This is a genomic window from Pseudomonas sp. B26(2017), assembly GCF_002113045.1.
GTDB lineage: Bacteria > Pseudomonadota > Gammaproteobacteria > Pseudomonadales > Pseudomonadaceae > Aquipseudomonas.
In genome coordinates this window covers 173,015-227,785 of sequence record NZ_NEJJ01000004.1, presented here as the reverse complement: position 1 = coordinate 227,785, position 54,771 = coordinate 173,015, and the positions used below count along the sequence as shown (strand labels likewise).

The 54,771-nt window shown below is 60.4% G+C and carries 61 protein-coding genes and 2 tRNA genes (1 of these 63 running past the window's edge); 17 read left to right on the top strand and 46 right to left on the bottom strand.

The window, feature by feature from the left end:
* Window positions 1-86: 86 nt before the first annotated feature.
* Together CAF79_RS08200 and CAF79_RS08195 are read left to right on the top strand one after the other, a co-directional pair.
* A complete protein-coding gene (locus CAF79_RS08200; protein ID WP_085697401.1) occupies window positions 87-1,802 on the top strand; it encodes a proline--tRNA ligase in 1,716 nt (571 codons plus the stop codon).
* 17 nt (window positions 1,803-1,819) lie between these two features.
* Window positions 1,820-2,773, top strand: a complete 954-nt coding sequence (locus tag CAF79_RS08195; RefSeq protein ID WP_085697400.1) for a hypothetical protein — start codon at window positions 1,820-1,822, stop codon at window positions 2,771-2,773.
* Window positions 2,774-2,821: 48 nt separating this feature from the next.
* On the opposite strand, the gene dinB is transcribed toward CAF79_RS08195, so the two are convergent.
* Complete coding sequence (gene dinB, locus CAF79_RS08190) at window positions 2,822-3,883, bottom strand: DNA polymerase IV (protein ID WP_085683305.1); 1,062 nt, start codon at window positions 3,881-3,883, stop codon at window positions 2,822-2,824.
* 280 nt (window positions 3,884-4,163) lie between these two features.
* Here dinB and CAF79_RS08185 point away from each other — a divergent pair.
* The 5 genes from CAF79_RS08185 to CAF79_RS08165 all read left to right on the top strand — a co-directional run bounded on the left by CAF79_RS08185 (window position 4,164) and on the right by CAF79_RS08165 (window position 9,624).
* Window positions 4,164-4,240: transfer RNA gene (locus tag CAF79_RS08185), tRNA-Met, on the top strand.
* Between the two features lie 205 nt (window positions 4,241-4,445).
* Window positions 4,446-4,522, top strand: a tRNA-Met gene (locus CAF79_RS08180).
* Window positions 4,523-4,802: 280 nt separating this feature from the next.
* The gene (gene mprF / locus CAF79_RS08175) at window positions 4,803-7,442 is read left to right on the top strand and encodes a bifunctional lysylphosphatidylglycerol flippase/synthetase MprF (protein WP_085697399.1); all 2,640 of its coding nucleotides are present in this window, start codon (window positions 4,803-4,805) and stop codon (window positions 7,440-7,442) included.
* Entirely contained in the window at window positions 7,442-8,737 is a 1,296-nt protein-coding gene (locus CAF79_RS08170; protein ID WP_085697398.1) for a virulence factor family protein, read from the top strand. The genes mprF and CAF79_RS08170 overlap by 1 nt, the downstream gene beginning before the upstream one ends.
* 560 nt (window positions 8,738-9,297) lie before the next feature.
* Window positions 9,298-9,624: a DUF3077 domain-containing protein gene (locus tag CAF79_RS08165; protein ID WP_085697397.1), complete on the top strand. Its 327-nt coding sequence runs from the start codon at window positions 9,298-9,300 to the stop codon at window positions 9,622-9,624.
* 54 nt (window positions 9,625-9,678) lie between these two features.
* Here CAF79_RS08165 and CAF79_RS08160 read toward each other — a convergent pair whose 3' ends face one another.
* The 3 genes from CAF79_RS08160 to CAF79_RS08150 all read right to left on the bottom strand — a co-directional run bounded on the left by CAF79_RS08160 (window position 9,679) and on the right by CAF79_RS08150 (window position 12,282).
* Complete coding sequence (locus CAF79_RS08160; protein WP_007954964.1) at window positions 9,679-9,966, bottom strand: type II toxin-antitoxin system RelE/ParE family toxin; 288 nt, start codon at window positions 9,964-9,966, stop codon at window positions 9,679-9,681.
* An 11-nt stretch (window positions 9,967-9,977) separates the two neighbouring features.
* Window positions 9,978-10,268, bottom strand: a complete 291-nt coding sequence (locus CAF79_RS08155; RefSeq protein WP_085697396.1) for a Phd-YefM — start codon at window positions 10,266-10,268, stop codon at window positions 9,978-9,980.
* A gap of 172 nt (window positions 10,269-10,440) precedes the next feature.
* On the bottom strand, window positions 10,441-12,282 hold the full coding sequence (locus CAF79_RS08150) for a potassium transporter Kup (protein WP_371917916.1): 1,842 nt from the start codon (window positions 12,280-12,282) through the stop codon (window positions 10,441-10,443).
* A gap of 350 nt (window positions 12,283-12,632) precedes the next feature.
* On the opposite strand from CAF79_RS08150, the gene rimO reads away from it, so the two are divergent.
* The 6 genes from rimO (at window position 12,633) to tsaA (ending at window position 17,652) form a co-directional block, all read left to right on the top strand.
* The gene (rimO, locus tag CAF79_RS08140) at window positions 12,633-13,970 is read left to right on the top strand and encodes a 30S ribosomal protein S12 methylthiotransferase RimO (protein WP_085697394.1); all 1,338 of its coding nucleotides are present in this window, start codon (window positions 12,633-12,635) and stop codon (window positions 13,968-13,970) included.
* Window positions 13,971-14,081: 111 nt separating this feature from the next.
* Window positions 14,082-14,555 (top strand): GNAT family N-acetyltransferase, encoded by a 474-nt coding sequence (locus CAF79_RS08135; protein WP_085697393.1) that lies wholly within the window; start codon window positions 14,082-14,084, stop codon window positions 14,553-14,555.
* 83 nt (window positions 14,556-14,638) lie between these two features.
* Entirely contained in the window at window positions 14,639-15,349 is a 711-nt protein-coding gene (locus CAF79_RS08130; protein ID WP_085697392.1) for an rRNA pseudouridine synthase, read from the top strand.
* Between the two features lie 73 nt (window positions 15,350-15,422).
* The gene (locus CAF79_RS08125) at window positions 15,423-15,890 is read left to right on the top strand and encodes a DUF1456 family protein (protein ID WP_085697391.1); all 468 of its coding nucleotides are present in this window, start codon (window positions 15,423-15,425) and stop codon (window positions 15,888-15,890) included.
* A 135-nt stretch (window positions 15,891-16,025) separates the two neighbouring features.
* Window positions 16,026-16,796 carry an SDR family oxidoreductase gene (locus tag CAF79_RS08120; protein WP_085697390.1) on the top strand — a complete coding sequence of 257 codons (771 nt, stop codon included), beginning with the start codon at window positions 16,026-16,028 and terminating at the stop codon, window positions 16,794-16,796.
* A gap of 157 nt (window positions 16,797-16,953) precedes the next feature.
* Window positions 16,954-17,652, top strand: a complete 699-nt coding sequence (tsaA, locus tag CAF79_RS08115; RefSeq protein ID WP_170929708.1) for a tRNA (N6-threonylcarbamoyladenosine(37)-N6)-methyltransferase TrmO — start codon at window positions 16,954-16,956, stop codon at window positions 17,650-17,652.
* Window positions 17,653-17,762: 110 nt separating this feature from the next.
* On the opposite strand, the gene fpr is transcribed toward tsaA, so the two are convergent.
* On the bottom strand, window positions 17,763-18,542 hold the full coding sequence (gene fpr, locus CAF79_RS08110) for a ferredoxin-NADP reductase (protein WP_007908723.1): 780 nt from the start codon (window positions 18,540-18,542) through the stop codon (window positions 17,763-17,765).
* 144 nt (window positions 18,543-18,686) lie between these two features.
* Here fpr and CAF79_RS08105 point away from each other — a divergent pair, with 144 nt between their 5' ends.
* Entirely contained in the window at window positions 18,687-19,613 is a 927-nt protein-coding gene (locus CAF79_RS08105; protein ID WP_085697388.1) for a LysR family transcriptional regulator, read from the top strand.
* Here CAF79_RS08105 and CAF79_RS08100 read toward each other — a convergent pair.
* Both CAF79_RS08100 and erdR read right to left on the bottom strand, forming a co-directional pair.
* Entirely contained in the window at window positions 19,610-19,972 is a 363-nt protein-coding gene (locus CAF79_RS08100) for a diacylglycerol kinase (protein ID WP_003222276.1), read from the bottom strand. The two genes, CAF79_RS08105 and CAF79_RS08100, sit on opposite strands and share 4 nt — an antisense overlap.
* A gap of 75 nt (window positions 19,973-20,047) precedes the next feature.
* Entirely contained in the window at window positions 20,048-20,698 is a 651-nt protein-coding gene (gene erdR, locus CAF79_RS08095; RefSeq protein WP_085647827.1) for a response regulator transcription factor ErdR, read from the bottom strand.
* Here erdR and CAF79_RS29110 point away from each other — a divergent pair.
* Window positions 20,691-20,864, top strand: a complete 174-nt coding sequence (locus CAF79_RS29110) for a hypothetical protein (RefSeq protein WP_170929707.1) — start codon at window positions 20,691-20,693, stop codon at window positions 20,862-20,864. The two genes, erdR and CAF79_RS29110, sit on opposite strands and share 8 nt — an antisense overlap.
* A gap of 58 nt (window positions 20,865-20,922) precedes the next feature.
* On the opposite strand, the gene CAF79_RS08090 is transcribed toward CAF79_RS29110, so the two are convergent.
* On the bottom strand, window positions 20,923-21,666 hold the full coding sequence (locus CAF79_RS08090) for a tRNA-uridine aminocarboxypropyltransferase (RefSeq protein WP_085697387.1): 744 nt from the start codon (window positions 21,664-21,666) through the stop codon (window positions 20,923-20,925).
* A gap of 189 nt (window positions 21,667-21,855) precedes the next feature.
* Between CAF79_RS08090 and CAF79_RS08085 the strand changes: the two genes are divergently transcribed.
* Window positions 21,856-22,281, top strand: a complete 426-nt coding sequence (locus tag CAF79_RS08085) for a PA3611 family quorum-sensing-regulated virulence factor (RefSeq protein WP_085697386.1) — start codon at window positions 21,856-21,858, stop codon at window positions 22,279-22,281.
* Here the strand turns inward: CAF79_RS08085 and CAF79_RS08080 are convergent, their stop codons facing one another.
* A complete protein-coding gene (locus CAF79_RS08080) occupies window positions 22,282-22,476 on the bottom strand; it encodes a hypothetical protein (RefSeq protein ID WP_085697385.1) in 195 nt (64 codons plus the stop codon).
* A gap of 353 nt (window positions 22,477-22,829) precedes the next feature.
* On the opposite strand from CAF79_RS08080, the gene CAF79_RS08075 reads away from it, so the two are divergent.
* A complete protein-coding gene (locus CAF79_RS08075) occupies window positions 22,830-23,948 on the top strand; it encodes a TIGR00730 family Rossman fold protein (protein ID WP_085697384.1) in 1,119 nt (372 codons plus the stop codon).
* Between the two features lie 60 nt (window positions 23,949-24,008).
* Here the strand turns inward: CAF79_RS08075 and recX are convergent, their stop codons facing one another.
* From recX to CAF79_RS07890, 37 genes are all read right to left on the bottom strand, one after another.
* Complete coding sequence (recX, locus tag CAF79_RS08070; RefSeq protein ID WP_085697383.1) at window positions 24,009-24,479, bottom strand: recombination regulator RecX; 471 nt, start codon at window positions 24,477-24,479, stop codon at window positions 24,009-24,011.
* An 8-nt stretch (window positions 24,480-24,487) separates the two neighbouring features.
* Window positions 24,488-25,546, bottom strand: a complete 1,059-nt coding sequence (gene recA, locus CAF79_RS08065) for a recombinase RecA (RefSeq protein ID WP_085683314.1) — start codon at window positions 25,544-25,546, stop codon at window positions 24,488-24,490.
* 83 nt (window positions 25,547-25,629) lie between these two features.
* Entirely contained in the window at window positions 25,630-26,130 is a 501-nt protein-coding gene (locus CAF79_RS08060; protein WP_085697382.1) for a CinA family protein, read from the bottom strand.
* Between the two features lie 68 nt (window positions 26,131-26,198).
* Window positions 26,199-26,729, bottom strand: a complete 531-nt coding sequence (locus CAF79_RS08055; RefSeq protein ID WP_085697381.1) for a lysis system i-spanin subunit Rz — start codon at window positions 26,727-26,729, stop codon at window positions 26,199-26,201.
* The gene (locus CAF79_RS08050) at window positions 26,711-27,274 is read right to left on the bottom strand and encodes a glycoside hydrolase family 19 protein (RefSeq protein ID WP_085697380.1); all 564 of its coding nucleotides are present in this window, start codon (window positions 27,272-27,274) and stop codon (window positions 26,711-26,713) included. The genes CAF79_RS08055 and CAF79_RS08050 overlap by 19 nt, the downstream gene beginning before the upstream one ends.
* 56 nt (window positions 27,275-27,330) lie before the next feature.
* Complete coding sequence (locus CAF79_RS08045; RefSeq protein WP_011332738.1) at window positions 27,331-27,573, bottom strand: hypothetical protein; 243 nt, start codon at window positions 27,571-27,573, stop codon at window positions 27,331-27,333.
* A 10-nt stretch (window positions 27,574-27,583) separates the two neighbouring features.
* Window positions 27,584-28,786 (bottom strand): carbohydrate binding domain-containing protein, encoded by a 1,203-nt coding sequence (locus CAF79_RS08040; protein WP_085697379.1) that lies wholly within the window; start codon window positions 28,784-28,786, stop codon window positions 27,584-27,586.
* Between the two features lie 29 nt (window positions 28,787-28,815).
* On the bottom strand, window positions 28,816-29,247 hold the full coding sequence (locus tag CAF79_RS08035) for a phage tail assembly chaperone (RefSeq protein ID WP_085697378.1): 432 nt from the start codon (window positions 29,245-29,247) through the stop codon (window positions 28,816-28,818).
* A 2-nt stretch (window positions 29,248-29,249) separates the two neighbouring features.
* The gene (locus CAF79_RS08030) at window positions 29,250-29,990 is read right to left on the bottom strand and encodes a hypothetical protein (protein WP_085697377.1); all 741 of its coding nucleotides are present in this window, start codon (window positions 29,988-29,990) and stop codon (window positions 29,250-29,252) included.
* 41 nt (window positions 29,991-30,031) lie between these two features.
* Window positions 30,032-30,499: a phage tail assembly chaperone gene (locus CAF79_RS08025; protein WP_085697376.1), complete on the bottom strand. Its 468-nt coding sequence runs from the start codon at window positions 30,497-30,499 to the stop codon at window positions 30,032-30,034.
* A complete protein-coding gene (locus CAF79_RS08020; RefSeq protein WP_085697375.1) occupies window positions 30,499-31,422 on the bottom strand; it encodes a hypothetical protein in 924 nt (307 codons plus the stop codon). The genes CAF79_RS08025 and CAF79_RS08020 overlap by 1 nt, the downstream gene beginning before the upstream one ends.
* A 22-nt stretch (window positions 31,423-31,444) precedes the next feature.
* Entirely contained in the window at window positions 31,445-32,011 is a 567-nt protein-coding gene (locus CAF79_RS08015) for a tail fiber assembly protein (RefSeq protein ID WP_085697374.1), read from the bottom strand.
* A gap of 7 nt (window positions 32,012-32,018) precedes the next feature.
* The gene (locus CAF79_RS08010; protein WP_085697373.1) at window positions 32,019-33,098 is read right to left on the bottom strand and encodes a phage tail protein; all 1,080 of its coding nucleotides are present in this window, start codon (window positions 33,096-33,098) and stop codon (window positions 32,019-32,021) included.
* Between the two features lie 129 nt (window positions 33,099-33,227).
* A complete protein-coding gene (locus tag CAF79_RS08005) occupies window positions 33,228-33,743 on the bottom strand; it encodes a phage tail protein (protein WP_085697372.1) in 516 nt (171 codons plus the stop codon).
* On the bottom strand, window positions 33,740-34,897 hold the full coding sequence (locus tag CAF79_RS08000; protein WP_085697371.1) for a phage tail protein: 1,158 nt from the start codon (window positions 34,895-34,897) through the stop codon (window positions 33,740-33,742). The genes CAF79_RS08005 and CAF79_RS08000 overlap by 4 nt, the downstream gene beginning before the upstream one ends.
* Before the next feature lie 11 nt (window positions 34,898-34,908).
* The gene (locus CAF79_RS07995; protein WP_085697370.1) at window positions 34,909-35,508 is read right to left on the bottom strand and encodes a YmfQ family protein; all 600 of its coding nucleotides are present in this window, start codon (window positions 35,506-35,508) and stop codon (window positions 34,909-34,911) included.
* A complete protein-coding gene (locus tag CAF79_RS07990) occupies window positions 35,496-36,539 on the bottom strand; it encodes a baseplate J/gp47 family protein (protein WP_085697369.1) in 1,044 nt (347 codons plus the stop codon). Before CAF79_RS07990 ends, CAF79_RS07995 begins: the two co-directional genes overlap by 13 nt.
* Window positions 36,529-36,927 carry a phage GP46 family protein gene (locus CAF79_RS07985; RefSeq protein ID WP_007954906.1) on the bottom strand — a complete coding sequence of 133 codons (399 nt, stop codon included), beginning with the start codon at window positions 36,925-36,927 and terminating at the stop codon, window positions 36,529-36,531. The genes CAF79_RS07990 and CAF79_RS07985 overlap by 11 nt, the downstream gene beginning before the upstream one ends.
* Window positions 36,927-37,436, bottom strand: a complete 510-nt coding sequence (locus CAF79_RS07980; RefSeq protein ID WP_085697368.1) for a phage baseplate assembly protein V — start codon at window positions 37,434-37,436, stop codon at window positions 36,927-36,929. Before CAF79_RS07980 ends, CAF79_RS07985 begins: the two co-directional genes overlap by 1 nt.
* A 179-nt stretch (window positions 37,437-37,615) precedes the next feature.
* Window positions 37,616-38,659: a phage baseplate assembly protein gene (locus tag CAF79_RS07975; RefSeq protein WP_085697367.1), complete on the bottom strand. Its 1,044-nt coding sequence runs from the start codon at window positions 38,657-38,659 to the stop codon at window positions 37,616-37,618.
* 3 nt (window positions 38,660-38,662) lie between these two features.
* Window positions 38,663-39,898: a DNA circularization protein gene (locus CAF79_RS07970; protein ID WP_085697366.1), complete on the bottom strand. Its 1,236-nt coding sequence runs from the start codon at window positions 39,896-39,898 to the stop codon at window positions 38,663-38,665.
* Complete coding sequence (locus tag CAF79_RS07965; RefSeq protein ID WP_139832567.1) at window positions 39,885-41,780, bottom strand: phage tail protein; 1,896 nt, start codon at window positions 41,778-41,780, stop codon at window positions 39,885-39,887. Before CAF79_RS07965 ends, CAF79_RS07970 begins: the two co-directional genes overlap by 14 nt.
* 130 nt (window positions 41,781-41,910) lie before the next feature.
* The gene (locus CAF79_RS07960; RefSeq protein ID WP_003222226.1) at window positions 41,911-42,207 is read right to left on the bottom strand and encodes a phage tail assembly protein; all 297 of its coding nucleotides are present in this window, start codon (window positions 42,205-42,207) and stop codon (window positions 41,911-41,913) included.
* A complete protein-coding gene (locus CAF79_RS07955; protein WP_085697365.1) occupies window positions 42,204-42,551 on the bottom strand; it encodes a phage tail tube protein in 348 nt (115 codons plus the stop codon). Before CAF79_RS07955 ends, CAF79_RS07960 begins: the two co-directional genes overlap by 4 nt.
* 67 nt (window positions 42,552-42,618) lie before the next feature.
* Complete coding sequence (locus CAF79_RS07950) at window positions 42,619-44,115, bottom strand: phage tail sheath subtilisin-like domain-containing protein (protein ID WP_085697364.1); 1,497 nt, start codon at window positions 44,113-44,115, stop codon at window positions 42,619-42,621.
* Entirely contained in the window at window positions 44,115-44,294 is a 180-nt protein-coding gene (locus tag CAF79_RS07945; protein ID WP_007954893.1) for a DUF2635 domain-containing protein, read from the bottom strand. Before CAF79_RS07945 ends, CAF79_RS07950 begins: the two co-directional genes overlap by 1 nt.
* The gene (locus CAF79_RS07940; protein ID WP_085697363.1) at window positions 44,291-44,875 is read right to left on the bottom strand and encodes a hypothetical protein; all 585 of its coding nucleotides are present in this window, start codon (window positions 44,873-44,875) and stop codon (window positions 44,291-44,293) included. The genes CAF79_RS07945 and CAF79_RS07940 overlap by 4 nt, the downstream gene beginning before the upstream one ends.
* A gap of 45 nt (window positions 44,876-44,920) precedes the next feature.
* Window positions 44,921-45,937 carry a phage tail protein gene (locus CAF79_RS07935; protein ID WP_085697362.1) on the bottom strand — a complete coding sequence of 339 codons (1,017 nt, stop codon included), beginning with the start codon at window positions 45,935-45,937 and terminating at the stop codon, window positions 44,921-44,923.
* A 9-nt stretch (window positions 45,938-45,946) separates the two neighbouring features.
* Window positions 45,947-46,159, bottom strand: coding sequence for a tail protein X (locus tag CAF79_RS07930; protein WP_085697361.1), 213 nt, complete (start codon window positions 46,157-46,159; stop codon window positions 45,947-45,949).
* Window positions 46,152-46,535, bottom strand: a complete 384-nt coding sequence (locus CAF79_RS07925) for a phage tail protein (protein ID WP_085697360.1) — start codon at window positions 46,533-46,535, stop codon at window positions 46,152-46,154. The genes CAF79_RS07930 and CAF79_RS07925 overlap by 8 nt, the downstream gene beginning before the upstream one ends.
* Window positions 46,532-48,808 carry a phage tail tape measure protein gene (locus CAF79_RS07920; protein WP_085697359.1) on the bottom strand — a complete coding sequence of 759 codons (2,277 nt, stop codon included), beginning with the start codon at window positions 48,806-48,808 and terminating at the stop codon, window positions 46,532-46,534. The genes CAF79_RS07925 and CAF79_RS07920 overlap by 4 nt, the downstream gene beginning before the upstream one ends.
* Window positions 48,809-48,936: 128 nt before the next feature.
* A complete protein-coding gene (locus CAF79_RS07915) occupies window positions 48,937-49,518 on the bottom strand; it encodes a phage tail assembly protein (RefSeq protein WP_085697358.1) in 582 nt (193 codons plus the stop codon).
* A 99-nt stretch (window positions 49,519-49,617) separates the two neighbouring features.
* On the bottom strand, window positions 49,618-50,124 hold the full coding sequence (locus tag CAF79_RS07910) for a phage major tail tube protein (RefSeq protein WP_085697357.1): 507 nt from the start codon (window positions 50,122-50,124) through the stop codon (window positions 49,618-49,620).
* A complete protein-coding gene (locus CAF79_RS07905; protein WP_085697356.1) occupies window positions 50,124-51,290 on the bottom strand; it encodes a phage tail protein in 1,167 nt (388 codons plus the stop codon). The genes CAF79_RS07910 and CAF79_RS07905 overlap by 1 nt, the downstream gene beginning before the upstream one ends.
* 2 nt (window positions 51,291-51,292) lie before the next feature.
* Window positions 51,293-51,478, bottom strand: a complete 186-nt coding sequence (locus tag CAF79_RS07900; RefSeq protein WP_085612311.1) for a hypothetical protein — start codon at window positions 51,476-51,478, stop codon at window positions 51,293-51,295.
* Between the two features lie 100 nt (window positions 51,479-51,578).
* Window positions 51,579-52,115 carry a DUF4376 domain-containing protein gene (locus tag CAF79_RS07895; RefSeq protein ID WP_085697355.1) on the bottom strand — a complete coding sequence of 179 codons (537 nt, stop codon included), beginning with the start codon at window positions 52,113-52,115 and terminating at the stop codon, window positions 51,579-51,581.
* Window positions 52,115-54,771, bottom strand: partial view of a phage tail protein gene (locus tag CAF79_RS07890; RefSeq protein ID WP_256579247.1) — the 3' portion only. The gene runs 88 nt beyond the window's last position; 2,657 of the gene's 2,745 nt are visible here — the last part of the coding sequence; the start codon falls outside the window, past its right edge — the gene reads right to left on this strand; its stop codon occupies window positions 52,115-52,117. Before CAF79_RS07890 ends, CAF79_RS07895 begins: the two co-directional genes overlap by 1 nt.

The following is a 54,771-nucleotide window of genomic DNA, read 5'->3' as shown; positions in this document are numbered from 1 at the left end:
GCCGGGGTTGCACTTCTGTACGTCGGCGGATCTCGCCGTTACACTGCTCCGTCATTTCCAGTCATAGCAACCGACAACGGCCAACCATGCGCACCAGTCAATTTTTGCTCGCCACACAGAAAGAAACGCCTTCCGACGCGGTCGTGATCAGCCATCAGCTGATGCTGCGCGCCGGCATGATCCGCAAACTCGCCTCGGGCCTGTACACTTGGCTGCCGATGGGCTTGCGAGTGATGCGTAAGGTGGAAGCCATCGTTCGCGAAGAAATGAACGCCGCCGGCTCTCTGGAAGTGTTGATGCCGAGCACCCAACCGGCCGAGCTGTGGCAGGAATCGGGGCGCTGGGAAGAATACGGCCCTGAGCTGCTGCGCATCAAAGACCGCCACGGTCGTGATTTCTGCGCGGGCCCGACCCACGAAGAAGTGATCACCGATCTGATGCGCAACGAGTTGAGCAGCTACAAACAGCTGCCGATCAACCTGTACCAGATCCAGACCAAATTCCGTGACGAAATCCGTCCACGCTTCGGCCTGATGCGCGGTCGCGAATTCATTATGAAAGACTCGTACTCCTTCCATGCGGATCAGGCGTCGCTGCAGGTCACCTATGACCGCATGCACGAAGCGTACTGCAACATCTTCACCCGTCTGGGCCTGAAGTTCCGTCCGGTGGAAGCCGACAACGGTTCGATCGGCGGTGCCGGTTCCCACGAGTTCCACGTGCTGGCCGAGTCCGGCGAAGACGATATCGTTTTCAGCAACGGTTCCGACTACGCCGCGAACATCGAGAAAGCGGAAGCCGTACCGCGTGAAACCTCGCGTGCCGCGCCAAGCGAAGAGCTGCGCCTGGTCGACACGCCAGACACCAAGACCATCGCGGCCCTGGTGGAAAAATTCGGTCTGCCGATCGAAAAGACCATCAAGACCCTGATCGTGCACGCCGAAGAAGAAGGCAAGCTGATCGCGCTGATCATCCGTGGCGACCACGAGCTGAACGAAATCAAGGCTGCCAACCAGCCAGGTGTTGCCAGCCCGCTGGTCATGGCTTCCGATGCCGAACTGCGTGACGCCATTGGCGCCGGCGCCGGCTCCCTCGGCCCGCTGAACCTGCCGCTGCCGATCATCATCGACCGCTCGGTCGAGCTGATGAGCGACTTCGGCATCGGTGCGAACATCGACGACAAGCACTACTTCGGCGTGAACTGGGAGCGTGATCTGCCGGTTCCGACCGTGGCCGACCTGCGTAACGTCGTGGCCGGCGACCCGAGCCCGGACGGCAAGGGCACCCTGGAAATCAAGCGCGGCATCGAAGTCGGGCACATCTTCCAGCTGGGCAACAAGTACAGCAAGGCGATGAAGTGCGAAGTACTGGGCGAGAACGGCAAGCCGGTGACCCTGGAAATGGGTTGCTACGGCATCGGCGTTTCCCGCGTGGTGGCCGCCGCCATCGAGCAGAACAACGACGAGAACGGCATCATCTGGAGCGACGCCCTGGCACCGTTCCAGATCGCCCTGGTACCACTGCGCTATGAAACCGAGCTGGTGCGCGAAGCCACCGACAAGCTGTACGCGGAACTGACCGCGGCTGGCTTCGAAGTGTTGCTGGACGACCGCGACAAGAAAACCAGCCCGGGCATCAAGTTCGCGGACATGGAGCTGATCGGCATTCCGCACCGGATCGTGGTCAGCGATCGCGGCCTTGCCGAAGGCAACCTGGAATACAAGAGCCGTACCGAAGGCCAGGCGCAAGCGCTGCCGGTTGCCGACGTGCTGTCCTTCCTTCAGGCCCGTATCCGCCGCTGAAACCAGATAGAGACGTCATGTTCAAGCGAAACACCTTAGGCCTCGGTGGTGCCGCCCTGTGCGGCACCCTGCTGGTCAGCGGCTGTGCCAATCACATGTCGCAACGCAGCGAGCACGAGGAACGTGTCGAGCGCAAACTGCTCGATCACAGCCTGCAGATCGATGTCGGCGAGCCCAAGGTGCTTGAGCTGCCGCAACGGCGCGTGAAGATCAACGAACAGAAGACCTTTGAGGTCACCGAGTTCGAAGTCACGCGCCATTACGACCGTTACACGCCTTACCAGCCATGGCGGGAGATCTACGAGATTCCGCTGGGCGCGGTGGCGGTGGTCGGCGGCATCGGTGCGAACGTGGTCAACGTGTTTGCCCTTGGCAATCTGCCCGACAGCGTGACACGTGACTGGCTCAGCTACGGTTTCGCCGGGCTCAACCCGTTCATGAACGTGCAATCCAATGGTCGCGCGCAACAGAACCTGGCCGGTATCGACGAAGTCCAGCGCGACAAGCGCACGGAATATTCGAGCTTGCCGTGGAGCGAGCGCCCGGTTCAGATCAAGGCCGGCAAGCAGACCTTCGACATGACCACCGATCGCCACGGCGTGCTGCGTCTGAACCTGCTGGACAGCCCGTTCGCCGAAAACGACCTCAATCATGTAGGCAAACTGCAGATCATTGTCGAAGACAGCAAGGACGACGTGCACTCCGATTCGTCTTTGGCGATCAGCACTCACCTGCGCGGCAAGTTGCTGGAGGCTCACGCACTGATCTACGACGATCTGGAAGACGACGAAGTGAGCCAGTGGGTGCACCGGGTCAAGCGTCTGTCGGAACTGGGTCTGGAAGAAGAAGCCAGTGAGCTGGAGCAAAGTCTGATCGAACTGACCCGCAACGATCCCGAGTTGCAGACCGAGTTCCTCAAATCCCTGACCCGGGATGCGGGGCGCCTGGTGGCGGATCCGGGGCCGAACTGAAGACCCTGAAAAAATGCCCGAACCTAAGTCGGGCATTTTTTTGTCCGCTTATCGCTCGAACAACTCCATTTGTTCGAACCCGCCGCGCAAATCCTCCAGCCGCACGCCCACTCCTAATAGCCGTACCGGTTTGCCACCGCGGTTGAACGCCTGCGTCAGCATCAATTGGTAACTGCCCAGATCCCGCCCTGCCCCGGCCTGCTCCAGCGTGGTCTGGGTGAAATCGTGAAACTTCACTTTGACGAATGGCTTGCCGGGTCGGTAACTGCTGTCGATTCGCGCCATGCGGGTTTTCAGGGTTTCCAGCAATTCCGGAAGCTTGTCGAGGCAACTGCGCAGATCCGGCAGATCGACGTCGTAGGTATTTTCGACGCTGATCGACTGACGGCGGCTGTCGTTGTGCACCAACCGCTCATCGATCCCACGGGCCAGACTCCACAAGCGCTCGCCGAAACTGCCGAATTCCCGCACCAGCGCCAGCTTGTCCCACTCGCGCAACTGCAGACAGTCACTGATACCAAGCCTGCTCAACTTGTCGGCCGTGACCTTGCCCACCCCGTGCAACTTGCTTACCGGCAGGCCACTGACGAAGTCTTCGACCTGGTCCGGGGTAATCACGAACAAGCCGTTGGGCTTTCTCCAGTCGCTGGCGATCTTGGCCAGAAACTTGTTCGGCGCCACGCCGGCGGAGACCGTGATGTGCAGTTGATTGGAAACCCGGCGACGAATGTCCTGGGCGATGCGCGTGGCGCTGCCGCCGAAATGCGCGCTGTCCGAGACGTCGAGATAGGCCTCGTCCAGCGAAAGCGGCTCGATCAGGTCGGTGTAATCGCTGAAGATCGTATGAATTTCCTTCGACGCCTCGCGATAGGCATCCATTCGCGGCTTGACGATGGTCAGGTCCGGGCACAGTTTCAAGGCATGCCCGGACGACATAGCCGAACGAACGCCGTAAGCCCGCGCCTCATAGTTGCAGGTGGCGATCACCCCGCGCCTGTCCGCCGAACCACCGACCGCCAACGGCTTGCCGGCGAGGCTCGGGTCATCCCGCATCTCGATGGCGGCGTAGAAACAGTCACAGTCGACGTGGATGATTTTTCGCTGAGTCATGACAGAAAAGGAAACATGGCAAGCCGGACCGGCAGTATCTCACTGACACCTGTATATAGCACCAGTGGTACGAATGTTCTTTTCAGTTTGTAGGAAAAGGACTTTGAATTTATTTACTCAATCGAAAACCAATCCCCAATAGAGCTGAAACCCTTGCCCTGTCTGCCCTGCGCTCAATGAAAAGACCGTCCGTCAGCGCTAACCGATTGAAGCTCAACAGGTTTTATCCGAATTGAAGGTTGACACCACGGCATTCCTCTGTAGAATGCCGCCACACAGACGCGGGATGGAGCAGTCTGGTAGCTCGTCGGGCTCATAACCCGAAGGTCGTCGGTTCAAATCCGGCTCCCGCAACCAAACATCAGAAAAGGCCAATCGAAAGATTGGCCTTTTTTGTGCGCTTCGGTTTTTTCGGATCCAGTCGAACATTCCGGAAATCGTTCCGATTCCGAAACTTAGCGCTTCCCCTGCGACCGTTTGCCGCGATTGCACACTTATTTGACCCTTCACGGGATTATCGGTTGACACCCCGCCGTTCGCCTGTAGAATGCCGCCACACAGACGCGGGATGGAGCAGTCTGGTAGCTCGTCGGGCTCATAACCCGAAGGTCGTCGGTTCAAATCCGGCTCCCGCAACCAAACATCAAAAAAGGCTACTCGAAAGAGTGGCCTTTTTTGTATCTGTGGAAAAAGTCCTTTCGCAACAATGATCTGTCACTGTGCAGTGAACCGTTCAGGATCTTCAGTCCCGCCAGGTTGCGACTATGCTTGAAGTCGCAGGCAAGGCGTCTGCAATCCAGGAGCTGCCCTCGCCGATACCCGGTGAGAGGCGTAGTATTTTGTGATTATTTTTTTCTACAGGGATTGGTAACTTGGCTGGATACCTCCATCCTGTCGCGCACAATCCAAGAGGTGATTGATGCGCGCCAACTCGTCTGATTCACAAGACACCGTCACAGCGAACCCACCGATCAAACCTGAGCGTCTGCGCCTGCTGGATCGGATCAGCAAATACCGGCAACCGATCGGTCTGGCGGTCACTTTGCTGCTGTTCGCCATCGCGCTGATTGCCTGTCGCCATCTGCTCAGCGAACTCGATCTCGACGCACTGCACGACTCGATTCTCGAGGTGCCGAAACCGGCCCTTCTCGGCGCCCTCGGTGCGACAGTCATCGGCTTCATCATTCTGCTCGGCTACGAATGGTCGGCCAGTCGATATGCGCGCGTGACGCTGACACCGAAAACCCTGGCTCTGGGCGGCTTCACCGCGTTCGCCATCGGCAATGCCATCGGCCTGTCGATGCTGTCCGGTGGCTCGGTGCGTTACCGTCTATATGCACGGCATGGCCTGGGCGCTTCCGAAGTCGCGCACATGACCCTGTTCGCCAGCCTGTCGCTGGGCTGCGCCCTGCCGCCACTGGCCGCCCTAGCGACCCTGAGCAACCTGCCGGCCGCCTCACAGGCACTGGGACTGTCCGAGACCTTGTTGGGTACGATTGCCGGCGTGGTGTTGCTGCTCGGTGCGATTCTGGCCATCGGCATCTATCGCCGTCGCCTGCAGGAGCAACCTTATCCGGACAACCTGCTGGTCCGGGCCGGTCGTCGCACCCTGCGTCTGCCGGGTCGTCGCCTGACGTTCCTGCAACTGGTCATTACCGCCCTCGACGTCGCCGCCGCTGCAACCGTGCTTTATCTGCTGCTGCCGCAAGCGCCGCCCTTCGGTGCATTCCTGTTGGTCTATCTGCTGGCACTGGCGGCCGGTGTACTCAGCCACGTTCCGGGTGGTGTGGGTGTTTTTGAAGCGATTCTGCTCGCTGCGTTCGCCGACAAACTCGGCGCCGCGCCGCTGGCTGCCGCCCTGCTGCTGTATCGCCTGATCTATGTAGTGCTGCCGTTGCTGGTGGCCTGCGTGCTGTTGCTGCTCAACGAAGGCCAGCGCCTGTTTCAGTCGCAGACCATGCGTGCAGCGTCCGGTCTGGCGGCACCGATCCTCGCGGTGCTGGTGTTCCTGTCCGGCGTGGTGCTGCTGTTTTCCGGCGCGACGCCAGAGATCGACACTCGTCTGGAGCACATCGGTTTTCTGATTCCTCACCGTCTGGTCGACGCCTCGCACTTTGGCGCCAGCCTGATCGGCGTGCTGTGCCTGATGCTCGCTCAAGGCCTGCGTCGCCGGTTGTCGGCGGCATGGATGCTGACCACCATTCTGTTGCTGGTGGGCGCCCTGCTCTCGCTGCTCAAGGGTTTCGACTGGGAAGAGGCAACCCTGATGACCCTCACCGCCGCGCTGCTGGGGGTGTTCCGTCGTTCGTTCTATCGCCCGAGCCGTCTGACCGAATTGCCGTTCTCGCCGCTGTATCTGGTGGCCAGCCTGTGCGTACTCGGTGCTTCGACCTGGCTTTTGCTGTTCGCTTATCAGGACGTTCCGTACAGCCATCAACTGTGGTGGCAGTTCACCCTCGACGCCGACGCCCCGCGCGGTCTGCGCTCGCTGCTCGGTGCCGCCGTGTTGTTGCTGGTGATCGCCCTGACCTGGCTGCTGCGCACCGCTCGCCCGGTGATCCACTTGCCGACACCCGATGAGCTGGAACGCGCCTCGAAAATCCTGATGGCCTCTTCGCAACCGGACGGCGGCCTGGCCCTGACCGGCGACAAGGCGCTGCTGTTTCACCCCAATGATGAAGCTTTCCTGATGTATGCCCGTCGCGGCCGCAGTCTGGTGGCCCTGTACGACCCGATCGGCCCCGGCCAGCAACGGGCCGAGATGATCTGGCAGTTCCGCGACCTGTGCGACATCCATCACGCCCGCCCGGTGTTCTATCAGGTGCGCGCCGAGAACCTGCCGTACTACATGGACATCGGCCTGACCGCGATCAAGCTGGGCGAAGAAGCCCGGGTCGATCTGCATCGCTTTGACCTGGAAGCCAAGGGCAAGGAGATGAAGGACCTGCGCTACACCTGGAATCGTGGCACCCGCGATGGTCTGTCGCTGGAAATCCATGAGCCGGGCCATGCACCGATGGATGAGCTCAAGGTGATTTCCGATGCCTGGCTCACCGGCAAGAACGTGCGCGAGAAAGGCTTCTCCCTCGGCCGTTTCAGCGACGATTACCTGAGGCATTTCCGCATCGCGGTGATTCGCTTCGAAGGCCGCCCGGTGGCGTTCGCCAACCTGCTCGAGACCTACAGCCATGATCTGGCCAGTCTCGACCTGATGCGCGCGCACCCGGACGCCCCCAAGCTGACCATGGAATTCATGATGGTCGGTCTGATTCAACACTATAAGAGTCACGGATACGCGCGCTTCAGCCTGGGCATGGTGCCGCTGTCGGGGTTGCAACCCCGGCGCGGGGCACCGCTGACCCAGCGTCTGGGCTCGATGGTTTTCCGCCGTGGTGAGCAGCTGTACAACTTCCAAGGCTTGCGCCGCTTCAAAGACAAGTTCCAGCCTGACTGGGAACCCCGTTATATGGCCGTGCCCGCCGGACTCGATCCGCTGGTGGCGCTGGCCGACACTGCTGCCCTGATCGCGGGCGGCTTGACTGGATTGGTGAAACGCTGATGATTCAACGCTCCCTGAAGTACATCCTGGTCGCACTGCTGGTGCTGGCCGCGATTGCCGGTGGCGGTTTCTGGTACCTCAAACGCCCGGCACCGGAACCGACCCTCGAACAGCTCACCCCGGCCGATGGCGCCGCCATGACCCGGGTCATCCCCGGCACCAAGCCCAAGGCTCAGGTGCTGGTGGCGGTCAACGACGACCAGAAACTCAGCGACAAGCAACTAAGCACCCTGAGCCGCAGCGCCTCGGCGCAGATCGTTCAGGTGATTCTGCCCAAGGACTGCCTGCTGCAGAGCCGCGCCCTGCAAGCCGGCCTGCGCGAACTGAACGGCCCGGCGACGCTGGTCAGCGGCATCGGCCCCGGCGCCGTGCTGGCGTGGCGCTGGTTGTCCGAACAGAAAGACGACAAGGCCCAGGCCGTCTCCGTCGACCTGGCTCTGGAAAAACCCGGCTGCACCCATCTGCTGCCAAAATCCTCCGCCCACGGTCACTGGCTGGTGGCGTGGAACGACAACCCGGACGACACCAGCGCCGGTTTCGTGCGCGATCAACCGAACGCCGAAACCAGCATCAGCGACTACGACATCAACCTGCCGCAAGTGCTGAACAACGAACTGCGCAAGATCCTCGTCGGCGGCGACAAGGCCAACGGCGGCCTGCAGATCCCGGTGGTGGAAGTCCCGGCCGGCCAGGCCAAGGACACCGTGACCCTGTTCCTGTCCGGCGACGGCGGCTGGCGTGATCTGGACCGCGACGTGGCCGGTGAAATGGCCAAGATCGGCTACCCGGTCGTCGGCATCGACACCCTGCGCTATTACTGGCAGCACAAGAGCCCGGAACAGAGCGCGCTGGACCTGACCGAACTGATGCAGCACTACCGCCAGAAATGGGGCACCAAACGCTTCATCCTGACCGGTTACTCGTTCGGGGCCGACGTCCTGCCGGCCATCTACAACCGCCTGCCGGAAACCGAGCAGCAACGCGTCGACGCAATCATCCTGCTGGCCTTCGCCCGCACCGGCAGCTTCGAAATCGAAGTCGAAGGCTGGCTCGGCAACGCCGGCAAAGAAGCCGCCACCGGCCCGGAAATGGCCAAGCTGCCACCGGCCAAGGTCGTGTGCATCTACGGTGAAGAAGAAACCGACGAAAGCGGTTGCACCGACAAGACCGCAGTGGGCGAAGCGGTGAAGCTGCCTGGCGGCCACCACTTCGACGAGAACTACCCGGCGCTGGCCAAGCGTCTGGTGGACTTGATCGAGAAGCGCCAGAACACGGCGCAGGTGGCGGAAGAGTGATCTGAAGCGCCCCCCAAAAAAGCCCCCGCAACTTCGCAGTTGCGGGGGCTTTTTCACTCAATGCTTGACTCTTCATGAAATTGAAAACGCCAGGCGTCCACATTCCATAAAACGTGGACACCTGCTTCATTGGCCTTTTCGAGTCGTCAACTCCACATTCATCTGCCGCATCAAAGACGCGCAAAACCTCCATCAACATTGAATTTCGTTTACGTCTGGTGTCGCAATATCAGATGACGTCCGCATACCTTGTAGGCAAACTCCTAATCTCCTGCTTGAGCACTTTGCCGCCCTATTGCGCTGTTTTCCGACGGGATACTCTCCAGAGGTCGCTGACCCTTTCAGCGATCGGGTGTGGTAACCCGGATAAACCAGCGCAACAGCACCCTCATCACAATCACAGACACTTTCAAGCCTGTGATTTCGAGTTATGGCAGCTGTGCGTGGGACGCCTTCGGGCGTGCCGGTTTCCTTGGTTCCCGGTTTACCACCCTGCGTACAGCTGCCTCCCTTTCGTGTGGTAACGGAAGTCGCAGCTCCTCGAACCAAGGAGTAACACCATGACCGAAACGAAATCGCCGTCCCCCGCAGATCTCACAACAATCGGCTTCACCTCTTTCCTCTACAGCTCGGATCAGGCGTTACTCAACGTTCGCTCCGGCGTCCCGATCGTCGAAGCACTGTCCCAGGCTTCAGACCTATTGTTCCTCGCCAAATCCTTCGCCGAGGATGCCGCCTACGACAAGGAGAGCGACCGTCACGCCTGGGCCGCGCACTACCTGACGATAATCGGCAAAGCCTTGGTCGACGACGTGATGAAGGCCCTGATGCCGCGACCCGCGAGAACGAAAACCGAGTCTGAAGCAGAGTTGCCCAAAAGCATGTAACGGCATAAAAACGAAAAAGCCCCGCCAGCCAAAAGGCTGACGGTGGCCTTTTGTTCAGAGGCGCCTTTCAGCAGCGCCATACACCTCTTCGTCACGTCGAGCCCCCACCGCAACGATCAACACCTGGATGGCCCGGCCATCAACTCTATAAACGATTCGCGTGTCGCCCGTTCGAATTCGTCTGCACCCCGCAAGACTGGCTCTCAGAGGCTTGCCACTTTTATCCGGCTCGCCGTGGATGATCCGTTCTTCGATCACATCCAGTATCCGGTTGGCAGCTGCTGATCCCAATTGATCAAGATCCCCTTGGACTTCCGGATGATAAATCACTCCCCAAACCATCCAGCGCTCCCTTAATCCTTCCGGGCGTACCTTGCCCGCATATCCTCATGGCTGACAGCCTTGGTCTGATCAAAATTGCTCAGACGTTCGCGGGCTGCCGCTTCAATGCGAAGGTCCTCAAGTTCATCCAGCATTTCCTGATAGGCCTGCACGTTGATGATGACCGCTGCCGGTTGATTGTCCTTGAAGATGACCAGACGCTCAGTGGCACGACTGGAAATCTCCTTGAGCTTCGCGCTGAAGCTCCTGACCATGGCAGTCACGGAAATTGCTTGGTCAGCACGCTCTAATAATGCCGTCATAATCACCTCTCACTCACATGCTGATGCGTACGTTAATGCACAAAGTATTGTGCTGAATTAAACATAGTGCAACTTGCTGTTTCCACTATCCGACCAAGCACTCCAACCGGACACGCACAAAAAAGCCCCCGACAGCCACAAGGCTGACGGGGGCTTTCAGTTCAGACGGAGCCTACATCTCCACCTGCGTCCCCAATTCAATCACCCGGTTCAGCGGCAGATTGAAGAACCGCAGGTTCCCGTTGGCGTTCTTCAACATGAACGCAAACAGCGCTTCACGCCAACGGGCCATGCCTTCGAGTTTCGAGGCGATGACCGTTTCGCGGCTGAGGAAGTAGGTGGTGCGCATCGGGCTGAAGTCCAGGTCGTCCAGATGACACAGCTTCAGCGCCTGCGGCACGTCCGGCTCGTCAGTGAAGCCGAAGTGCAGGATCACCCGGAAGAAGCCTTCGCCATGGGCCTCGACTTCGAAGCGTCGGGATGGTGGTACGCGCGGAATGTCTTCGTAGACCACGGTCAGCAGCACCACTTGTTCATGCAACACCTGGTTGTGCAGCAGGTTGTGCAACAGCGCATGCGGCACCGCGTCGGAACGGGCGGTGAGGAACACGGCTGTGCCCTGAACGCGGTGCGGCGGCTGCACGCGGATGCTGCTGATGAAGATCGGCAGCGGCAGCGCGCCTTCGTCCAGGCGCTCGACCAGCAACTGCTTGCCGCGCTTCCAGGTGGTCATGAGGATGAACAAGGCGATACCGGCGACCACCGAGAACGCACCGCCCTGGACGATCTTCGGCACGTTGGCGGCGAAGTACAGACCGTCCACCAGCAGGAAGCCGATCAGCACCGGCACGGCCAGCACCGGCGGCCATTTCCACAACAGCAACATGACCGCCGACACCAGAATCGTAGTCATCAGCATGGTGCCGGTTACCGCAACACCATAGGCCGAGGCCAGTGCGCCGGAGGATTCGAAGCCCAGCACCAACAGGACAACGCCGACCATCAGCGCCCAGTTCACTGCGCCAATATAAATCTGGCCCTGCTCGTCGCTGGACGTGTGCTGGATGTACATACGCGGAATGTAACCAAGCTGAATCGCCTGACGGGTCAGGGAGAACGCGCCGGAAATCACCGCCTGGGACGCAATGACGGTGGCCAGGGTCGACAGACCGACCAGCGGAATCAGCGCCCAGCCCGGGGCCAGCAGGTAGAACGGGTTGCGCGCCGCTTCCGGGTTGTCCAGCAGCAAGGCGCCCTGTCCGAAGTAGTTAAGCACCAGCGCCGGCAGCACCAGCAGGAACCAAGCCCGGGCGATCGGCTTGCGACCGAAGTGGCCCATATCGGCGTACAGCGCTTCGGCACCGGTCAGCGCCAGCACCACGGCGCCGAGAATCGCCACGCCCATGCCGGTATGCACCATGAAAAAGCGCACGGCCCAGATCGGGTTCAGGGCCTTCAGCACTTCCGGGGAATGGCTGATGCCGTACACGCCCAGAGCGCCGAGAACGAGGAACCAGGTGACCATGATCGGCCCGAAAAGAATGCCGATCCGTGCTGTGCCATGGCTCTGGATCAGAAACAGCCCGACCAGCACCACCAATGACAACGGCACGACCCAATGGTCGATCCCCTCAAATGCCAGGCCCAGACCCTCGATGGCCGACAGCACAGAGATCGCCGGGGTGATCATGCTGTCGCCATAGAACAGCGCTGCGCCGATCAAGCCGCAGACCACCAGCAGCGAACGCAATTTTCTGCGCTCCCCCGCTGCCCGCCGTGCCAGTGCGGTGAGCGCCATGATGCCGCCCTCGCCCTGGTTGTCGGCACGCAGCACGAACATCATGTATTTGATCGACACGACCCAGATCAGCGACCAGAAGATCAACGACAGAATGCCCAGCACTCCGTCGTGGTTCACCGGTACGCCGTAACCGCCGGAAAACACTTCTTTGAGGGTGTACAACGGGCTCGTGCCGATGTCGCCGTAAACTACCCCGACTGCCGCGACCAGCATACTCAGCGGCTTGGTGGCCGAACCTTCGGCGCCTGCCGCATGACTACTTGCCTGACCCATCCAACACTCCTACTTCTCAGAACCGGCTTCTTGAATGAAGCACTATGCTTTGTGGTGCAGCATGCGCTGTTTTACCTGCTGTTACAGACGTTTTGTTGACTGTAAAAAATTGGTAAAGCTCAACGGCGCGAAGCATAGCGCAGCACTCGTCGTATTTCCCTGCATAAAGCTGGTCAAGTGCGTTGCTCATCGCTAGAATTGCGCACTTTTTGATCAGAGGCGCACTTCAAGCGCCCGTCCGTCGGCTTCCGCCATCAGGCAAGCGACGTCACAAAACACCGAGGTTAGACATGTCCACCACTCCTGCGCCGGCCAATCCAAAGGTTGGCTTCGTTTCTCTGGGTTGCCCGAAAGCACTGGTCGACTCCGAGCGCATCCTGACCCAGCTGCGCATGGAAGGCTATGACGTGGTGTCCACCTATCAGGACGCCGACGTGGTCGTGGTCAACACCTGCGGCTTCATCGACTCGGCCAAGGCCGAATCGCTGGAAGTCATCGGTGAAGCGATCAAGGAAAACGGCAAGGTCATCGTGACCGGCTGCATGGGCGTGGAAGAAGGCAACATCCGTGACGTGCACCCGAGCGTGCTGGCCGTCACCGGTCCGCAGCAGTACGAGCAAGTGGTCAACGCGGTGCACGAAGTCGTGCCGCCGAAGCAGGATCACAACCCGCTGATCGACCTGGTGCCGCCGCAAGGCATCAAGCTGACCCCGCGTCACTACGCGTACCTGAAGATTTCCGAAGGCTGCAACCACAGCTGCAGCTTCTGCATCATCCCGTCGATGCGCGGCAAACTGGTCAGCCGTCCGGTCGGCGACGTGCTCGACGAAGCCCAGCGCCTGGTGAAATCCGGCGTGAAGGAACTGCTGGTGATTTCCCAGGACACCAGCGCCTACGGCGTTGACGTCAAATACCGCACCGGTTTCTGGAACGGCGCGCCGGTGAAAACCCGCATGACCGAACTGTGCGAAGCGCTGAGCACCCTCGGCGTCTGGGTCCGTCTGCACTACGTTTACCCGTACCCGCACGTCGACGAGCTGATCCCACTGATGGCCGCCGGCAAGATCCTGCCGTACCTGGACATCCCGTTCCAGCACGCCAGCCCGAAAGTCCTGAAGGCGATGAAACGCCCGGCGTTCGAAGACAAGACCCTGGCGCGGATCAAGAACTGGCGCGAGATCTGCCCGGACCTGATCATCCGTTCGACCTTCATCGTCGGCTTCCCCGGTGAAACCGAAGAGGACTTCCAGTACCTGCTGGACTGGCTGACCGAAGCCCAACTCGACCGCGTCGGCTGCTTCCAGTACTCGCCGGTCGAAGGCGCACCGGCCAATGACCTGAACCTGGATATCGTTCCGGACGACGTCAAGCAGGATCGTTGGGAGCGCTTCATGGCACACCAGCAGGAAATCAGCTCGGCCCGTCTGCAAATGCGCATCGGCCGCGAGATTGAAGTGCTGGTGGACGAAGTCGACGAGCAAGGCGCAGTCGGCCGCTGCTTCTTCGATGCCCCGGAAATCGACGGCAACGTGTTCATCGACAATGGCAGCAACCTCAAGCCGGGCGACAAGGTCTGGTGCAAGGTGACCGACGCCGACGAGTACGACCTCTGGGCCGAACAGATCTAAGCGCGAAAAATACAGAAAGCCCCGCTCTCTTTTACGAGATGCGGGGCTTTTTTACGGCTATCGTTTGGGGTGGGAAGGACTCCCTCATCCATGACAAAGAGGCTATCGGGCATGCGTCACCACTCGGTCATCCACACGCCGAAACTCAGCGATTATCAGGAACTGACCCGGGTCTGGGAGGCCTCGGTGCGCGCGACTCATGATTTCCTGCCGGAATCCTACATCGAGCTGCTGAAGAATCTGGTGCTGACCCGCTACCTCGACGCAGTGATGCTGATCTGCACCCGCGACAGCCACCAGCGCATCACCGGATTTGCCGGGGTCGCCGCGGGCAAGATCGAAATGCTGTTCATCGACCCGGCGCATCGCGGCCAGGGCCTTGGCAAGAAACTGCTGAAGTACGCCATGGAGCACCTGAATGCTGACGAACTGGACGTCAACGAACAGAACCCGCAGGCCCTGGGGTTTTATTTCAAGCAAGGGTTCAAGGTGATCGGCCGCTCGGAAGTCGATGGCATGGGCCAGCCCTATCCGCTGTTGCATATGCGTCTGAAACAACCGGAGCAGCGCGCGGTACGCGGCTAAAAGCCACACGGCGCAAATGCAATCGGGCTTAACCGGCCCCAGGCAGGTACAATGCCCACCCCTTTTTTGTTACGGCCCCTGTCATGACTGACCCGATTCGCCTCTCCAAACGCCTCATCGAACTGGTCGGTTGTTCCCGCCGCGAGGCCGAGCTGTTCATCGAGGGCGGCTGGGTCACCGTGGACGGCGAAATCATCGACGAGCCGCAATTCAAGGTCGGCGACCAGAAAGTCGAGCTCGACAAGGACGCCAAGGCCACCGCGCCGGAGCCGGTGACCATTCTGCTCAACGTGCCGGCCGGCATGGATGTCGACACCGCCATGCAGTCGCTGAATGCCGACACCCTCAGCGAAGAGCACCGCTACGGCAAGCGTCCGCTGCGCGGGCATTTCCTGCGCCTGACCGCCAGCGCTGACCTGCAACCCAAGGCCAGCGGCCTGCTGGTGTTCACCCAGGACTGGAAGGTGCTGCGCAAGCTCACCGCCGACGCGGCCAAAATCGAGCAGGAATACGTGGTCGAAGTCGAAGGCGACATGGTTGCCCACGGCCTCAATCGCCTGCAGCACGGCCTCACCCACAAGGGCAAGGAGCTGCCGCCGGTCAAGGCCAGCTGGCAGAACGAAAACCGCCTGCGCTTCGCCATGAAGAACCCGCAGCCGGGGATCATCGCCCAGCTCTGCGAAGCGGTTGGCCTGAAGGTGATGGGCATCCGCCGCATCCGCATCGGCGGCGTGTCCATCGGCAAGGTGCCGGTCGGCCAATGGCGCTACCTGTCCGGCAAAGAGAAATTCTAAGGCTCGCAAGCCACCCTATATTTCCGGCACCGCGCCCGCGCGATGCCCACAGCGAACAAACAGGATTGCACACATGGTTCACAATGACGTTCTGCGCAGCGTGCGCTACATGCTCGACATCAGCGACAAGAAAGTGGTCGAGATCATCAAACTCGGCGGCCTGGACGTCACGCTTGCCGATGTCGTGACCTACCTCGACAAGAAAGAAGAAGACGAAGAAGGCTTCGTGCGCTGCCCGGACGAAGTCATCGCGCACTTCCTCGACGGTCTGGTGATTTTCAAGCGCGGCAAGGACGAGAGCCGTCCGCCGCTGCCGATCGAAGTGCCGGTGACCAACAACATCATCCTGAAAAAGCTGCGCGTGGCCTTCGAACTGAAAGAAGACGACATGCACGCGATCCTCAAGTCGGCCGATTTTCCGGTGTCCAAGCCTGAGCTGAGCGCGCTGTTCCGCAAGGTCGGCCACACCAACTACCGCCCGTGCGGCGATCAGTTGCTGCGCAATTTCCTCAAGGGCCTGACCCTGCGCGTTCGCGGCTGATTTTTTTGCAAAAAACAAAACGGCGACTTCGGTCGCCGTTTTCATGCATGCCCCTCCATTCCTTCCAAAAATAGTGGCTCCGCTTTTCGCGGCCGGCGACTAGGGTGTACTGAACCCTAGCCCTCAGGATTCGCCATGCACCCGTATTTCTCCCTGCAAGGCCGCACCGCCCTGGTGACCGGCGGCACCCGTGGTATCGGCAAAATGATCGCCAAGGCCTTTGTCGAAGCCGGCGCCCGCGTGTACGTCTGCTCCCGTGACGCTGAAGCCTGTCATCAAACCGCTGAAGAACTCAGTGCCGTGGGCACTTGCCTGGGCGTGGCGGCGAATCTGGCGACGGAAGAAGGCGTTAAAGAACTGGCCGCGCGACTGGGCGAGCAGATCACTCATCTGGACATTCTGGTGAACAACGCCGGCACCACCTGGGGCGCTCCGCTGGAGAGCTACCCGGTCAAGGGCTGGGAAAAGGTCATGCAACTCAACGTGACCTCGGTGTTCAGTTGCATCCAGCAATTTCTGCCGTTGCTGCGCAAATCCGGCTCGGCGGCCAATCCGGCGCGGATCATCAACATCGGTTCGGTGGCGGGGATCTCGTCTTTCGGTGAACAGGCCTACGCCTATGGGCCGAGCAAGGCTGCTCTGCATCAACTGTCGCGAATTCTCGCCCGGGAACTGGTGAGCCAGCACATCAACGTCAACGTCATCGCGCCGGGGCGTTTCCCGAGCAAGATGACCCAGCATATCGGCAACGATCAGCAGGCACTGGCCGAAGACACCGCGCTGATCCCGATGAAACGCTGGGGCCGTGAAGAGGAAATGGCGGCGTTGGCGATCAGCCTGGCGAGTACTGCCGGGGCGTATATGACCGGGAATATCATTCCGCTGGATGGCGGATTCAGTCTTTAGGTCGGCGATCCGGCCTTCGCGAGCAAGCTCGCTCCCACACTTGGAATGCGTTTACCTGTGGGAGCGAGCTTGCTCGCGAAGAGGCCAGGTCTGACACCACCAGACTTGAAGCCTGCCGGGTTATCATGCCCGCCCTGCTCCGCTTCGAATGCAAACCATGACTTACAGCGTCTCCCCCATCGGCTTTGTCCGCTCCTGCTTCAAGGAGAAGTTTGCCATCCCGCGCCAGCCGCAACTGGCCCCCGCCGCCCGTGGCGTGCTGGAACTGGTGGCACCGTTCGATCAGGGCGACGCAGTACAGGGACTGGAGCAGGTCAGTCATGTCTGGCTGCTGTTCCTGTTCCATCAGGCACTGGAAGAAAAGCCGCGCCTCAAAGTCCGCCCTCCGCGCCTGGGTGGCAACAAGTCCATGGGCGTGTTCGCCACTCGCGCCACGCATCGGCCGAACGGCATCGGCCAGTCAGTGGTGAAGCTGGACAAAGTCGAGGCCAATCGCCTGTTCATCTCCGGTATCGACCTTCTGGATGGCACGCCGATTCTCGACATCAAACCCTACGTGCCCTACGCCGACATTATTGCTGACGCGTCCAACAGCATCGCCAGCGCTGCGCCGCAGTTGATTGACGTGCAGTGGACGGACTCGGCGCTGAAACAGGCGCACACACACGCTCAACGCCTCGATGAACCTTTAGTGGCGCTGATCGAGCAATGCCTGGCCCAGGACCCGCGTCCGGCGTATCAGGCGCCCGCGCCCGAACGCGAATACGGCGCGCAGTTCTGGGATCTGGATGTGCGCTGGCATTACCCCACGCCGGAGCAGATTCGCGTCCTGGAAGTGATTCCCGCCGCTGACTGAACCCCGAAAACGAAAAAGCCCGCGCTGCCTTCTCAGGCAACGCGGGCTGATCGTTCCCACGCTCTGCGTGGGAATGCATCCAGTGACGCTCTGCGTCACCTATAAACAGCTTACTTCTCGACGAATGCACGCTCGATCAGGTAATCACCCGGCTCACGCATACGCGCCGAAATCTTCAGGCCGAAGCTGTCGAGCACTTCGCTGGTCTCGTCAAGCATGCTCGGGCTGCCGCAGATCATCGCGCGGTCGTCCTGCGGGTTGATCGGAGGCAGGCCGATGTCGCTGAACAGCTTGCCGCTGCGCATCAGGTCGGTCAGGCGACCCTGATTCTCGAACGGTTCGCGGGTGACGGTCGGGTAGTAGATCAGCTTGTCACGCAGCGCTTCGCCGAAGAACTCGTTCTGCGGCAGGTGCTCGGTGATGAACTCGCGGTAGGCGACTTCGTTGACGTAACGGACGCCGTGAACCAGGATCACTTTCTCGAAGCGCTCGTAGGTTTCCGGGTCCTGGATCACGCTCATGAACGGCGCCAGACCGGTGCCGGTGCTCAGCAGGTACAGGTGCTTGCCCGGGTTCAGGTCGTCCAGCACCAGGGTGCCGGTCGGTTTCTTCGAGATGATGATCTCGTCGCCTTCCTTCAGGTGCTGCAGCTGGGAGGTCAGCGGACCGTCCTGCACCTTGATGCTGAAGAACTCGAGATGCTCTTCCCAGTTCGGGCTGGCGATCGAGTAAGCGCGCATAAGCGGGCGGCCGTTTGGCTGTTGCAGGCCGATCATCACGAACTGACCGTTCTCGAAGCGCAGGCCCGGATCGCGGGTGCACTTGAAGCTGAACAGAGTGTCGTTCCAGTGATGAACACTGAGGACACGCTCGTGGTTCATGTTGCTCATGTACGTGGGACTCCTGGAGATTGATCTGCGCCTGCCCGGCTCGCGTTGAAGGATGCCGACGGTGCGCAATTGCATCGCATTCTAATAGCGCCGACAATATCTGTTAACTGGATTATTAAGATAAGGGTTATCGGTTATATCGATATGCGATTTACTCTTCGTCAACTGCAAGTCTTTGTTGCTGTCGCCCAACAGGAAAGCGTGTCCCGTGCTGCGGGTCTGCTCAACCTGTCGCAATCGGCCGCCAGCACTTCCATCACCGAACTGGAGCGCCAGTCCAGCTGCCAGCTGTTCGACCGCGCCGGCAAACGTCTGAGCCTCAACGCCCTCGGCAAACAGTTGCTGCCGCAAGCCGTGGCCCTGCTCGATCAGGCCAAGGAAATCGAAGACCTGCTCAACGGCAAATCCGGTTTCGGCTCACTGTCGGTGGGCGCGACCCTGACCATCGGCAATTACCTGGCGACGCTGCTGATCGGCGGCTTCATGCAGCGCCATCCCGAAAGTCAGGTGAAGCTGCATGTGCAGAACACTGCCAATATCGTGCAACAAGTGGCTCATTACGAAATTGATCTGGGTCTAATCGAAGGCGATTGCAGCCATCCGGACATCGAAGTACAGAGCTGGGTCGAGGATGAACTCGTGGTGTTCTGCGCCCCGCAGCATCCACTGGCCAAACGCGGCAGCGCGACCATGGAAGCGTTAACGCACGAAGCGTGGATTTTGCGGGAACAGGGTTCGGGGACGCGCCTGACGTTCGATCAGGCGATGCGCCATCACCGCAGCGCGCTGAACATCCGGCTGGAGCTGGAACACACCGAAGCGATCAAGCGCGCGGTGGAATCAGGTCTGGGGATTGGCTGCATCTCGCGCCTGGCGCTGCGTGATGCCTTCCGTCGCGGCAGCCTGGTGCCGGTGGAGACGCCGGATCTGGATCTGGCGCGGCAGTTCTATTTCATCTGGCACAAACAGAAGTACCAGACCTCCGCCATGCGCGAATTCCTCGACCTGTGCCGCGCCTTCACCGCCGGGGTCCAGCGCAGCGACGAGATCGTTCTGCCGAGCATCGCCTAAAGCAGAATCACCGCCCACACCAGGGCAATCATGCTCAGCGCCACGAATTGCGCGGCACTGCCCATGTCCTTGGCGTTCTTGGACAGCGGGTGCAACTCAAGCGAGATGCGGTCAATGGCCGCCTCCACTGCCGAATTCAACAGCTCGACGATCAGCGCCAGCAGGCACACAGCGATCAGCAACGCCTGCTCGACCCGGCTGACATTGAGGAAAAACGTCAGCGGAATCAGCACCACGTTGAGCAGCACCAGTTGGCGGAAAGCAGCTTCGCCAGTGAAGGCGGCGCGCAAGCCGTCCAGCGAGTAACCGGAAGCGTTGAGGATGCGTTTCAGGCCCGTCTGGCCCTTGAAAGGTGACATAAAGTAGATAACCGACCGAAAGAAAGTGGGGAAGCTAGATCAACGAAAGTCAAAAAAGCGTGAAGACGCCAGCACTTACTGGCTCGGAATTGACTCAAGTTGCTGCAGCAGTAAAGCTGCCTGGGTCCGGGTTCGCACGTTCAACTTGCGAAAGATCGCCGTGACGTGGGCCTTGATGGTCGCTTCGGACACGCTCAGCTCGTAAGCGATCTGCTTGTTCAGCAACCCTTCGCAGACCATGGTCAACACCCGGAACTGCTGCGGTGTCAGGCTCGCGAGGCCATCACTGGCAGCCTTGGCTTCATCCGAAACACTGACCGCTTCAAACGCCTGAGGCGGCCAGAACACATCGCCGTCCAGCACCTTGCGCACCGCTTCCTGAATCACGCTCAGGTCGCTGGACTTGGGAATGAAACCACTGGCGCCGAATTCCCGGGACTTGACCATCACCGAGGCTTCTTCCTGGGCCGAAACCATCACCACCGGAATCTGCGGGTATTGACCGCGCAGCATCACCAGCCCGGAAAACCCGAAAGCGCCCGGCATGTTCAGGTCCAGCAGCACCAGATCCCAGTCAGCCTTTTCGGTCAGGCGGGCTTCCAGCTCGGCGATGCTCGCCACTTCCACCATGCGTACGTCCGGGCCAAGGCCCATCGTTACCGCTTGATGCAGTGCGCTACGAAAAAGAGGGTGATCATCGGCAATCAGGATGTCGTATGTGGCCATTTTTCAAATGATCCTGTTTTTGATGGCGGGCCCGCGCATTCGGGCCTTGCCAAAGCAAATCCAGACACCGCCCGGCAGCGGCATCCACAGGGGCACGTTCAACGCCAATCACGAACAAAAACGGCGTTTCAAACCTTGGCCGCACCCCAATCGGCGCCAAGCATGACCAGCGAAGCCGGGGTGGTCAAGCCGCACGGCCACTGCTTTAGCAGTATGGGCCAGGATCAGGCCGGTACGGGGGGCGCGTTTCGGATATAGGGCTGCAATTCGGCGTGGGCCGGCGTCGACACATTGACCTCCAGTTGCTGCTTGGCCCCCAGGTAATGCTGGCTGAACACATCGAAATAGGCGTCCAGCGCCGACGCGGCGTCCGAATCGCCGGCCAGTTCCAGGCACAGCGCCGCCACTTCGGCGGTGCACAGGTGTTCACTGCGGGTCGAGCGGCGCAGGCGATAACGCGACAGCTTGTCGGGTAACAGGCTCAGAATCGGCAAGCGGTCGAAATACGGGCTCTTGCGGAAAATCTTCCGGGCTTCGGTCCAGGTCGCGTCCAGCAAGATGAACAGCGGACGCTTGCTGCTATCGAGATCCACGGTGTTGGTCACCCGCGAGGGATCGACGTACTCACCGGGGAACACCAGATACGGCTGCCATTGCGGGTCGCTCAGCAGCGCCAGCAGTTGCTCGTCAGGTTCGGTCCGGGACCAGATGAAGGCATGGTTGTCGCGCACGATGTCGGCGATCAGCCAACCGGTGTTGCTGGGTTTGAACACTTCCTTGCCTGTCATGATCAGGCAAACGCCCGAGCGCGTATCGACGGTCGGCCGCCAGGCGCACAGGCAATGGCTGATGATCACCCGACAATCGCGGCAACGCGGGGAGCGAAAGCCACGGGCCTGAATCGGCTTGATACCTTCATCCTCGCGCTGGTCGCGCAGGCGGGCCACGGCGTTGGGGGCATGATTCATTGCAGGCGGCACCGGCAGACAGGAAAACTCGACACAAACGACACTCGGCAGGGCAATAAAGCGCGGCAGTTTACCAGAGCGGCAGGCACAAGCCTGTACCCTCCCGACCGGCTCCCCTATAATTCGCCGCCACTGAACGCACAGTCACGTGGCTGGTCGAACCACCAGTCACTGAACCAGGAGAGTTTCATGCTGCGCCTTATCGTTCCCACCGCTGCCATTCTGCTGGCTTCGTCCTTCAGCGCTCAGGCGGCATCCCTGAGTGAGCAGAATCTGAACCGAGAGCTGCGCAATGTCGCCGCACAAAGCAGCGTCGGCACGCCACGGGCGATCAACGAAGACATTCTTGATCAGGGCTACACCGTCGAAGGCACTACGCTGATCAACCACCTGAGCGTGCAAAAGAGCCACGCCGACAAAATGCGCGCCGATCCCAAAGCCGTGTATTTCCAGTTGGGCGCCTCGGTTTGCAACAATCCGTCGTACCGTAAGCTGATGGCCAAGGGCGCGATCATGCGTTACGACTTCACCGAAGTGAAAAGCAACAAGGCGATCGGCTCCGCCAGCTACCAGGAATCGGATTGCCCGAAAGCGGCTCCAGCGAAGAAGAAGTAATCATCGCGACGTGGCGCGCCGCTGTTCATCCTCGGCGCGCAGTTCGGCCAGCAAGGCCTGCAAGTAACGCGAGCGGCGATCCCCTCCCGCCAGCCGTCGGCAGCACTCCTCCTCGAGACTCACTTGGTTGGTCTCGGCCGATGCTTTCAACAACCGATACAGCTGCGTATCGATCTCCAGAATGACTCTGGTCATGTGTCCTGCCTCCTTGCCACCCGCAAATCCTTGAATAGCGTGCACCTTGCGTACGGTCGTTGACGCAAAGTTGTCGTACGGCGCCTTTAACTTAGTAAATCAGAGCATTCAGCCCTCGACGCGGCATCGGACGAGCGGTGAAAACACTTCGCAAAACGCCAATAAGCAGTTGCCAGGAAAGACTTTGCGGCGCAATGCTCGATGAGCGAGAAGTGCTTCGAGGGTCTAGATTCAAAGTATTCCCGTTCATTTTTCCAACGGCAGGAAAGGATCTGCCGGATGTCTGTTTTCTTGCAGCGCGGCACTGACGCCGCACGTCAGGGCCGAAAGCCCTGTGCAGAAGGAGAAGTTGCATGCCTTACCAACCGAATGACCTGCTCAGCCGTCATTTTCAGGAAAGCGGCCACGACCTCATCAGCAAGGTCGAAGAACAACTCAACCTCGTGTCACCCAACAGCCCGAATTCCCCCATTTACCGCGACATGATCCTGACCGTGCTGCGCATGGCCCAGGAAGACCACAACCGCTGGAATGCGAAGATCACCCTGCAAGCCCTGCGCGAACTGGAGCAGGCCTTTCGCACCCTTGAACAGTTCAAGGGACGACGCAAGGTCACGGTGTTCGGCTCGGCTCGCACCCCGGTCGAACATCCCCTTTACGCCATGGCTCGTGAACTCGGGGCGGCGCTGGCCCGCTCGAACATGATGGTCATCACGGGTGCCGGCGGCGGAATCATGGCAGCCGCGCATGAAGGTGCCGGTCGCGATCAAAGCCTCGGGTTCAACATCACCCTGCCCTTCGAACAACATGCCAATCCCACTGTGGACGGCACCAATAATCTGCTGCCGTTCCACTTCTTCTTCACCCGCAAGCTGTTCTTCGTCAAGGAGGCCGATGCGCTGGTGTTGTGCCCTGGCGGGTTCGGCACCCTGGACGAAGCGCTGGAAGTACTCACGCTGATCCAGACCGGTAAAAGTCCCCTGGTGCCGGTGGTGCTGCTGGACGCACCGGGCGGGACGTTCTGGCAAGGCGCACTGGATTTCATCCGCCAGCAACTGGAGGAAAACCGCTACATCCTGCCGACCGACCTGAAGCTGATGCGCCTGGTCTACAACGTTGAAGAGGCGGTGGAACAGATCAACCAGTTCTACGGCAACTTCCACTCCAGCCGCTGGCTCAAGCGCCAGTTTGTCATTCGCATGAACCACAAGCTGAGCGATCAAGCCCTCGACCATATGCAGGAAGCCTTTGCCGATCTGTGCCTGAGCGACCAGTTCCATCAACACGCCTACACCGGTGAAGAACACGACGAGGCTCAATTCAGCCACCTGACGCGACTGGCCTTCGCCTTCAATGCCCGGGACCACGGGCGTCTGCGAGAACTGGTGGACTACATCAACCAGCCTGAAAACTGGGCCCAGTCCCCCCCCCAGACCGCGCAACGCACCCGCGAACCGTCGAAGGTAACGTGAAGGCAAAAAAAGGCCCGCTATTGAAATAGCGGGCCTTTTTTTGATTGAAGCTGGAGCGATTTAATCGTCCATCCCTCTGCCGCTGAACAAGCGGTTGATCATCTCCATCGAGAATCCCCGATACGCCAGGAACCGACCTTGTCTGGCGCGTTCCTTGGCATCGCCGGGAAGCTGTCCGGAGAACTTCCGTTGCCACGTGTCCGTTAGCTGCTCCTGCCAGTTGATGCCGCTCTCACGCAACGCGAGTTCAATATCGGCGCGTTGCAAACCGCGCTGGCCAAGTTCTTCGCGAATCCGCAGTGGGCCGTAACCGGAGCGGGCGCGATAGGAAACAAAGCTTTCAAGATAACGGGCTTCGGAAAGCAGCCCTTCTTCCGTCAAACGGTCAAGGGCTGTTTCGATCATCTCGGGGGGAGCGCCACGCTGACGCAGTTTGCGCGTCAGCTCGACTCGACCGTGCTCGCGGCGTGCGAGCAGGTCCATGGCGGTTCGCCGCACCGCGACGAGGGTATCGAGTACGGCGGTTGTCATCGGTGCAATCAGATATCAGCGTCAGCCAGGTCGTCTTCGGTCTCTTTGACCGCAGAAGCCTTCGAGTCGGCGATCACTGCTGGCGACAGCAGTTTGTCACGCAGTTGCTTCTCGAGCTTGGCCGCAACTTCCGGGTTGTCTGCCAGGAACTTGGCCGAGTTGGCCTTGCCCTGACCGATCTTGGTGCCTTCGTAGGCATACCAGGCGCCGGACTTCTCGACAAAACCGTGCAGCACGCCCAAGTCGATCATCTCGCCGTTCAGGTAGATACCCTTGCCGTAGAGAATCTGGAACTCGGCCTGACGGAACGGCGAAGCCACCTTGTTTTTCACAACTTTGACGCGGGTTTCGCTGCCGACCACTTCGTCGCCTTCCTTCACCGCGCCGGTACGGCGGATGTCGAGACGAACCGAAGCGTAGAACTTCAGCGCGTTACCACCGGTAGTGGTTTCCGGGCTGCCGAACATCACGCCGATCTTCATCCGGATCTGGTTGATGAAGATCACCAGGCAGTTGGCGTTCTTGATGTTACCGGTGATTTTACGCAGCGCCTGGGACATCAGACGGGCTTGCAGGCCCACGTGCATGTCACCCATTTCGCCTTCGATTTCAGCCTTCGGCACCAGGGCGGCCACAGAGTCGACGATGATCACGTCAACGGCGTTGGAGCGCACCAGCATGTCGGTGATTTCGAGGGCCTGCTCGCCGGTGTCCGGCTGGGAAACCAGCAGGTCGTCGACGTTGACGCCCAGCTTGCCGGCGTACTCGGGGTCGAGGGCATGTTCGGCGTCGACGAAGGCGCAGGTCGCACCGGCTTTTTGAGCCTGGGCGATCACGGACAGCGTCAATGTGGTTTTACCGGAAGATTCAGGACCGTAGATTTCAACGATACGGCCTTTTGGCAGGCCGCCGATGCCAAGTGCGATGTCCAGACCCAGAGAGCCGGTGGAGATGGATGGGATCGCCTGACGGTCCTGATCGCCCATACGCATTACGGCACCCTTGCCGAATTGACGTTCGATCTGACCCAGGGCCGCAGCCAAGGCTTTCTTCTTGTTGTCGTCCATTAAAGTCCTCACGTAATCAATAAGGCCTGACGGCCAACACCTGTATAAGTAGCCAGTATTATTCCACAGCGTTCACGGATCGCCTACCCCTGATTTTCGATTTCTCGTGCCGCTAGCCGCAGCAAGCCGTCTAGCGCGGCCTTCACCGTTTGTCGGCGGACTTCGTCGCGGTTTCCGGGGAAGTGCTGGAGCTCACTGGAAACCGTGTCGCCCACACCCCAAGCCAGCCAGACGGTGCCCACTGGTTTGTTCGGCGAACCACCGTCCGGCCCGGCCACACCGCTGACCGCCACGGCAAACCGCGCCAGGCTTTTCTCCTGAGCGCCACGTACCATGGCTTCGACCACCTCGCGACTGACCGCGCCCACGGTGCCGAACAGATTAGCCGGTACATTCAACTGCTGGGTTTTCTGGCGGTTGGAGTAGGTCACGTAACCCGCCTCGAACCACGCCGAACTCCCCGGAATGCGGGTGATGGCTTCGGCAATCCCGCCACCGGTACAGGACTCGGCCGTAGTGACATGGGCGTTGAGCAATTGCAGACGTCGGCCAAGTTCGGCCGCCAGTTGGGTGATTTCTTTCACGGCGCGCTCCGGATCGGATGGAATGGGTACCACCGTACACGAGCCGGTTGCGCTTTCAATACACAAGCTTATTCAAAATGTGCAGGCGCCAGCGCTCTGATATAGGCCTGACAAGCCTGCAAGGCGATCAGTCCACGGTCGCCTTCGCCGGTGATGGCGACAATTCGTCGAGCATGCGCCGGGTCAAGTCGGGCGCGTACGGTTGCATGATCCACGCCGCCGGCGCCGGTGGTGGCTGACACACCGCAGCCTTGGGCAGCATCGCCTGCGTCGATGAGGACTGACAGGCGCAGATCAGCAGTGGCAAGACGATCGCGCAGGCGATCCTGATCACGTTGGGCATCGTTCAGTGCTCGGTAATGAGTTTGTTCACTGGCCGCGAGCCGTTGCTCAACGGCCAGTCGCTTGTCCTGCTCGGCCTGTTGCGCAGTCGCGGCCGTCAGGGTCAGTTGATTGAGGATTTCGGCGTGCTGCCGGGCCTGCTCGGCCAGTTGCCGACCGTAGCGCCAGTCCTGGAATTGCCACGCCAGCGCCGCCGACCCTGCGACCAGCAGCACCAGGCCAATCAGCCGCCAGATGCTCAGACCGAAGGCAGGCATAGCACCGCCCTCGCCCGCCCCCAAAGCTCCAGGCGATCCTGCAAGCCGTTCAACCCGCCGTTGATCCGCCGGGTAATGCTGTTGAACTGATCCTGATCCGCCAGCGCGTTCAGGCCATTCTTCTCCCAGAACCACGCAGCGGACTCGGCCGCCCATTGCGGTTGTTCCAGCAGTTCCGGCAGCGCCAGCAAACGCTCATCGCCGAACAGCCCGAGACTGCACTGGCGATAGTTGGCGCGCCCGGTGATCTGGATCAACCCGCGACCGCGATACTTCTGCCCGTCGCCATCCGCCTCGGGCGTGTTACCCAGGCGCAAGGCCAGCGTACCGGTGTCGTATTTGCTCAGGTATTGGTTGTTGCCCAGTTCACGCACGTACTGCAACTGCCCCGATTCGTGTCCGATCTGGGCGAGAAACGCAGCGATGCGCTTGGGCGTGTCGATGCGATGGCGCGCCATGGCATCGTTGAGTGCAGAAACAAAAACGCCCGCTTGGCGGCGGGCGTTGGGCATGATGTTGAGTAGGTTGTCTTCAGTAATTTGCATAATGCTCGATCCTCCCTGGATGCGCCGATTGAAACACGGATGGCGACCAAAGCTGATCAGCCATTGTTTACCTCAGTTTTCAGCGTGCTGTCCGGGGACACCTGGATCATTCGCTTGAACAACCCCAGCATGCCTTGATTGGCCGTCAGCCTCTCTAGCGGCGGGTCCAGTGGCAGTACCTGTCCTCCGGAAACCAGCCACTCCTGGTACTCGAGCCAGTCCCGATTAACGGGATCCTGTGGAATAAACGCTGAATCACTCAGGCGCAGAACGCCATACGATGTGAGCTGATAACTCATGGACTTGTCCCTAGATTTCCGCGTCCGCGGTCCAATCGACCTGCAATGCCTGCCCGGGAAAGCTGCCTACGGGCGTCACGGTGGCAAGCGCAAACCCTCGCTCGCTCACACTTTGCAGGATGGTTCCTGTGCAGGCCTTCGCAAGCGATGAATGCCAGACTTGATTGCTCGCCTCACCAGGGCAATACGTCACGACCGTTGGCTGAACTCGCTTGGGCACCTGCATATCGATGCACATTCCATATTGGCCGGAATTGGCTGCCGCTACTTGGGAAAAAGTGGCGATACAGGTTCCTGGGCCGTTGTTCGAACGGATCGGCAAACGGTTTACAAAGGATTTTTCGAAATAGCGCTGACAGAGAGTCAACTCTTCCGCCGCTGGACGGTATTCAAACGGTGTTGCAACCGGCCCCTCCTCCAATTGCATCTGTGCCAGATCGACGGTCTGCAACACGTTGAGCGGCAGATCGAACGACAAGGTCAGGCAGTCATTCACGCCCAGCATTTTCCCGGCGATGGTTGGCACCTGAAACGTTGCGCTGTATTTCTTCCACGACGTACTCAGTTGAAAGACGTCGACAACCTTCACGACACCCTCCGAACCGCCCGCCCCGAATTGCTGGGCAATCGTGACACGCAAAGGACGCGTCGCATCGGATCGCGCCCAGAAGCTGACTGTCGCCATTCGTCCGGCCAGGGTCCTGACCGATTCAATGCTCTGGGCGACTTTATGCACCGTTGCTCCCGTGCCTGCGGTGGCCTGCTGCCAGCGCAGGAAATAAGCGGGTTCACCCACGACTTCCGTTTGACCGAGGGGAAAATCCTGGCGCGAAATGCTGACACCTGCGTTGCCGTTCCAGTCGCACCGAAAGCGATCCGCCACATAGCCACCGATGTTCGGCCCCTGATTGGTCGTGCCGCGTTGCCAGATATTGAATCCACCATTGATCAACAGATTCTTGCGATACACCTGCACAGGAAACTGCTGCAGCGGATCAGGCTTGGCCAGTTGCCGAATGGCCTGTGCCAGTTGATCGGTCTGCTCCTCATCCGGCGTCAGACCGGCGGCCGTGATCGCGTTGAGAATTTCCTGGGTCACACTGTTTCCCCAACTGGCCGGGATCAACGATCCCGGTTTTCCGGCGATGGGGTCTTCATCGACGAACTTGCCATTCTCCAGGCCTGAGCCGGGAACGCTTTTCGGATAATCCATGTTAATTCCTCCTTGATCAGATCATCGGCTCAGCCCTTTGAGCGCAGCAAGCCTTCAAGCCAGTCGGGCTCTACCGGACGAGCCTGGGCATCCGGAAATTCCGGATCATTGGGCCAGTCGCGCAGTGCCTGTCGATAGGCGAGAAGTTGTTTGAATTCGTCGGTGCGCAGAGTGGTGCCTTCGCCGACTTCCAGCTCTTCGGCATCGCGAAGAACCAGCCATTGGGTGCGATCCAGTACCTTGTCTCGCCAGGCCCTCTCTGTGTCATCGGGGATTTGCTCAGCCAGTAGCACCCGTTCCGGGCGTCCGTTGGCGGTCAGAGAAAGAACGGTTCCTTTTGGAGCGTTCGAGACCAGCGCGCAATACTCGCCCTCGCTTAATTCAAAGGCGTCCACAGGAATATTGGTGCCGTGTAGATCGGAGTGATAAAAGCCGGAAGTTGTCGGAGAAAAATAGTACATGCTCAATATCCTATTCCGATGACACGAGCGGCAATGGAGCCTGACGGCCATTCAGGACAACGTACATTTATGCCTGCCTGCCGACTCACGGTCGCATTATTGTTCCAGATCAGTTGCGTTCCGGATGCCGTGCCTTCATGGGAAGCGACTGCAAGAAACAGCGCGTTGGGAAAGACCAGCGGCCATAGATTCAGATCGCCATAACCATTGTTCCCCGCCTGGCTGGCCGCCCCGGTGATCCACTGAATGATTAGTCCACCCATCCACGAGGGGAAAACGACATAGCCGGATGCCCCCAGCCTCACCATGAACCCTAGCCTGAGTTTTTTAGGGGTCACGACAGAAGTATCACTGACGCCGGCGTTGACCTCCGCCTGAGATGCAACCTTTGCAATCCCCATCAGCGACTCGGTCGCCTGTTGCACCTTCTTCGCTATCGATTGAAACACTCGTAACGGCGTCATCACCTGGGTAGCACTGGTTCCCGACTCTGCTTCGTCCTGACTGGCCAGGCTGTCGCTCTGCTTCTTCGAGATCAGCGTATCGATTGCCGCCCTGAGTTGGGTGTTATCACTCTCATCGGCAGCCGTCCCTGCGCTTTTGATGACTTCAAGAATTTCTTGCGTAACACCATTTCCCCAGCTTGCCGGAATCAACGAACCGGGTGTTCCGGTGAGAGGGTTTTCGTCAACAAACCTGCCATTCACCAAACCTGCACTGGGAATGTTTTTTGGATAATCCATTACCTGTCTCCTGAATATGAATACACGTCCATTCGGCTGCGTCAGGCAGAAACTGCCGTGAACCAGGCAGGCTGCTCAGGCCGCTCAGCGAAGATCTGAAACGAGCTCACGGCAGGCCAGTCGCGCAAGGCCTGGCGGTACTCGAGCAGCTCCAGATACTGCTGAGCCTTGAGCGTTGTTCCACGTCCCAGTTCCTGCTCGTCGCGGTGGCGGGTGACCAGCCATTCGGTGGCTGCGAGCATGGTCTGGCGCCAAGTGCGTTCTGCCGCCAGAGGCTCGCTGTCCTCGACTACAAGGCCCTTGGCGACAATGGGACTTTGCATTGCGCGCGAAGGCTCGACAGCGGGAGCCGCATCGGCCATCGGCGCACCGATTTCAACGTCGACACCTTCGGGCACCTGCACCATCGCCGCGACGAAAGCAGGCGCGAACAGTTGCTCGATCGCGTAGTCACCGGTGTCGATCACTTCGACCGCGACACCGTTTTCAATGCGTGCATAACGGGCCATTACTCGTACTCCCAGATTTCACAGAAGGCATTGCCGCCGGCGCCGCTCACGATTGACGCAGAAGCGTGAACCGAGCAGGAACCACTGCCGCCCGAACCTCGAACACCTGCATTGCCAACGGTGTTTGACCCACTGAAAGGGCCACCACCATCGAACGGACTCGGAGCTCCGCAACCCGACAGCAACCCCCAATTGGCGTTGCTCATTCCGAAACCTCCGGTGATACCGCGAGCACTGCAGAGATTGCCTCCAGCCAGTAATCCACCTACCCCGCCCTGAATGAATCCTGACGAAGTGCCCGTGACCACGATCCCCAGTTTCTGCCCGCCACCACCTCCCGAAACACTCATGTAGCTACCAAAGGAAGCGCCGCCGCCCGCAAGGCCCGTGGTGTTGCTGACAGCGCCCCCGGCGCCAAGCGAAACCGGTACGCCGGCGAGCATTTGCGCGGTGACGTCATACAGGCTTTCCGCATACGCGCCGGACCCGCCACCACCGCCGAGAATTTGAGTGCCTGTCGGAACAGATTCGCATCCGCCCCCAGAACCTCCCGCCCCGACCAATCGAACGCGAATCCGTTTGGCCCTCGGGTTCGGCTTGTAAACCGTAATCCCGACCGTCTCGATCTGTCTGACTGCCAGCAGCCGCCCTACGGCATCGGTAATGCCGTAGCCCGCCAGCGTGGTCGGGGTGTTCTGCAGTTTGGTGAAGTCGACAAGGGCGCCAATGGCCGTTGCCAGCTGGTTGGTTTTGCTCTCGTCAGGTGTCAGTCCGGCGGACTTGATGGCGTTGAGAATTTCTTGCGTGACACTGTTGCCCCAAGAGGCGGGGATCAGTGATCCGGGCGTGCCGGCAACGGGGTTTTCATCGGTGAATACGCCATTGACCAGGCCGACGCCAGGGATGCTGTTTGGATAATCCATTGCACGGTTCCCTATGCTGCGATCAGTTGGTTAAGGTTGCGCCGGGCACTGCCGGCCAGGTGACCTCGCGGGGAAAACCGGCCTGTTTTTCGATGCGGTTCAGCTCCACGCTGTAGAGCTTCCATTCGAGTAATTGCAGTTGCTCTTCGTGGCTGGCGTCGCCGATGTCTTCGGCGTATTGCAGGGGGGCGATGCGCAGGACCGCGTCGCGCAGCAGCGTGTCACGCTTGTCGACAAGGACAGACTTGATCGCGGATAAATGTGCCGCTTCATCGAGCATCCATGCCTGACCATTCCAGATATACCCCTCCCCAGGCCAGAGCTCGGCAGTGAGGTGATCCGGTAACTCACCCGGTTCATCCCATATTTGTTTCGCTCCACTGTCTTTTCTGTAAACCACTCCACGGTGATCGGTCACTTCACGAGGAATATTGTTCACCAGAGCCCAGACACGGCCACTTCCAGGCGATGGCAACTCAAAAGGCAGCTGCACCGAATTACTGGGCAACTGGATGCCGAGACCAGGCGTTTCGGCAAACTCCACGGGACCAGACAGACAGCCCACGTGATCAAACAAGTAATTAAACATGGGCACCTCAGATAAGTTTGATCCGACCCGGATAGGCGATATTTCGAGGACGCGTGATGCCGCCATGATTCAACAGGTCTGCGTCCGAAATCGGCGAAACAGTCTCGGAAGGAGTGATGTATTTGACCGTGGAGCCCACGTAATCGGTGTAACTCCCCATATCGAAACCCAACTGGGCCTTTTGGCTATTGATGTGCGTAGCAAACAAAATATTGTCGCCAATGCCATTGTCGCCCTGGACCAGCGAGCCTTTTTGCCAAGAGCCCGGCACACGTCCGGGATCGATCAGACCGCCCTCTGCCAGTACCCGTAGAAACTCACCGCGGGCCTCTGGTAATCGGAAGTTTGTGGCTCCGTCCCCCAGGGACCATGCACCGGCACGATCAGCTTCGGAACGCAACATGCCGGACTGTTGCGCGTGGTCCCAGAGCCACGGCCAATCCGAGCGATTGAGTAACGAGCCATTCAAAGCCGCATAGCCACCCGGCAAAACGGAAAGACTGGTCTCGAAGGCAATGTGACCCAGTGACGAGCCGTCTAGGCGTCCGACTGGCCACCAGCTACCCGCTGCGTCACTGCGCAGATGCCACCAGTCTCCCGCCCCCATCAACACCAGAAACGGATAACCGCTGGGTGAAAGGTGAGTGTGAAAACGGATGCGGTCGGAACCCGACGCCTGAACGATCAGGCGGTTGCCGCTGTTATCCATGCGCCGAACAATCACATCGCGTACGCCCAGGCCCGCGTTCGCCGGCGGCAACGTGACCGTCACGGCGCTGGATCCGCCATCGATCAACACCAGGCCCAGCTCCGGGTCGGTCAACGCCTTGGATGCAGTCAGCCGTGTCACTACCGAACGCATCGGACTGGCATTGCCGACAATCGACTGAATGGCTTTGAGCAACTGACCGGTATCGGCCTCGGCGGCTGTCAGCCCGGCGCCGGTAATCACGTTGAGAATCTCTTGCGTCACGCTGTTGCCCCACACCGCCGGAATCAACGATCCCGGCGTTCCCGCCACCGGGTTTTCATCGACGAACCGGCCATTGACCAGGCCGACGCTGGGGACGCTTTTTGGGTAATCCATCGGATGTTCATTCCTCTGAAATGACAAATGAAACGTGGCCGCGCGCGGGTACTCGCAAAGGCTCAAAACGCTTCTGTTTCTGAAAATAAAAAGCCCACCGTGAGGTGGGCTTGGGTGACGCGAGTGCGATTAGGAGGTCGAGTTGGCCGTCAGTTCACGAATGGCCAGCAACGCCTCATCGGCGGCAGTCCGGGCCTGATCCATATGGCCTTTACTTGCATAAGCACGAATCTGGGTCTTGGCTTTCAGGCGCAAGGTGCGCAGAGTCAGCAGGCTGTCGCTGAGCTGGGCGGCCTTGTCGAGAATCTGCTCGGCGGACTGTTTCGCCGAACGGCCCTTAGCAACCCACGCGGCGACGGACAGCGGCACTTCCTTTTTCGGGTAACCGGCGTCCTGAAAGGCCTGAGCGTCGATGGCGGCCTGGGCGTATTCCAGGGCTTTGAGCGGATCGCCGGCCAGTTGAATGCGAATGGCGTCAGCGGTCGCATCGACTCTGGCACACAACTGTTCGGCGGCCTGCTGATCGAGCAGCGCCGCCCTTTCTTCGTTGACCACCCACTGTTCGCCATTCCAGTCATGGGCGGCCGATGGAGCCGGCGGACGTAATTCGCCGTCGATCTGATGCAGTTCCTGAATGACGATCATCGAATGAGCTCCCATTGCAACTGAACGTTCACGGCGTCCCCGAAATTGATCGCGATGCCGACGCTGTAGTCGTTCAGCGGATGACTCTTGATGCCCATGCTCAATAGCAATTCATCGCTGTCGGCGCTGGCCTGCGCCAGGTTGTGCTCAGCCTGATAGGACTGCCACAGAGAACGCAGATTGGCATGGTCGAAACTGGCGGTCAGGGTGGACACGGTGACGTCGTTGACGATGTTGTTGGTGAACACTACACATGGCTGCGCAGTGGTAGGATTCCAGCCGCCCGCATTGTTGGATACACCCGTTGAAACCGGCGACAGGTAGCTGTAGTTGCCGCCTGCCCATCCGGCGCTTGGAAAGGCGACGCTCGTCACGGCAGTCGACGAAGGCGTCGGGTTACCCACGATCAACCGCGCAGCACGAGCATGGGGATCGAGCGGCAAAAACACCGCACCGGTGCCGTTGACGGTCTGCGTCCAAGTCAAACGCGCCCGGTTGTAAATCGAGCGCACTACCGGCACAGAGCCTGGAGCACCGGTGACCACCCAGGCCAGGCACATGTCCAGCACCGAACTCTGGAAACCGCCACCGGCAGCACCTTTGACAGTGCCTTTCAGAGACTCGGGCGTCGCGTCGTAAATCGTCCCGCGCTGCATGTAAAACGTCAGCGCCCCACCCACCACCTGCGCCCGCAGAAAGTAACCCGAACTCGGCAGCAGATCGGCGCTACTCCAGGCCTGAGTGGTGAACGTTCGCGAACGTCCCAACTGCCCCGCCACCACTTCCTGACCGATGCTGACGTAAATGCCCGCCGGCACCGACACTCGTCCGCCGCTGGTCGATGCGGCGGCCGGCGTGATCGGCATCCGGGCGTCAGCCGTGGCCACGGTCGGCAACGGCAACGCGGCCAATGGCAACGCGAGATCCTGATTCCAGCCCTTGGCCGAAACACTCTGAATCGCCTGGAGCAACTGATCGTATTTCTTCTCGTCCGGAGTCAGGTCCCCGGCCGTGATCACGTTAAGAATTTCCTGCGTGACACCGTTACCCCAGTCCGCCGGAATCAACGACCCCGGCGTCCCGGTCAACGGGTTTTCATCGATAAATTTCCCGTTCACCAGACCGGCGCTCGGCACACTCTTCGGATAATCCATTGCGCTACTCCCTAGTCATAGTTGATGTGCACCTTGGTATGCGCCGGCGCCGCGCGGTGGATCAGGCACTCAAGCGCCGATCCCGGATTCACGCCGAAGCGTTCGCCCCAGTAGCTCGCGCCGAAACGCCGGCCGAGCAGCAGCCGGCCGCCGGTGTTGAGCGTCCACATGAACTGCGCTTCCCAGGTGCCCCAGTGCGCCGCGCCGAAACGCGAGCGGCCCATGCGCGGTGCTTCGAGTTCGGTGATGGTGGCGTTGGGGTAACCCTGGCTTTTGGCGATTTCCAGGTAGTAACCGACGGCCTGGCTGCCGACCGCCAGCAAGCGGCGGCGCACGGCGAGGCGACGGTCGTCGAACAGCGGCGTGGCGCCAAGGCATGGGTCGGGCAGGTTCATTACCTGTTCCCAGTCCGGCACCAGTTCGCTGACGCCGGCCGGGTCCATTTCGTTGAGCAGATCAGCGGCGCGAGCGTCGAGGCGCGCCAGTTCGACGGCGACGCCTTGCAGCACTTCTTCGAGTTCCGGCACGCGCTCCGGATCCCACGCCGGACCGCTCGGCAGCAAGGCGCGCAGTTGCGCCTGGTATTGCGCGGCGGTTCTTATGGCAGCCATACGCACCCCCCGAAGGTGAGCAGTTCACTGTCAGCTGCGGCCACGTTCGCCACCGGGGCCGACAGCACGTGATCGGTCTCACCCGCCGCGCTGCTGATCGCTTCGCGGATATGGCTGATCAACAGATCTTCGCCCAGATCGGCTTCACGGTTGTGCAGGTCGCGCAACTGGGTTTCAACAGCGGCGCGCACGGCGGTGGTGTCGGGGGTCAGCTTCAACTGATAGGTCACCGGTTTCTGCACCGGAGGACGCACGTGGACTTCGGCGGTCACCGGGCGCAGCGGTTCGATGTAGGCCTGCACTTCGGCCAGTTGATCGGCATTCGGTACTGGCTGCGGATCATCGTCGCGCATGATGTACACGCCGACGGTGCCCGGTCCGAGGAAGCCACCACGGCACCACGCGCGGGTCACACCCGGCACTTCCAGCGCCCAGGTTTCATAATCGCTGGCCGAACCGCCGTGTGGGATGACGCGATAGGAACGGATCACCCGCGAGCGCAGCGACTCCAGACTTTCCCGCGCCACACCGCCGTTGAGTCCCGGCGCCAGTACGACAAAGCTGTTACTGACCACACCGGTGACTGGCTGCACCGGCGTCAGCGCCAGCCCTGCCTCGGCATTGCCCAGGCTGCCGGCATCCAGCGCCGCGATGGAAGTGCTGTTGACGCCATTGACGGTGGTGCGCGCGGCAGTGACTTTGAAGGTGCGACCGTCGCTCGATTGCAGCAATGTATCGGCGTCCAGCACCGCGCCCGCCGTGGCGTTGAAGCTGACCGTGCCGGTGGCGACCTGCGCCGGTTTGCGCGGCTGGTTCAGGCGCAATGCGGCGATCCGTTCCAGGGTCGATTCATCGGCGGTGTCGGGCAGGATCTGCTCGGCAATCCAGTCGAGGTAGCCGTACAGACCATAAGCGGCGCCGCCGAGTGTGCGGGCCAGGACTTGCGCATCGGACTGGCGCAGCGAATCGCCGGCCAGGTCGCTTTGGGTGCGCTTGATCAGCACCGGCAGCGAAGGGGTTTCAAACGGCATAGATCACCTGCCAACTGTTATCGGGATTGATGTCCAGGCGTTCGCCGTCGGCCAGGGTCAGGACCGTGCGCAGGTTCAGGCGCTGGGCGTCGAGGCGTTCGCTGATGATGTCGATGGCGCTGCAATGGCCGTCGTCGATCAGCCATTGCAAGGCTTCGCGGGCATAGAACTCGGCATCCATCTGGGTCTGCCGGGTCAGCTTGACCCGGCGCAGCAGCCACAGCCGCGAGCCGATGCGATCGTCGGCAACGGTGGGAAAGGTGTCGCCCCACCAGCCGAAACGCTCCTCATCGTCGAGGGCATCGTCGTCGGCGGCGCGGCGCCAGGTGAACAGGCTGATCAGTACGGCTCGGGTCAGCGCGGCGTGGAGGTTCTGACTGAAAAGCATCACTGACCTCCCGCCGGCGCGCCGGTCTGGCCGCTGCCCGCCTGCACGCCAACGTGTACGTGCCTGATTTGACTGATGCCGCCGGCCACTTGATCGTCTTTGGAAACGATCTTGCCGGTCTGGTTGATCACCGGCGTCTCGAAGTTCACGGCGGTGCTGGCGCGGATGTTGAGCGTGGCGGTTTCGATGTCGATGATCCGCCCGCGCTTGAAGTGGATCCTGTCGCCTTCGTCGGTGTAGATCGCCACTTCACCGGCCGCCAGCGACTGCAAGCGATAGCGACGGTCGGCGACCACCAGGGCGATGGCGTGGGAACGGTCGCCGCCGAGGAACGTGACGACGCCTTCGGCACCGGCCAGCGGGTGGCTGGTGAAGCCGTAGGGTTCGAAGTGCTCCATGTCGTCGTTCACTTCACCGGCGGTGAGGCGCATTTGCAGCGATTGCAGCTTGGATGCCGAATTGGCGAGCACGACAGTGCCGCGCGCCAGCAGGCGTGTCAGTAGGCTCATAGGTTTTCCTCTAGAAGTCGGCCAGCCACAGACAAACCCTGTGGGGGCGGCGGTGCGACGGGTCGACTTGCCCGCGATGGCGGTGTGTCAGGCAAAGAAGTGTTTGCGGTAACCACAGCTATCGCGGGCAAGCCCGCTCCCACAGGGTCAGGTGATGCCAGTCTGGCTCGGCGTCAGACTCAGGTTTTTTTCGGGGGAGTCGGGTTCGCGTCGAATGTGTGCGGCGGAGCCACCTGCAGGGTGGTGACCGAGCCTTGCGCCGACAGCGAGTACGTCACCTTGGAGATCAGCATGTCGCCATCGAAACCGAGCACCGGATCCTTGACCTTCACCAGCGTGTTGTGGCGCCACAGGTCGCCGTTGGACTGACGCCAGCCCTGCACCTGATAGGTAGTGGTCAGCGCCCGGCCCATGCGCGTGGCGCTTTCCCACTGGGCCCGTTGCTGGGCCAGTTCGAACGTCAGTTGCGAGCCTTCGTTGATGATCGTGGTGCGCCGACGCTTGAAGCTCAGGTCAGTCGCGCTGGATTCAACCTCGCTGACCGCCGCCCCGCTCTTCTTGTCGTTGCCCTTCTGCTGACCGATCACCCGATACTCGGAGAACACCTGGCTGTGATCCATCGGCGCATTGGCCGAGAGAATGTTCTTGCCCAGCTCCAGCGCATCGCTGGCGCGACCGCCGCTGCCCGGTTTGGCCAGCACCAGCCGGCCCTCGGCATCATCGGTGGAAAACACCCGGTACAGCGAGAGCAGACGGTCGATCGACTGAAACACCGTTTCACCCGGAACGATCGTGTGCTTGCTCAGGCGTGCGGTTTCGGGAATTTCGTTGACCACCATCAACGCGTACTCCATGGCCAGGGCCTGGACGATGTTCAACAGCGATTGATCCTGCCATTGGCCGGGGTTGTTTCGCGCCGAACAATCGACCAGATCCTGGGTTTTGGAACTGCCTTCGATGCTCAGGCTGATTTGCCGCCCGTCATAGCTGATCGGGGCCTTGAACACGTAACCGGTGAGCACCAGATCCTTGCCGATCCGCACTTCGCACGGGTCACCGGCCTTGATCCGCTGATCCACGGTCTGCCCAGGCCATTGCCAGGTGATGTCGAGTTTGAAGGTGCGGAACTGGCGCTCCAGATCCGCGGTGATTTCCACGCTTTTCCAGCCACCGTATTCCATGCTGTTGACGGTCAGCGTCACACGGTTGTCAGTCTCGTTCATGACTCACTCCCTGGAAACCTTGACTTCGTTGGGTGAGAAGCTCGGATGAGATAGACCATTGCGCTGAATGACCTCGGTCACTCGGGTGGCGTCGCCAAACTGCTTGTAGGCCACGACCACAGCCGGAAAGGTTTCCTGGAAGGTTTTGCTGACCAGCCGCACACCGGACGACGCCACAGCCTTGAGGTGCGCGATCAGCGCTTCCTTCACATCGGCGATGGCCTGATAGTGCGCGGGATCGGCCTTGTCCTGGGCCTTTTGCAGCGCTTCGATCAGCTCTTTTTGCAATGTTTGCAGATCATCGGTGACCGGCACTTCCTGACGGCTGACCGGCTGCTTCGACTGCTGGTCCAGCGAAGGTGTCGAATTCAGTTTGACCGGGGTAGACGCCACCGGCATCGAGGCCACCCATTGCGCCACTTTGACGATCAGGGTGTCCTGCACCAGATTGGCCATCGCTTGCGCGGCGGCGTTGGTGTCCTTGCCGGTGGTGATTTTCGGCGCGTCGGCCTTGCGGATGGCTTCGATCTGTTGGGACACGTCGGCAATCACGCCACGGTAGCCTTCCTTCGCGAATTCCTTGAGCTCCTTGATATCGCCGAGCAAGCCCTTGAACTCCGCCGCTACTTCCTTGGGCAGTTCCTTCACGGCCCTGACCAATTCGGTGATCTGCTTGTATTGCGCGATCAGCGGTTTGAGTTGCTCCTTGATCACGTCATAAACGCCGGTGAGGCTGTTGCGCAGATTGGTGATGCCGATCCGCGCCGCCTTGATCAGGATCATCGCCTGTTCGAAGCGCGCCACCGCCGAACCGAGCAAACCGTCGGCCTTGATCAGCAGGACTTTTTGCGTACTGACCGTCGCCGTCGGAAACGGCAGCGGTCGGTCGGGGTAGAACTTCAGGCTGAACGTCACCATCCCGCCGTCCTGGCGGGTGTGGGTCATGTCGCATTCGCCGACCTTGACCTGCAAGCGGCCCAGCCACGGATGCACCAGTTCGCCGCTGCCCTGCTCCAGGGCCTGGAGCAGTTTGTCGCGCTGCTCCAGGCAATCGGCACCGATGATGAACGCCGTCAGGTCGTGAGTCTTGGCCTGTTGACCGAGGTCCTCGAAAAACGGCAGGTCGCGTTGCGGATATTCGTGCAACTGCCCCTTGCGGCCGACCGGGGTTTTCGCCTGGTCGATCCAGAAGCCGACACCGCGAAAGGATGCCGGCAACAAACGGTCACGCCAGTTCATTGGAACCTCCCATGGACAGCGAGCGATAGCCGATGCGCGAACTGAGCGCCAGCCCCGGTTGATTGGTTTGCGGTTGATCGGTACGCAGCCCCGCCGGCGCGTTTTCGAAGCGCACCGTCAGGCCGCCCTCGAGTTGCGTGCGGTTGTTGGCGGCGCTTTGCTGGATCAGGGCGCTGGAGGATTGCGGCAACGAGCCGCCCTGCAACGCACCGCCACCCTCGGGTTTCGGGCTGGCACCGAAGAATGCCGGCGCCAGTTCGCCCTTGCCTTCGGCATTGGTCTGGCGTTGCGCTTCGGTCAGGGTTTCGACCTTGCCGGTGACCTTGGCGATCAGCCCGGCGAAGCCACCGTCGAACAGTTCCTTGATCGGTGCGATGACGGTTTGCAGCTTTTGCCACAGCTCGCCGAACCACTCGGTGATCGGTCCCCAGCTCTCGATGATCTGATCCAGAGGTTTCCATTCGAACAGGCCGTGCAAAAAATCCACGACCGGCGCGGACAGCGCGAGTACAACCCCCCACAGCGCCGAGAAAACCTCACCGATCGGCTGCCAGTACTGTGCAATCTGCTCCAGCGGCGACCACTCGAACAGACCGGTGAAAAAGCCTTTGACCTGTTGCACTGACGCTTGCAGTGCCGTCCAGATCGGTTCGAAGAATCCGACGACACCACCCCAGGCGCTGGTGATCATCTCCATCGGGAAAAAATCGAACAGTGTCCGCAACGTATCCCGGGTGATTTGTACGGCCGATTGCAGCGTCGTCCATACCGGCTGGAAGTACGCAATGACACCGCCCCAGGCGCTGGTGATCATCTGCATGGGCGAGAAGTCGAACAACGACAACAGGAAATCTTTAGCCGGTTGCGCGGCTTTTCGCAGGCCGCTGAACATCGGTTCGAAGAACCTGACAACACCGCCCCATGCACTGTTGATCATCTGCATCGGCGAGAAATCGAACAGGTTTCTGAGAAACGCCATCACCGGCACACTCAAGGCCTTGAGCAATTCCCAGATCGCCGAAAACAGACCGGTCAACGGCCCCCAGTTTTCCAGGATCAGGCCTGCGGGCGACCACGAGAAAACCGACTTGAAGAAGTCGATCACCGGCGCGGTCACGGCCTTGACCTTGTCCCAGACTCCCGAGAAGAAACCGGTGACCGGTTCCCACAACGTCGCCAGTGTCTCCAGCGGCCGCCAGTCGAGCACCGAGCGCAACATCGCCATTGCACTGGCTCCGGCGTTTTTCACGCCCTCCCACAATCCGGTGAAGAACGCGGAAATGGGTGTCCAGTTGGCCACGATCAAACCGGCCGCCACGGCAATACCCATGGCGATCAGCATGATCGGATTGGTCTTGAGCACCATGCTCATCACGTCCATCACCTGGGTCATACCGGTGACGGCGGTCTGCATCGCGGAAAACGCAATCGCCCCCGCTGCCAGGCCTTCGACCAGTTTCGGGTTGTCGGCCAGCAGGCTGCCGACCTGGGTCAGCATCGGTTCCAGCCCGACCACCAATGCGCCCACTGCCGGTATCAGTGCGGCGTCCACCGCAGCGGACACTTTCTCCATGGACGCACTGAACACGTTCATGTTCTGCGCGGCGGCTTTCGGTGTTTCCGGCAGGTCGACGGTTTTCGCCGCCTCGCTGACCTCGGCAAGCTTGCCCTGAAACGCCGCAGCCGATTTGATGCCGTCCACGAACGGCGTAATCACGCTGCCGCCCTTGAACAGACCGCTGATGTCGAGTTTGCCGAGGCCGGTCTGTTCGAGGTTTTTCTTGAAGTCATCGACCCTCACTCGCAGGGCGCCGAGTTTGGGTGACAGTTCGTCGATGCCGGTTAGCAGCACCGACGCTTTAGCTTTGGTTTCTTCTGCCATCACTGCACCTGCTGCATCGCATTGATCCGTTGCGCGTGCTCCAGCGATTCTCGAAGCACATCCAGTGGCCTGGCCATCATCTGTTCGGGGTCAACCTTCCAGAACCAGGCCAGGTCGTAGGCGACCGAAATCAGGTCGGTGATGGCTCCGACGCCGCACTCATGAAAAAACTCGCAACGGCCCAGCTCAGCGCATTGAGGTCAGCCAGGTCCAACTGGTTGACCGACGACGGCGGAATGCCGGCGCACACGGCGATGTATTTGGCCGCCACGTCCATGTCGAGGCTGACCTCTTCGCTCTTGTCGATCTTGTACGGCAGCGCCTTGATCGCTCGCACTTCCTGCACCGTCGGACGGCGCAGGACGAGCTCGGTCAGGGGCTCGCCGTGAGCTTCGATCGCAACTTGAAGCTTCACGGCGCCGCTCATTGCCAGGTCCCCTTGATGCCTTCGAATTTCAGTTCGATGGTGGCGTCATCGCCCTTGGAGACTGGCTCTTCGACCAGGTAGGCACCGGCCAGCACGTAGACTTTGCCGTTGCTGAATTCGCAGGTGACGGTGATGTCGGTGCCTTCGATCAGCTTCTTCAGCGGGAAGTCGGCGGTGTGCAGCGCGGTCACCTTGAACGACGGCGCAACGTCGGTTTCCTTATAGAAACCCGGCACGACGGTTTCGCGTTTGACGGCCATCAGCGGGGCTTCGCAGCCGCCGTTGATGGTCAGTTGTGCACCGTCGACCTTGACGTAGCAGGTGCCTGCAATCAGTTGACCCATGGTGTTACTCCCTTCAAATAAAAAGCCCACGCAAGGTGGGCTGAAATCACAGTGTCAAACGCACCGATCAGGCGACGTCGTCGTACTGCAGACGGAACTGGTTGAGCAATGCGAACACGCGCAGACCGTTGATGTAATCCGGTGGGAACAGCACGTTCACGCGGCTCGGGTCCTGCACGTCGCGCTCGACGATCAAGTGCTCGGCGAACAGCTCGGCGTTTTCCACGTGGCCTTCGAGTTCGAGCTTGGCGTACTGGGCGATCAGCTCACCGCGAATGGTTGCCGGGGTGACGATCGGCTGGCCGGCGCCGAAACGGGTGCCGTCGGAAGCCAGTTTGTGGCGACCGTACTTGCTGGTGATCACGCTTTGCAGACGACGCACGATGAACGCCGACTGGTGCATGGTTTCGCTGTCCAGGTACGAGTTGTCGGCCTGGCCGTAAGCGTTCTTCTGGTAGGTGGTGATCGAGCGCTGGATGCGCACGTAACCGCCTTCGTAGTACGCGGTGGCGATGCCGTAGTTGAGCAGCGACTGACGCTCGGTCAGGGTGAAGCGCTCGCTGGCCGGTGCCGGATCGACGCCTGGCAGGCTGCCGCTTTGGGTCGGACGGCTGGCGTCAGCGGAGATGAACACCGCAGTGCGTGCAGCCAGTGCCGCAGCTTGTACCCACACCGGTTGCGGAACGCCCGGCTCCAGCGCCTGAATGGTCATGTGCTGGTCGTTGCGGGCCTGACCGGCGGCCACCAGCGTGCCGACGGTGCCGCGCTTGGCACTGTAGACGTGACCGAACAGTTGCTTGGCCCACGACCAGCGACCGGTGCTGTCGTCCATCACCGCTTGCCATGTGTTGAGGGTAGCCAGGTCGGACCATGGCAGCGCGATGAACTCGAACGGCTCGTCGCCCAGTGCGGCCACCGCTTCAACCTGGTCAGGCACACCGACGCCGCCGGTCATGGCGGTGATCGCGGTGGTCAGGCCGGCCGGGGTTTCTTCACCGTTGCTCTTGCCCAGGCGATTGAATTGCAGGCTGATGTCGTTACCGCTCTCGCCAGTCCATTTGGCGTTCAGGGTGACGACGCCTTCGGCAGCCGCAGCGCTCACCGGCAAATCGGCGGTGGCGTTGATTTTCTGTGCCAGGGCGGTGGCCGCCTGGGCAGCGGTGGCACCGTTGACGACGGTGGCCTGCACGCGGACGCCGCCGACATACAGGTTGAGCACGCCAGCCTGAGTCGCGGTGCCGGTCAGGGTCACTACGCCTTTGGCGATGGCGCCGGTGGCGTTGTGCAGCGGCAGGCACCAGATCTCACCGATCGGGTCGGCCTTGCGGAAGGTCTCGTACATCGAGGCGAGCATCGAGCCCTGGCCGCCAATGCTCTTGGCCAGTGCCACGCTGGAGACCAGCACCAGTTTGCCGACTTCGCTCGGGGCGATGTTGTCGTTGACCTGCGCCACGATCAGGCGGCGCATGGACGAGGACGCGCTATTGGCGGCCGAGTTGTCCATTTCGGCATAGAACAGCGGTACACGAATGTCCGCAGGAATGTTGCTGAATCCGATCGCCATTATTTGGCTCCCTTTTGTTTGGCTGTTGCGGTTTTGAGGGTGATATCGCCGTCGGCCAGACGCCGGCGCCACCAGGCGCTGTCCAGCACTTCACGGCCTTCCAGTGGCAGCAGGTCGCCGGCTTCCGGGTCCGGCACGGCACGGCCGGCGGCCGGCACTACGGTGATGCGGTTGCTCATGGGGTTACGTCTCCAGAGAAAGTCATTTCCACGCGCCCGTCAGGGCCCGGGCGTTTCAGGTTGGGGTCGGCCGGATCGATCGCATCGACCCGAACGGTGGCCCCGGTAAAGGACGACAAACCGTCCAGTTCACGTTCGTGCCAGCTCTCCGCAGGCTGACTTGGCAGATTGCGGCCCAGCTGGAACTCGGCAAAAAAGCGCAGCCGGTAAAAAGCGCGGCTGGTGTTGATCGAGACCGTTTCGCCGCCGTCATAAACGATGGCGCTGTAGTTGGAGTCGGGTTTGAAACCCACCAGCGCACGCCACAGTTCGGCGCGCAGGTCGTGCAACAGATCCAGCGCTTTTGCGCCGTCCGTGGCGTCGAGCACCAGGATGATTTCGAAGCGGTCGCGGATCGGTTGGCTGGCGGAGTTCTGGGCGGTGCTGGCGCTGGCCAGGTCGGCCTGGGGTAAAACATGAGCCGACGGGGTCGGCAGATTCGGGTCACCTTGCAGCAGCGCCAGGTCGACACCTGTCGCGATATGGCCGGCAAGGCTTGGGCATTGCGCACGCAGCTGCGTGAGGATCGGGGAGATCTTCATGGGGAGCGTTCCAGAGGGATTTTTTTGCTGGGAATGCCTGAACGATCAGGCTTTTGGATCGAGGCTCGTGGCTTCGATGACGCAGCGATAGCTTTCATCGCGCTTGCCGCTGGCAGTCACTTTTTCGATCGACCAACGACCGCGCAGGAAGTCAGGCCAGGTCTCGTCGAGCAACAGCAGGCCTTCGGCAGACAACAGCGGATTGCCCGGGCAGGTGATCTTCACCTTGTATTTTTCCCGCAGCATCTTGCGCACTTCGCCCTCACCGATAGCCTTGGCCTCCTCCTCGCTCTGGCAAGTCTGACGCACGGTCTTGTACGGCTCCTCGCCAGTCAGTACCTCACGCATCACACCTTTGGCGCTATCCCAGAAGCTGGTTTTGCAGCCTTTGGCCTGCGCGCGGGCGGTCTCTTCAAGGGTCGCGCCGATGAACGCGTGATCGCCGGGACGGTTGTTCTCGGTTACCGACAGACGCACGTCCGCCAGTACCTTGCCCGACAGTGAATTCACCTGACCGGGCCGCGCCAGCACATACAACTCGCCCACCGGTTTGGCGATCACTTTGTACTTCTTCGCCAGACGCGTCAGGAAACCCATGTCGGTTTCGTTGGATTGGTCGATGTGATCGATCCTGATCAACGCCAGATCGGGCGCGACCCTGGGTGAAAACCCGTGGCGCGAAACCAGTTGGCGAAACAGTGCACCCAGAGTGGTCGGGCCATGACTCGCCGTCCGCCGCTGTTTGAAGCCGGTCTCGTCGGCGGCGCTGAACGGTGCGGCCGTGGCGACCAGTGTCAGGCGAAACGGGAACAGGGTCGGTGTCAGGCGCGTCATTTTGAACAGGCCTTTATCGACCATTCCCGACTCAAGATAGCCAACCCGAAGACCGATTTTTCCACCCAGTTTTGGCAGGCCATCAAGCCCTTCCAGATCGATCGTCAACGTCAGTTGATCAGACTCTATACCGGCGGCATCGACGTGCTCCCAACTCATCAGGCGCTGGTTGAGCAGCGCCGCGTTGGCCCCATAGATTTCCACGACCGGGGTGAATCCCTGTGCCATGCAGCCTCCTTAATCCCAGGCCGAAACCGGTTTGATTGCGGCGGGTTTCGAGTCGAGTTCCGGCAACACCACCCAGACGCCCGCAGGCAAAACCGGGCCGTGTTCGGCCAGGGTGGGGTTGAGTGTCCACAGGGCTTCTTCGGCGACGTCATCGCTGCGCCCGGTTTCGCGGTAGAGCAACAGATTCACCGAATCACCGGCCACGCTTCGTACCTTACGCATTGTTGAACTCCGCCAGTTCGATGACCCACTTGATGACCATCGCAGTGCCATCGTCGATGACCTCGCTCTGGTTCTCCTGGATGCTGTTGATCCGCCACAGGCCCCAATTGCGACCGATGCCGTCAATCAACGGCAGCGGCGATCTCAGTGCCTGCAGCGCACGCAACTCATCGAGCCGGTTCATCGCCACGGCGTACATCGAGGTACCGGAGATGGTCAGGGTTTCGGGCTTCTGCCCGGTCTGGTGGGACTTGGGTTTGCTGGTCAGGATCGGCAGTTCCGTCCAGCCGCCATCGGACTTTCGCGCCAGCGTGCTGTACGCAAAATCCCGGGACAGGCCGAAGATGAAACTGCCCAGTGCCATTTGTTGTTTCATTGGGCGACTCCATCGGTCAGGGCTGCGTCACGGCGTATGGAGAGGGCATTGCCGGCCACACCTGGGACAAATTGGGACGTGAAGTGCGACTCAAGCACCTGCGAAAGCATCGTGCCGACTTTTTCGGAACTGAGCAGTTCGCTGCCGCTGACATGAACTGAAGGTGCGTAAGTGTATTGCGGGTTTGACGCTTGCATTTGCGTTTGCGCAATGGATACGTCTTTGGCGACCTGTGCCGGCGGTGCCAATTTGTCTTCAGGCGGCGTCGCCAGTTTTTGACCCAGAAAGGACCCGGCTATTCCACCCAGCGTGCCACCAATAAAGGTTCCGATGCCGGGCGCAATGAACGTACCGATCGTAGCGCCAATCGCCGTTCCGGCCAGTTCGCCGGCCGCGCCCTTTACCGCTTTGTCGTCACCTTCGCGCCAGCCTTTCAACCCTGTATAAGCAGCATGAGCAATGGCCAGAGGCGCGCCAACCTTGATGACAGGCAATGCCTTGACAACCGACGGCATGAGCCTGGCCCCCAAACCCTCTGCCAACGACATGACTTTCGCGCCAGCCCCGCTCAGCCGGCTCGGCATGGCGCTTTTGACAACATCGCCAACCATTCTGAATCGGGTGAGCGCATCGTCGAGCATGGGTGCGACTCTGGCCGTCATACCACTCAAGCGACTGCTCTTGCGGGTTACGGAAGCGGTGCCGGACGACCGTGCAGCAGAAGGGGTGCGTCGGCGCGATCCACGCCCCTTCTTCCTGCTTTCGCGACTGTCGCCATCGTTGTCATCACCACCTATCGCATCAGCAATATCCGACGGCAGTCGCGCCGATGCCAGGCGCAATAGTTTCGTGGAAACCACGTCAAGCACCGAGGCCACGCCGGACTTCAAGGCCCCACCCACGAACGGCATGGCTGCCGCGCTGAGCAGAACCAGCCCTGCCGTGAGGGCCGGGAACGTTTCCGCCGCTGCGCTCACACCGTTGACCAGTGAGGTGAGCACGACGGCGGCACCGTCAGCCAAAGGCGCAAGCGCCATGCCGAATGCAGTGGTCAACCGGGTCAGACTTGCGTCCAGAGCATTCCAGCGACCCTGCGAAGTATTGCCGAACGCCTCTGCTGACTTCGCCGCAGCGCCTTCGCCCGCGCCAAGCTCCGTTGTTGCGTACTTGTGCTTGTCGGCTACCAGCGAGAAGGCGTTTTTTACATCGTCCGGTTTCTTCAGCAGCTCGAGAACTCGGGTGTCGTTTTCGCCGCACAGCGTCTTCGTCAGTGCCGCCCGTTCTTGTATAGGCTGCTTGTCAAGTGCAGCAAGTACCGAGTTGATGACAGCAGGCGCATCCTTCCTCATACCCTCAGACAGCGATTGAGGATCAAGCCCTAACTGAGCCAAGGCTGTTCGCTGCTCAGTCGATACCGCCCCGCCTTTGGCCAGCATCGAGGTGATGCCTTTCAGGGCAGTGCTGGCGCTCTCCTTGTCCGCACCACTATTGAGAAGCGCCGCCGCCAATGCAGCGACCTGTTCGGGAGTCAATCCAGCGGCAATCGCACTCTCGCCGGAACGTTGCACCACCGAACCGATGTCTGCGGCCTTGGCATCCAGACCGCTATTGCCGAGGTAGGTCGTTGCATCCGCAAGATCCTGGCTTTGATACTGATCCAGCTTCAGCGAGGAGCGCCACGCGGCGAGCATTTCGCCAGCCGCCTTGACGTCCATCCTGAATGCCGATGCGTTGATTGCGGCATCATGGGAGAACCACTTCAGTTCGTTCGCCCGCTGGTCACCTTTGGCACCATCGGCAATGCCGGATCTGGCTCCGGCAAGCTGCACTTGCAACAGATCCGCATTGGTCGCACCACTGGCGGATATCTGTTTCTCGCTGGCGAGTTCCAGAGTGCTCTGCGAGTGCGCTTGAAGCTGATCATGGCTCAGCTTGAGCAACTGATTGAGTTCGACAAGCGCCGTCTCATTGGCCATGGCTGGTTGCATGAGCTTTGGAGGTGGACGCTGCTCGATCTCGGCCTTGAGTTTTGACTTTGGTTCGGCGCTTGCAGCCGGGGATGCAGCACTCACCTTGAACAGCGATTGCTGATTGGCCAACAGCTCTCGAAGCTTGATCTGCTCCTGGGTCAGCAAGCGGATATCCGCGCTCGCCAGCGCCATTGTCAGGTTCAAGTCCTGCAGCGGTTTGCCAAGGCTATCGGACAGCTTTAACCCGGATGCTGCGTTGCCACTCTCATTGGCGTATGTGAGCGCAAATTTGCTCTCTGCCATGCCGCTCTACTCCTGTTTCACGCCAAGGCGAGTGATCGCTATGTCGTAGCGGCGCAACGCCTTTTCGGCGTCCCACTCCAGAATTTCCGCCTCACTTACCGGGTAAATGAGCGGCACGATATCGAGGATTACTTCGATGTCGCGTTCTGAAAGAAGGCCGCCGGCTGGTTTAAAAAATCGTCGATGCGCACCTGCAATTGCGTCCAGTCAGGGACGGTCATCTGGGCCAGATCGGGGATCATCAGGCCGGTGCAATGGGCGGTGATGAACTCGGCGCGTTCCTTGGCCGTTTTCAGTTTCTTCATCACTTTGGTGGCCCGCAGCGCCGGCATTTCCAGGCTCAGCGAGGTCACGGTGCGGCCGGTGACGGCAAGCGGTTGCAGCAGTTGCACCTGGTCGGGATCGTCGGATTTCTCCGCATCTTCGACCTGGTCGAGAAAGTACGACGCCGGACGGGTCGACATCTCGTGTACGTACTGCGCGATCGTCACGTAGTCCGGACGCTTGAGCTGGTCGAGTTCCTTGACCGACAAGCCGGTGGCCAGCAGCGCCAGTTCGAAGAACTGGTCGTCCTCATCGTCGCCGGCGCGTTCCAGCGCTTCTTTCTGGGCGGCGTAGAACAGCGGCTTGAGCTGGATCGATTCGATCTGCGAGCCGTCGTCACCGGTGATCGGCGACAACAGGTCATGCTTGGGTGGCATCCACGACATGTATGAATTCCTTGGTGATTCTTGAAGGGTGTTGCAGTCCCTTGTGGGAGCGGGGTTTGCCCGCTCCCACAGGGTTTTGTGATTGCCTTTGGCCGAGGCTTACGGCATCAGCACCGCACGACGGGCATCACCGAGGATGTCGACGCCGTTGAGGACAAATTTCTGGGTGCGCACGTCGATGTCGATCACCGGCACGCCGTTTTCCAGGCGGTTGTAAGTGCGGCAGGAGAGTTCCAGGTTGGTCTTGGGCTTCTCACCCATCTTCACCGCGGTCTCCTCGAGGGATTTCAGCTTGCCGCCGACCGTGTGGTAGGTGAACCAGGTGTTGCCGTCCTGATCCTGACCGGCTTCACGCACGTTCAGCAGGATGTCGTCACCCAGCTTCACACCCAGTGCGAGCATGACTTCGGTGCCCATGCCTTGCAGGGTCAACTTGGCATTGAGCGCTTTACCGCCCTTGGCCATTTCTTCGACGATGAAACGGCCGCCACGCATCTCTTCCACATCGAATTCGATCTTCGGCGGAGTGAATTCCTCCACGGTCGCCGACAGCGGCAGGCCTTGCAGGGTGGCCGCGATGGCCTGTCTTACGCGGTTGGTAAACATTAGAGAACGTCCTCCAGGAACTGCTCGATGATTTCATCGCGGGCGTTGAGTTGATAAACCATGTGTTCGTTCGGCGCGTAGCGGCCGTAGTCGATGACCACATACCAGGTGCCGTTCTTGTACTTCTCGACGCTGTTGAGTTCCGGGTGCAGATACACGCTGCCGCCGGGAATGGTTTCGTCGGCGACCAGGGTCTGCAGCCAGTCGTTGATGCGTTTGACTTCCTGATCCATGAACGACTTGGTCAGGTTCTTGGCCATGGCTTTCTGGCCGGCCTTCACCAGCTTGCGGCTGATGGCGTCCTCCAGACCGACGTAGCTGATGAACTTGCCGGTAATCGAGCGGTTGCCCAGCAGCGAGAAGCCGCCAAGGATGGTGCGGGCGTAGTAGCTGACGCCGTAGCGGTTGAGCAGATCGCCTTCAGTGGAGGTGTCGAGGATGTTGTACTCAACAACCCGCGACACGTCTTCAGCGTAGGTCACCTGGTTACCCGGGCTTTCCCATTGCTTGACCTTGGCCAGCGCGGCGATTGCCAGGCTGGACGGCGCGAGGAAGACGTTTTTCTTCGCGGCTTTCGAGTACACGGCCGGCATGTTGTGCACCACCAGGCAACGGTCGAAACCCAGATCCGCGCCGCCCAGTTCCTGGCTGTACAGCACCTGGTCAGCAACCGAGACATCCTTGCCGTCCAGCACCACACGGGCCTTGATGCGCTTTCCGAACGAGGCGAACTCGCTGGCCACTGCCTTGGTGCCGGTGAAGCCTGGCGCGCCGATGATGGTCAGGTCTTCCGGGACACTGCCCAGCGCAGCCAGACCGAGCTTGCGGCCGGTCACTGGCTCGATGCCGCCGATCACTGCGTTGACGGTATCGCTTGGGGTGGCGCCCGCTTCGACGATCACCACATACACCGGCACCTTGACCACTTTGAGGATCTGGTAAACGGCGTGGTACAGGGTGCCCTCTTCCGCACCGGTCGGATCGAGCAGCGCGTGAGTGGTGAAGCTGTTGATGCGAAACGGTGCGTTGCGCGGAATCAGCGGATCGGCTTTCGGCGCGGTGCCGACCAGACCGATGACGTTGTCACCCAGGCCACCCATGGCCTCGGGGGATTCGGTGGCATTGACGGTAATGCCGTTGTGCTCGAAGTTCAGAACCTCAGCCATAGTCAGTCAGCCTTCTTGGCAGCGGCCTTCACGGCCTTGGTGGTAGATGTTTTCAGCTCCAGTCGACCGGCGCTGTGCAGGGCACTGGCCTCGACGTCGAGCAGATCAAGTTCCTGGCCGACACTCGACCAGTGCCCACCGCCGGTGGGGAATGGAACGAGCACGGTGTAGGTTTGGCGGGTTGCCATTTTTCGTTTCTCCATAAACGGGAAAGCCCCTCGTTGGGAGGGGCTTGATGGGTGTTGAGTGTTTTTTGGGGGAAAGAAAACGCCCCAGTATGCGGGGCGTTTATTTGAGATCTGCGGTATCAGCAGACGATGAGTCCGGCCAACCCTCGGCAAGCATTTCGTCGTGGTACTCGCCTGTCTCGATTGCGCGTAACAACGTCAGCTCCCGGTCAAAGCAAGCCTGGACGTGCGCCCGTACTGCCTTCGCGATATCGATGATTTGCGCAGCGCCAATCTCGACGAATCCTTTCGTTGTTTTGAAATTGCAGCGGTATTCAGGATCGAAAATGGCTGAGAGCCCCATGCTTGCGATCAGCGCCTGGCTGTCGCGGGTTGTCTCGATTTGCAGGCTGCCGACGACAATGCCGACGCCCTCCCGAGCGAAGCGCTCAGCCGCCACAGCGGCCTTGAGTTCATCCAGCGAGACCACCGGAACGCCTTCTGGCGCAAAACGCTCGCCGTCGTACAGCCAACCCTCTTCGACCTCGCCGGGGCATTCGATCCAATTCATATCCGGGTGAAACATCGTCTTTATGTCGCCGTCGGTTTCGAACAACTGAACGGCCTTACCCATGTAAAGAAGGGCGTATTTTTTCATCAGGCGTATTCCTCGAAAATCACAACACCGCCAGCGCCCGGTGCGCCGTTGCGCGCTGCCATAGATGGGCCGTTGGCCACACCACCACCACCGCCCCCGTATCCCGTACCGTTCTGAATCGAAGCGCCGATACCGTACCCACTTCCCCCTGCACCAAGTGGTCCGCTACCGCCATGACCAGCCAGAGTCGACCCATTGACGGATATACCGGGATATCCAGGCGCACCAGGCATGTTGAGTAAATTGCCTCCAGAGGATGGCGCCCCCGGATAGCCGCCCACGTACAAGGCATAACCTACCGTCGATACAGCAATAGAAAAGATTGACCCCAGACCGCCCGGGGCAGACAACAGTGCCCCCACCGAGGTGGCGCCGCCTGTGCCGCCACTGGTTCCAGTTGTGCCTGAAGCCAATCCAGCGATCCCTGCAAGACCTACGATGACCGACTGACTCGCGCCAATTTCCTCCGCCGTCAGTAGCGCCTCCGCATAGCTGCCAGCCGCGCCACCACCGGACGCAGAGACTTGGCCAGATGCCGTAGCAGATGCACCGCCAGATCCTGCTCCGCCTCCCACGATCCGAATCCGAACCTTTTTCATCCCGGGCGACGGAACGTAGGTCCCGTTAGCCGTAAACTTCTGAATATTCAGAAGGCGACCAAACTCGTTTTTAATCACTCGCTGCTCAAGCGAGGCGATATCAATCGTTCCCTGGTTAACCGGTGTGTTCCAAGCCTTGATGCACCACATCACCGCCAAGTTGCGCGGACGTGTGCCGCCAAAGGCTAATTGATCGCTGTTAACAACTGTCGAGCTGGCATTGATAACCGACACGGTGTACTGGGCGCCCGGATAGTCCGCAACGTTGACGGCGTCGTATCCCATGTCCAACAAAGCCGTGTCAGGCGACGACGAAGCGTTCCTGTCCGATACCGTCGATATCGATGAGCCGATATCAAATACGTGTTCAGATGCCTTTTGCCAGCTACCAATCGTTCGGCCAGCATCAACACCACGCCCATGATCCCAACCACGCAGGAACTCACCACGCGTATCCGGTAGCCGCGTATAGCTCGCGTCGTCACCGACGATGTTGAATTTCTTGTTCAGGTACGTCGCAAGATGCGGATAGAGCGCGTCCTGAAACAGACTGCCGTTCGCTTCCAGATAGCCAGGAGGCACTACACCAGCCGGGAACGGCATCAAGGCGCCCACCGGTACCGCCGATTTCATTTTTTCCAGCTCGGCGGTAAGCGCGGCAACGTCGATGTTTCCCTGATTGACCGGAGCGTTCCAGGCTTTGATGCACCACATGACGGCGATGTTGCGGGGGCGAGTTTCAATTCCCCCTGAGTTAACGGTCGTAGTTGGGGAGGTCAGGTTGTTGGAGTCAGGCCCTGAAGTAGACAAAAAACCGCCTGTAACGGGAGGTGTCACTACTCCGTTCACAATACCCGCTGCAGTCCCCCCGAAAGGGTCAATATTCGCAGCTACGTCATCAAAATACCTGTGACTGTGGCTCTTGAAATCATCGGCCTGAAAACTGCCGAGTTGACGCCCCGCGTCCACACCCCGCCCATGATCCCAACCGCGCAAGAACTCCCCACGCGCCTCAGGCAACCGGAAATTCCCGACACCCTCATCCCCCTTGTTGAACTTGCCGCCCAGATAGGCGCTCAAGTCCGGGTAGGTCGCGCTGCTCTTGACGCTGTTGTCCAGCTCCAGAAAGCCCGGTGGCGGTGTATCAACGGGGAAGGCAACAATCGAACCCACCGGCAACGCCGACGCCTTGGCAATCAACGCTTCGACTTCAGCCTTGGTGTACGAATCCTTGATGCCAAAACCGGCCAGCGTGTCGGGATTCGAGCCGGCCGTCGCGCGGCCGTATTCGTCGACGCTCAGACTCTTGTAAGTCCCAGCGGTAATGCCCGTGCGCCCTGCCAGCATCTTGAATGTCAGCGCAGTAGTGCCAAGAGTGATCGGCGCGTTGGTGGTCAGGTGCCACAGCGAATCGCCGTTGAGCGTGCCCTCTTCCACCATCACCGTCAGGCCCGGCGTGACCTTGGCGCTGACGTTGGCATCGTTGGCCCGAACCCAGTCACCGTTGGCGACGATCCACAGGCCGTTGTCTTTGGCCAGGGTCTGGTTCGGCAACAGCACGCGGTCGCCGGCAATCACGGCAACGCCGTCAATCTGCTGCGCACCGTTCAACACCACGTTGGCGGGGGCGGCGACGCGCACCGACTGCTTGCCGTCGAGTTTGCCGAGTTCTTCGGCGAGGTAGCTCATGACCCAGGCGCGGGTGGCCTTGACCACGGTGTCATCAATCTGCAGCGTCACCAGCGAGGCATTGCTGGTCTCGAAAATCGAGCGGATGTAGAACTCTTTGCCCGAGCCCGACGTGGCCAGTACCGGTTTGAACGACTCCGGGTATTTGACGATGGCGTAGAGAATGCCGGTGTCGGTCCACAGACCGGCTTCACGCACGTACCAACCGCCGACGTCCGGCGGAATGGTGACTTCGGCGAGCAGCCAGCTCGGATTCTTCTCGTCCTGGAACAGCGCATTGAGCGGTCCGCGCCAGACTTCGCGTTTCAGCGCGGTAGCCGTCGCGGCCGGGTTGTAGACCGCGCCGCCGCCATCGCCGACGGAAATCT

Excerpts from the sequence above, each read along its gene's own strand:
- CAF79_RS07965 (WP_139832567.1), bottom strand. The coding sequence starts at position 41,780 with ATGGCAGAAGAAACCAAAGCTAAAGCGTCGGTGCTGCTAACCGGCATC.
- recA (WP_085683314.1), bottom strand. The coding sequence starts at position 25,546 with ATGGACGACAACAAGAAGAAAGCCTTGGCTGCGGCCCTGGGTCAGATC.
- CAF79_RS07985 (WP_007954906.1), bottom strand. The coding sequence starts at position 36,927 with ATGCTTTTCAGTCAGAACCTCCACGCCGCGCTGACCCGAGCCGTACTG.
- CAF79_RS07990 (WP_085697369.1), bottom strand. The coding sequence starts at position 36,539 with ATGCCGTTTGAAACCCCTTCGCTGCCGGTGCTGATCAAGCGCACCCAA.
- CAF79_RS08025 (WP_085697376.1), bottom strand. The coding sequence starts at position 30,499 with ATGGCCCGTTATGCACGCATTGAAAACGGTGTCGCGGTCGAAGTGATC.
- CAF79_RS08200 (WP_085697401.1), top strand. The coding sequence starts at position 87 with ATGCGCACCAGTCAATTTTTGCTCGCCACACAGAAAGAAACGCCTTCC.
- CAF79_RS07920 (WP_085697359.1), bottom strand. The coding sequence starts at position 48,808 with ATGGCAGAGAGCAAATTTGCGCTCACATACGCCAATGAGAGTGGCAAC.
- CAF79_RS08010 (WP_085697373.1), bottom strand. The coding sequence starts at position 33,098 with ATGGATTACCCAAAAAGCGTCCCCAGCGTCGGCCTGGTCAATGGCCGG.
- CAF79_RS08170 (WP_085697398.1), top strand. The coding sequence starts at position 7,442 with ATGATTCAACGCTCCCTGAAGTACATCCTGGTCGCACTGCTGGTGCTG.
- CAF79_RS08130 (WP_085697392.1), top strand. The coding sequence starts at position 14,639 with ATGACTGACCCGATTCGCCTCTCCAAACGCCTCATCGAACTGGTCGGT.
- CAF79_RS07955 (WP_085697365.1), bottom strand. The coding sequence starts at position 42,551 with ATGGGTCAACTGATTGCAGGCACCTGCTACGTCAAGGTCGACGGTGCA.
- tsaA (WP_170929708.1), top strand. The coding sequence starts at position 16,954 with ATGACTTACAGCGTCTCCCCCATCGGCTTTGTCCGCTCCTGCTTCAAG.
- CAF79_RS08030 (WP_085697377.1), bottom strand. The coding sequence starts at position 29,990 with ATGGATTATCCAAAAAACATTCCCAGTGCAGGTTTGGTGAATGGCAGG.
- CAF79_RS07915 (WP_085697358.1), bottom strand. The coding sequence starts at position 49,518 with ATGTCGTGGATGCCACCCAAGCATGACCTGTTGTCGCCGATCACCGGT.
- CAF79_RS07970 (WP_085697366.1), bottom strand. The coding sequence starts at position 39,898 with ATGAACTGGCGTGACCGTTTGTTGCCGGCATCCTTTCGCGGTGTCGGC.
- mprF (WP_085697399.1), top strand. The coding sequence starts at position 4,803 with ATGCGCGCCAACTCGTCTGATTCACAAGACACCGTCACAGCGAACCCA.
- CAF79_RS08000 (WP_085697371.1), bottom strand. The coding sequence starts at position 34,897 with ATGGATTATCCGAAGAGTGTGCCGAGCGCCGGTCTGGTGAACGGGAAA.
- CAF79_RS08005 (WP_085697372.1), bottom strand. The coding sequence starts at position 33,743 with ATGATCGTCATTCAGGAACTGCATCAGATCGACGGCGAATTACGTCCG.
- CAF79_RS08125 (WP_085697391.1), top strand. The coding sequence starts at position 15,423 with ATGGTTCACAATGACGTTCTGCGCAGCGTGCGCTACATGCTCGACATC.
- CAF79_RS08075 (WP_085697384.1), top strand. The coding sequence starts at position 22,830 with ATGCCTTACCAACCGAATGACCTGCTCAGCCGTCATTTTCAGGAAAGC.
- CAF79_RS08195 (WP_085697400.1), top strand. The coding sequence starts at position 1,820 with ATGTTCAAGCGAAACACCTTAGGCCTCGGTGGTGCCGCCCTGTGCGGC.
- rimO (WP_085697394.1), top strand. The coding sequence starts at position 12,633 with ATGTCCACCACTCCTGCGCCGGCCAATCCAAAGGTTGGCTTCGTTTCT.
- CAF79_RS07960 (WP_003222226.1), bottom strand. The coding sequence starts at position 42,207 with ATGAGCGGCGCCGTGAAGCTTCAAGTTGCGATCGAAGCTCACGGCGAG.
- CAF79_RS08080 (WP_085697385.1), bottom strand. The coding sequence starts at position 22,476 with ATGACCAGAGTCATTCTGGAGATCGATACGCAGCTGTATCGGTTGTTG.
- CAF79_RS08045 (WP_011332738.1), bottom strand. The coding sequence starts at position 27,573 with ATGAGTTATCAGCTCACATCGTATGGCGTTCTGCGCCTGAGTGATTCA.
- recX (WP_085697383.1), bottom strand. The coding sequence starts at position 24,479 with ATGACAACCGCCGTACTCGATACCCTCGTCGCGGTGCGGCGAACCGCC.
- CAF79_RS07910 (WP_085697357.1), bottom strand. The coding sequence starts at position 50,124 with ATGTTTACCAACCGCGTAAGACAGGCCATCGCGGCCACCCTGCAAGGC.
- CAF79_RS07930 (WP_085697361.1), bottom strand. The coding sequence starts at position 46,159 with ATGCGTAAGGTACGAAGCGTGGCCGGTGATTCGGTGAATCTGTTGCTC.
- fpr (WP_007908723.1), bottom strand. The coding sequence starts at position 18,542 with ATGAGCAACATGAACCACGAGCGTGTCCTCAGTGTTCATCACTGGAAC.
- CAF79_RS08020 (WP_085697375.1), bottom strand. The coding sequence starts at position 31,422 with ATGGATTATCCAAACAGCATCCCTGGCGTCGGCCTGGTCAATGGCGTA.
- CAF79_RS08090 (WP_085697387.1), bottom strand. The coding sequence starts at position 21,666 with ATGAATCATGCCCCCAACGCCGTGGCCCGCCTGCGCGACCAGCGCGAG.
- CAF79_RS07935 (WP_085697362.1), bottom strand. The coding sequence starts at position 45,937 with ATGGCACAGGGATTCACCCCGGTCGTGGAAATCTATGGGGCCAACGCG.
- CAF79_RS07900 (WP_085612311.1), bottom strand. The coding sequence starts at position 51,478 with ATGGCAACCCGCCAAACCTACACCGTGCTCGTTCCATTCCCCACCGGC.
- CAF79_RS08135 (WP_085697393.1), top strand. The coding sequence starts at position 14,082 with ATGCGTCACCACTCGGTCATCCACACGCCGAAACTCAGCGATTATCAG.
- CAF79_RS07905 (WP_085697356.1), bottom strand. The coding sequence starts at position 51,290 with ATGGCTGAGGTTCTGAACTTCGAGCACAACGGCATTACCGTCAATGCC.
- CAF79_RS08150 (WP_371917916.1), bottom strand. The coding sequence starts at position 12,282 with ATGCTGGTCGCGGCAGTCGGGGTAGTTTACGGCGACATCGGCACGAGC.
- CAF79_RS07945 (WP_007954893.1), bottom strand. The coding sequence starts at position 44,294 with ATGAGCAACCGCATCACCGTAGTGCCGGCCGCCGGCCGTGCCGTGCCG.
- CAF79_RS08105 (WP_085697388.1), top strand. The coding sequence starts at position 18,687 with ATGCGATTTACTCTTCGTCAACTGCAAGTCTTTGTTGCTGTCGCCCAA.
- CAF79_RS08165 (WP_085697397.1), top strand. The coding sequence starts at position 9,298 with ATGACCGAAACGAAATCGCCGTCCCCCGCAGATCTCACAACAATCGGC.
- CAF79_RS08050 (WP_085697380.1), bottom strand. The coding sequence starts at position 27,274 with ATGCAAATTACTGAAGACAACCTACTCAACATCATGCCCAACGCCCGC.
- CAF79_RS07925 (WP_085697360.1), bottom strand. The coding sequence starts at position 46,535 with ATGAAACAACAAATGGCACTGGGCAGTTTCATCTTCGGCCTGTCCCGG.
- CAF79_RS07950 (WP_085697364.1), bottom strand. The coding sequence starts at position 44,115 with ATGGCGATCGGATTCAGCAACATTCCTGCGGACATTCGTGTACCGCTG.
- CAF79_RS08100 (WP_003222276.1), bottom strand. The coding sequence starts at position 19,972 with ATGTCACCTTTCAAGGGCCAGACGGGCCTGAAACGCATCCTCAACGCT.
- erdR (WP_085647827.1), bottom strand. The coding sequence starts at position 20,698 with ATGGCCACATACGACATCCTGATTGCCGATGATCACCCTCTTTTTCGT.
- CAF79_RS08155 (WP_085697396.1), bottom strand. The coding sequence starts at position 10,268 with ATGACGGCATTATTAGAGCGTGCTGACCAAGCAATTTCCGTGACTGCC.
- CAF79_RS07895 (WP_085697355.1), bottom strand. The coding sequence starts at position 52,115 with ATGAAAAAATACGCCCTTCTTTACATGGGTAAGGCCGTTCAGTTGTTC.
- CAF79_RS08040 (WP_085697379.1), bottom strand. The coding sequence starts at position 28,786 with ATGGATTATCCGAAAAGCGTTCCCGGCTCAGGCCTGGAGAATGGCAAG.
- dinB (WP_085683305.1), bottom strand. The coding sequence starts at position 3,883 with ATGACTCAGCGAAAAATCATCCACGTCGACTGTGACTGTTTCTACGCC.
- CAF79_RS07940 (WP_085697363.1), bottom strand. The coding sequence starts at position 44,875 with ATGAAGATCTCCCCGATCCTCACGCAGCTGCGTGCGCAATGCCCAAGC.
- CAF79_RS08120 (WP_085697390.1), top strand. The coding sequence starts at position 16,026 with ATGCACCCGTATTTCTCCCTGCAAGGCCGCACCGCCCTGGTGACCGGC.
- CAF79_RS08015 (WP_085697374.1), bottom strand. The coding sequence starts at position 32,011 with ATGTTTAATTACTTGTTTGATCACGTGGGCTGTCTGTCTGGTCCCGTG.
- CAF79_RS08085 (WP_085697386.1), top strand. The coding sequence starts at position 21,856 with ATGCTGCGCCTTATCGTTCCCACCGCTGCCATTCTGCTGGCTTCGTCC.
- CAF79_RS08035 (WP_085697378.1), bottom strand. The coding sequence starts at position 29,247 with ATGTACTATTTTTCTCCGACAACTTCCGGCTTTTATCACTCCGATCTA.
- CAF79_RS07980 (WP_085697368.1), bottom strand. The coding sequence starts at position 37,436 with ATGAGCCTACTGACACGCCTGCTGGCGCGCGGCACTGTCGTGCTCGCC.
- CAF79_RS07975 (WP_085697367.1), bottom strand. The coding sequence starts at position 38,659 with ATGAACGAGACTGACAACCGTGTGACGCTGACCGTCAACAGCATGGAA.
- CAF79_RS08160 (WP_007954964.1), bottom strand. The coding sequence starts at position 9,966 with ATGGTTTGGGGAGTGATTTATCATCCGGAAGTCCAAGGGGATCTTGAT.
- CAF79_RS08055 (WP_085697381.1), bottom strand. The coding sequence starts at position 26,729 with ATGCCTGCCTTCGGTCTGAGCATCTGGCGGCTGATTGGCCTGGTGCTG.
- CAF79_RS07995 (WP_085697370.1), bottom strand. The coding sequence starts at position 35,508 with ATGGCTGCCATAAGAACCGCCGCGCAATACCAGGCGCAACTGCGCGCC.